General features: G+C 43.7%; 48 protein-coding genes, 2 tRNA genes, 3 rRNA genes and 1 pseudogene (2 of these 54 cut by a window edge). 39 read left to right on the top strand and 15 right to left on the bottom strand.

Features of this window, described 5'->3' with window-relative positions; genetic code table 11:
* Positions 1–917, bottom strand: the 5' portion of a protein-coding gene (rho, locus tag F988_RS11015; RefSeq protein WP_004675700.1) for a transcription termination factor Rho. 352 nt of this gene lie to the left of the window's left edge; 917 of the gene's 1,269 nt are visible here — the first part of the coding sequence; its start codon is at positions 915–917; the stop codon falls past the left edge of the window.
* A 329-nt stretch (positions 918–1,246) separates the two neighbouring features.
* Positions 1,247–1,573: a thioredoxin gene (trxA, locus tag F988_RS11010; RefSeq protein ID WP_004675702.1), complete on the bottom strand. Its 327-nt coding sequence runs from the start codon at positions 1,571–1,573 to the stop codon at positions 1,247–1,249.
* A gap of 273 nt (positions 1,574–1,846) precedes the next feature.
* Here trxA and ppx point away from each other — a divergent pair, with 273 nt between their 5' ends.
* Genes ppx through F988_RS10985 form a run of 5 tightly spaced genes read left to right on the top strand, consistent with a single transcriptional unit; the run spans position 1,847 to position 6,977 of the window.
* Positions 1,847–3,367, top strand: a complete 1,521-nt coding sequence (ppx, locus tag F988_RS11005; RefSeq protein WP_004683034.1) for an exopolyphosphatase — start codon at positions 1,847–1,849, stop codon at positions 3,365–3,367.
* 28 nt (positions 3,368–3,395) lie between these two features.
* The gene (locus F988_RS11000; RefSeq protein WP_004683033.1) at positions 3,396–4,220 is read left to right on the top strand and encodes an acetyl-CoA carboxylase carboxyltransferase subunit alpha; all 825 of its coding nucleotides are present in this window, start codon (positions 3,396–3,398) and stop codon (positions 4,218–4,220) included.
* Positions 4,157–5,548, top strand: a complete 1,392-nt coding sequence (gene tilS / locus F988_RS10995; RefSeq protein ID WP_081407149.1) for a tRNA lysidine(34) synthetase TilS — start codon at positions 4,157–4,159, stop codon at positions 5,546–5,548. The genes F988_RS11000 and tilS overlap by 64 nt, the downstream gene beginning before the upstream one ends.
* Positions 5,549–5,551: 3 nt before the next feature.
* Positions 5,552–6,391 (top strand): pyrroline-5-carboxylate reductase, encoded by an 840-nt coding sequence (gene proC / locus F988_RS10990; protein WP_004683030.1) that lies wholly within the window; start codon positions 5,552–5,554, stop codon positions 6,389–6,391.
* 16 nt (positions 6,392–6,407) lie between these two features.
* The gene (locus F988_RS10985; RefSeq protein WP_004683029.1) at positions 6,408–6,977 is read left to right on the top strand and encodes a YggT family protein; all 570 of its coding nucleotides are present in this window, start codon (positions 6,408–6,410) and stop codon (positions 6,975–6,977) included.
* Between the two features lie 41 nt (positions 6,978–7,018).
* Here the strand turns inward: F988_RS10985 and F988_RS10980 are convergent, their stop codons facing one another.
* On the bottom strand, positions 7,019–8,149 hold the full coding sequence (locus F988_RS10980) for an acyltransferase family protein (RefSeq protein ID WP_004683027.1): 1,131 nt from the start codon (positions 8,147–8,149) through the stop codon (positions 7,019–7,021).
* A 120-nt stretch (positions 8,150–8,269) separates the two neighbouring features.
* A complete protein-coding gene (polA, locus tag F988_RS10975) occupies positions 8,270–11,050 on the bottom strand; it encodes a DNA polymerase I (protein WP_004683025.1) in 2,781 nt (926 codons plus the stop codon).
* 188 nt (positions 11,051–11,238) lie between these two features.
* Here polA and F988_RS10970 point away from each other — a divergent pair, with 188 nt between their 5' ends.
* Positions 11,239–14,094: a DUF2339 domain-containing protein gene (locus F988_RS10970; protein WP_004683024.1), complete on the top strand. Its 2,856-nt coding sequence runs from the start codon at positions 11,239–11,241 to the stop codon at positions 14,092–14,094.
* On the opposite strand, the gene F988_RS10965 is transcribed toward F988_RS10970, so the two are convergent.
* Both F988_RS10965 and F988_RS10960 read right to left on the bottom strand, forming a co-directional pair.
* A complete protein-coding gene (locus F988_RS10965; protein ID WP_004683023.1) occupies positions 14,095–15,024 on the bottom strand; it encodes a mechanosensitive ion channel family protein in 930 nt (309 codons plus the stop codon).
* Between the two features lie 9 nt (positions 15,025–15,033).
* Positions 15,034–15,870, bottom strand: a complete 837-nt coding sequence (locus F988_RS10960) for a hypothetical protein (protein WP_004683021.1) — start codon at positions 15,868–15,870, stop codon at positions 15,034–15,036.
* 93 nt (positions 15,871–15,963) lie between these two features.
* Between F988_RS10960 and gspE the strand changes: the two genes are divergently transcribed.
* Both gspE and F988_RS10950 read left to right on the top strand, forming a co-directional pair.
* Positions 15,964–17,454, top strand: a complete 1,491-nt coding sequence (gspE, locus tag F988_RS10955; RefSeq protein ID WP_004675720.1) for a type II secretion system ATPase GspE — start codon at positions 15,964–15,966, stop codon at positions 17,452–17,454.
* Between the two features lie 26 nt (positions 17,455–17,480).
* On the top strand, positions 17,481–19,670 hold the full coding sequence (locus F988_RS10950) for a 2OG-Fe(II) oxygenase (RefSeq protein ID WP_004683019.1): 2,190 nt from the start codon (positions 17,481–17,483) through the stop codon (positions 19,668–19,670).
* A 236-nt stretch (positions 19,671–19,906) separates the two neighbouring features.
* On the opposite strand, the gene F988_RS10940 is transcribed toward F988_RS10950, so the two are convergent.
* The 4 genes from F988_RS10940 to F988_RS10925 form a co-directional block, all read right to left on the bottom strand.
* Positions 19,907–20,731: a carbon-nitrogen hydrolase family protein gene (locus F988_RS10940; protein ID WP_004683015.1), complete on the bottom strand. Its 825-nt coding sequence runs from the start codon at positions 20,729–20,731 to the stop codon at positions 19,907–19,909.
* A 29-nt stretch (positions 20,732–20,760) separates the two neighbouring features.
* Positions 20,761–21,282: an anti-anti-sigma factor GigB gene (gene gigB, locus F988_RS10935; protein ID WP_004675727.1), complete on the bottom strand. Its 522-nt coding sequence runs from the start codon at positions 21,280–21,282 to the stop codon at positions 20,761–20,763.
* Positions 21,283–21,384: 102 nt separating this feature from the next.
* Positions 21,385–22,353: an RsbU family protein phosphatase GigA gene (gene gigA / locus F988_RS10930; RefSeq protein ID WP_004675729.1), complete on the bottom strand. Its 969-nt coding sequence runs from the start codon at positions 22,351–22,353 to the stop codon at positions 21,385–21,387.
* A gap of 130 nt (positions 22,354–22,483) precedes the next feature.
* Positions 22,484–23,374 (bottom strand): MlaA family lipoprotein, encoded by an 891-nt coding sequence (locus F988_RS10925; protein ID WP_004683013.1) that lies wholly within the window; start codon positions 23,372–23,374, stop codon positions 22,484–22,486.
* 533 nt (positions 23,375–23,907) lie between these two features.
* Between F988_RS10925 and F988_RS10920 the strand changes: the two genes are divergently transcribed.
* From F988_RS10920 to hisG, 10 genes are all read left to right on the top strand, one after another.
* Positions 23,908–25,444: ribosomal RNA gene (locus F988_RS10920) — 16S ribosomal RNA — on the top strand.
* A 177-nt stretch (positions 25,445–25,621) separates the two neighbouring features.
* A tRNA-Ile gene (locus F988_RS10915) sits at positions 25,622–25,698 on the top strand.
* 71 nt (positions 25,699–25,769) lie between these two features.
* Positions 25,770–25,845: transfer RNA gene (locus F988_RS10910), tRNA-Ala, on the top strand.
* A 472-nt stretch (positions 25,846–26,317) separates the two neighbouring features.
* Positions 26,318–29,210 (top strand): 23S ribosomal RNA (locus tag F988_RS10905).
* A 195-nt stretch (positions 29,211–29,405) separates the two neighbouring features.
* A 5S ribosomal RNA gene (gene rrf, locus F988_RS10900) occupies positions 29,406–29,520 on the top strand.
* Together the 16S, 23S and 5S rRNA genes with 2 tRNA genes alongside form the textbook arrangement of a ribosomal RNA operon.
* A 257-nt stretch (positions 29,521–29,777) precedes the next feature.
* Positions 29,778–31,226, top strand: a complete 1,449-nt coding sequence (locus F988_RS10895; protein ID WP_004683011.1) for an RNA polymerase factor sigma-54 — start codon at positions 29,778–29,780, stop codon at positions 31,224–31,226.
* Between the two features lie 169 nt (positions 31,227–31,395).
* A complete protein-coding gene (gene hpf, locus F988_RS10890) occupies positions 31,396–31,737 on the top strand; it encodes a ribosome hibernation-promoting factor, HPF/YfiA family (protein ID WP_004683010.1) in 342 nt (113 codons plus the stop codon).
* Between the two features lie 137 nt (positions 31,738–31,874).
* The gene (gene ibaG, locus F988_RS10885) at positions 31,875–32,126 is read left to right on the top strand and encodes a BolA family iron metabolism protein IbaG (protein ID WP_004683009.1); all 252 of its coding nucleotides are present in this window, start codon (positions 31,875–31,877) and stop codon (positions 32,124–32,126) included.
* Positions 32,127–32,132: 6 nt separating this feature from the next.
* Entirely contained in the window at positions 32,133–33,392 is a 1,260-nt protein-coding gene (gene murA, locus F988_RS10880; RefSeq protein ID WP_004683008.1) for a UDP-N-acetylglucosamine 1-carboxyvinyltransferase, read from the top strand.
* Entirely contained in the window at positions 33,389–34,078 is a 690-nt protein-coding gene (gene hisG / locus F988_RS10875; RefSeq protein ID WP_004683007.1) for an ATP phosphoribosyltransferase, read from the top strand. Before murA ends, hisG begins: the two co-directional genes overlap by 4 nt.
* Positions 34,079–34,123: 45 nt before the next feature.
* Here hisG and F988_RS10870 read toward each other — a convergent pair whose 3' ends face one another.
* Together F988_RS10870 and F988_RS10865 are read right to left on the bottom strand one after the other, a co-directional pair.
* A complete protein-coding gene (locus F988_RS10870) occupies positions 34,124–34,996 on the bottom strand; it encodes a sigma-70 family RNA polymerase sigma factor (RefSeq protein ID WP_004683006.1) in 873 nt (290 codons plus the stop codon).
* A 5-nt stretch (positions 34,997–35,001) separates the two neighbouring features.
* Positions 35,002–35,433 (bottom strand): carboxymuconolactone decarboxylase family protein, encoded by a 432-nt coding sequence (locus F988_RS10865; RefSeq protein ID WP_004683005.1) that lies wholly within the window; start codon positions 35,431–35,433, stop codon positions 35,002–35,004.
* Positions 35,434–35,688: 255 nt separating this feature from the next.
* Here F988_RS10865 and hisD point away from each other — a divergent pair, with 255 nt between their 5' ends.
* Entirely contained in the window at positions 35,689–36,981 is a 1,293-nt protein-coding gene (hisD, locus tag F988_RS10860; protein WP_004683004.1) for a histidinol dehydrogenase, read from the top strand.
* Between the two features lie 158 nt (positions 36,982–37,139).
* On the top strand, positions 37,140–38,231 hold the full coding sequence (hisC, locus tag F988_RS10855; RefSeq protein WP_004683003.1) for a histidinol-phosphate transaminase: 1,092 nt from the start codon (positions 37,140–37,142) through the stop codon (positions 38,229–38,231).
* 31 nt (positions 38,232–38,262) lie between these two features.
* Here the strand turns inward: hisC and pabB are convergent, their stop codons facing one another.
* Positions 38,263–39,618, bottom strand: coding sequence for an aminodeoxychorismate synthase component I (pabB, locus tag F988_RS10850; RefSeq protein ID WP_004683001.1), 1,356 nt, complete (start codon positions 39,616–39,618; stop codon positions 38,263–38,265).
* An 87-nt stretch (positions 39,619–39,705) separates the two neighbouring features.
* On the opposite strand from pabB, the gene F988_RS10845 reads away from it, so the two are divergent.
* On the top strand, positions 39,706–40,317 hold the full coding sequence (locus F988_RS10845) for a Uma2 family endonuclease (protein ID WP_004683000.1): 612 nt from the start codon (positions 39,706–39,708) through the stop codon (positions 40,315–40,317).
* Positions 40,318–40,707: 390 nt separating this feature from the next.
* Positions 40,708–41,766 carry an RNA-guided endonuclease InsQ/TnpB family protein gene (locus tag F988_RS10840; RefSeq protein WP_034427539.1) on the top strand — a complete coding sequence of 353 codons (1,059 nt, stop codon included), beginning with the start codon at positions 40,708–40,710 and terminating at the stop codon, positions 41,764–41,766.
* Positions 41,767–41,784: 18 nt separating this feature from the next.
* Here the strand turns inward: F988_RS10840 and F988_RS10835 are convergent, their stop codons facing one another.
* Positions 41,785–42,333, bottom strand: coding sequence for an NUDIX hydrolase (locus F988_RS10835; protein ID WP_004682996.1), 549 nt, complete (start codon positions 42,331–42,333; stop codon positions 41,785–41,787).
* A gap of 129 nt (positions 42,334–42,462) precedes the next feature.
* Between F988_RS10835 and F988_RS10830 the strand changes: the two genes are divergently transcribed.
* The 7 genes from F988_RS10830 (at position 42,463) to fghA (ending at position 48,564) form a co-directional block, all read left to right on the top strand.
* Complete coding sequence (locus tag F988_RS10830; protein WP_004675141.1) at positions 42,463–43,068, top strand: CoA pyrophosphatase; 606 nt, start codon at positions 42,463–42,465, stop codon at positions 43,066–43,068.
* A 32-nt stretch (positions 43,069–43,100) separates the two neighbouring features.
* Positions 43,101–43,628 (top strand): gamma carbonic anhydrase family protein, encoded by a 528-nt coding sequence (locus F988_RS10825; RefSeq protein ID WP_167539036.1) that lies wholly within the window; start codon positions 43,101–43,103, stop codon positions 43,626–43,628.
* A 141-nt stretch (positions 43,629–43,769) separates the two neighbouring features.
* Positions 43,770–44,453: a tRNA (adenosine(37)-N6)-threonylcarbamoyltransferase complex dimerization subunit type 1 TsaB gene (gene tsaB / locus F988_RS10820; protein WP_004682992.1), complete on the top strand. Its 684-nt coding sequence runs from the start codon at positions 43,770–43,772 to the stop codon at positions 44,451–44,453.
* Positions 44,454–44,471: 18 nt separating this feature from the next.
* Positions 44,472–45,293: an undecaprenyl-diphosphate phosphatase gene (locus F988_RS10815; protein WP_004682990.1), complete on the top strand. Its 822-nt coding sequence runs from the start codon at positions 44,472–44,474 to the stop codon at positions 45,291–45,293.
* Positions 45,293–46,096, top strand: a complete 804-nt coding sequence (locus F988_RS10810) for a class I SAM-dependent methyltransferase (RefSeq protein ID WP_004682988.1) — start codon at positions 45,293–45,295, stop codon at positions 46,094–46,096. The genes F988_RS10815 and F988_RS10810 overlap by 1 nt, the downstream gene beginning before the upstream one ends.
* A 208-nt stretch (positions 46,097–46,304) precedes the next feature.
* A complete protein-coding gene (locus tag F988_RS10805; protein ID WP_004682987.1) occupies positions 46,305–47,750 on the top strand; it encodes a C13 family peptidase in 1,446 nt (481 codons plus the stop codon).
* On the top strand, positions 47,719–48,564 hold the full coding sequence (fghA, locus tag F988_RS10800) for an S-formylglutathione hydrolase (protein WP_004682985.1): 846 nt from the start codon (positions 47,719–47,721) through the stop codon (positions 48,562–48,564). The genes F988_RS10805 and fghA overlap by 32 nt, the downstream gene beginning before the upstream one ends.
* 11 nt (positions 48,565–48,575) lie before the next feature.
* Here fghA and F988_RS15725 read toward each other — a convergent pair.
* A pseudogene (locus F988_RS15725) lies at positions 48,576–48,677 on the bottom strand (hypothetical protein); the annotation flags it as partial.
* Between the two features lie 148 nt (positions 48,678–48,825).
* On the opposite strand from F988_RS15725, the gene rpe reads away from it, so the two are divergent.
* The 10 genes from rpe to nadA form a co-directional block, all read left to right on the top strand.
* Positions 48,826–49,512, top strand: a complete 687-nt coding sequence (rpe, locus tag F988_RS10795; protein ID WP_004682983.1) for a ribulose-phosphate 3-epimerase — start codon at positions 48,826–48,828, stop codon at positions 49,510–49,512.
* 339 nt (positions 49,513–49,851) lie between these two features.
* Positions 49,852–50,277 carry a hypothetical protein gene (locus F988_RS10790; protein ID WP_004682981.1) on the top strand — a complete coding sequence of 142 codons (426 nt, stop codon included), beginning with the start codon at positions 49,852–49,854 and terminating at the stop codon, positions 50,275–50,277.
* A gap of 433 nt (positions 50,278–50,710) precedes the next feature.
* The gene (locus F988_RS10785) at positions 50,711–52,438 is read left to right on the top strand and encodes a copper resistance system multicopper oxidase (RefSeq protein ID WP_141629336.1); all 1,728 of its coding nucleotides are present in this window, start codon (positions 50,711–50,713) and stop codon (positions 52,436–52,438) included.
* Positions 52,425–53,306, top strand: coding sequence for a copper resistance protein B (locus tag F988_RS10780; RefSeq protein ID WP_004682978.1), 882 nt, complete (start codon positions 52,425–52,427; stop codon positions 53,304–53,306). Before F988_RS10785 ends, F988_RS10780 begins: the two co-directional genes overlap by 14 nt.
* 82 nt (positions 53,307–53,388) lie before the next feature.
* Positions 53,389–53,898 carry a hypothetical protein gene (locus F988_RS10775; RefSeq protein ID WP_004682977.1) on the top strand — a complete coding sequence of 170 codons (510 nt, stop codon included), beginning with the start codon at positions 53,389–53,391 and terminating at the stop codon, positions 53,896–53,898.
* 1 nt (position 53,899) lies between these two features.
* A complete protein-coding gene (locus tag F988_RS10770; protein ID WP_004682975.1) occupies positions 53,900–54,445 on the top strand; it encodes a hypothetical protein in 546 nt (181 codons plus the stop codon).
* A gap of 167 nt (positions 54,446–54,612) precedes the next feature.
* On the top strand, positions 54,613–54,930 hold the full coding sequence (locus F988_RS10765) for a DMT family transporter (RefSeq protein WP_004682973.1): 318 nt from the start codon (positions 54,613–54,615) through the stop codon (positions 54,928–54,930).
* Between the two features lie 63 nt (positions 54,931–54,993).
* The gene (locus F988_RS10760) at positions 54,994–55,482 is read left to right on the top strand and encodes a methylated-DNA--[protein]-cysteine S-methyltransferase (RefSeq protein ID WP_004682972.1); all 489 of its coding nucleotides are present in this window, start codon (positions 54,994–54,996) and stop codon (positions 55,480–55,482) included.
* Positions 55,483–55,563: 81 nt separating this feature from the next.
* A complete protein-coding gene (gene argJ / locus F988_RS10755) occupies positions 55,564–56,796 on the top strand; it encodes a bifunctional glutamate N-acetyltransferase/amino-acid acetyltransferase ArgJ (protein ID WP_004682971.1) in 1,233 nt (410 codons plus the stop codon).
* A gap of 143 nt (positions 56,797–56,939) precedes the next feature.
* Positions 56,940–57,671, top strand: the 5' portion of a protein-coding gene (nadA, locus tag F988_RS10750; RefSeq protein WP_004682970.1) for a quinolinate synthase NadA. It continues 333 nt past the right edge of the window; the window shows 732 of its 1,065 coding nt (coding positions 1–732); the start codon lies at positions 56,940–56,942; its stop codon lies beyond the right edge, outside the window.

The raw sequence follows: 57,671 nt of genomic DNA, 5'->3' as shown, positions 1-57,671 counted from the left end.
TTACGTGCCGCACCAAAGAAACGTTTCGGACGTTCAAGGGCATGGGCATCCACACCACCTGTAAGTACCTTGCCTGATGATGGAATCACGGTGTTGTAGGCACGTGCAAGACGGGTAATGGAGTCAAGCAGAATCACAACATCTTTCTTGTGCTCAACCAGACGTTTGGCTTTCTCAATCACCATTTCAGCAACCTGAACGTGGCGGGCAGGCGCTTCATCAAAGGTTGATGCAACCACTTCACCACGAACAGTACGTTCCATCTCAGTAACTTCTTCAGGACGTTCGTCAATTAAAAGTACAATCAAAAATACTTCAGGGTTGTTGCGTACAATCGACTGGGCGATATTTTGCAACAACATGGTTTTACCCGCTTTCGGTGGTGCCACAATAATTGAACGCTGACCTTTACCAATCGGTGCAACCAGATCAACCACACGTGCGGTTAGGTCTTCAGTTGTGCCATTGCCAAGTTCCATCACCAGCTGTTCTGTTGGGAACAATGGCGTCAGGTTTTCAAATAAAATTTTATTACGTGAGTTTTCAGGCGTGTCATAGTTGATTTGATTCACTTTTAACAGTGCAAAATAACGCTCACCCTCTTTTGGTGGACGAATTGTACCTGTAATGGTGTCACCTGTACGCAGGTTGAAACGGCGAATCTGGGATGGGCTGACATAAATGTCATCTGGTCCTGCCAAATATGAACCAGCAGCCGATCGTAGGAAACCAAAACCATCAGAGAGAATTTCGAGAACACCATCACCAAAGATTTCTTCGCCATTCATGGCATGGCGCTTTAAAATGGCAAAAATAATATCTTGTTTACGGTTACGTGCCATGCCTTCAAGGCCCATAAAATCCGCAATCTTAATGAGTTCGCCAATGGGTTTTTTCTTGAGTTCAGTTAAGTTCATAAGTGGTCAGACAGAATGGAATAAGTGGAGGATAATGTTGGGAAAAGAATAAAAAATCGACCGCATACATAGACGCTGATGTAATTGTAGATACACAACCACGATTCAGTAGCTTAGTTCATTGTTTCAGAGAGAAATGTGAAAACAATTGTTTATTGCCGAGCGGCGATCTTATGTTTTGTGTTTTGTAAGAAGCGTAATGAAGTAGATACCATTCAGGGCTTCTTGATCCAGTAATATAAGGGAAATCAGGGAATTTGTCAATTTTTACGAAGAAATACACTATCTGTAATAGTGTATTTCTTTTAATTGGCAGCTACATCCAGCAATTAGATGTTCTGATCAATAAATGCTGCAAGTTTTGAACGCGGCGCTGCGCCAACCTGTTGTGCCACAACTTCACCATTTTTAAACATCAATAATGCTGGAATATTACGGATGTTGTATTTCACAGCAGTGTCTTCACATGCAGTCACGTCAACCTTAACGATTTTCACCTTGCCTGCATATTCATTTGACAAGTCTTCAAGTACAGGTGCAATGGCTTTACAAGGCGCACACCAGCCAGCCCAGAAGTCAACGAGTACAGGAGTTTCAGCATCTAAAACATCTGCTTGGAAGTTTTCATCAGTTGTATTAACAATAGTCGCAGACATGAGGTTGCTCCAAATTTAAGGAATAAAGTGCGAATTTGATCATCATCACGATGAATATTACATTGCTACTTTACTCAATGTAAGGGTTTGTTCTGATTATTCAAGTTTGAAAATAAAAAGTCTAATGGATGCTCACGATGTTGACCATCGACTTATACAATCATTTACTTGATAAAAGTGAAAATACGCGAATTTTATTGCTGAAAATGACTTTAAAATTATTGGCGTGTGAATTACTCTAATGCCTGAATGGTGTATGGGTTTATATAAATAATGTCTGATTTTCTGATTGATGAAGAATTACTTGCCGCGATTGACATGGGTTCAAATAGTTTCCATTTGGCAATCGCTCGTGTTGATCATGGTGAAGTGAAAAAAGTTGCTTCAATGTCAGAAAAAGTACAATTAGCAGCTGGGCTGGATGAAAATAAAAATTTAACTGAAGCTGCGCAACAGCGTGGACTAGCCTGTTTGGCTCGTTTTGTAGGGCGTTTAAGTTCTGTGCCACCCAACCGTTTAAGAATTGTGGCGACCAATGCGCTGAGACAGGCAAAAAATGGCCATGAGTTTATCCAGAAAGCTGCGGAAATCTTGCCAAAACCCATTGAAATCATTGCAGGCCGTGAAGAGGCCCGCCTGATTTATCTTGGTGTCTCACATACCATGGCCAATGGCGGACGACGTTTGGTGGTCGATATTGGTGGTGGTTCAACCGAATTTATTATTGGTGAGGAGTTCGAGCCACTACACACTGAATCTTTGCAAATGGGCTGTGTGGCTTATAGTAAGGCATATTTCCCTGATGGTGAGATTTCCACCAAGGCCTTTGATAAGGCGGTAGTTGCGGCACGCAAGGAAATGTCTGCGATAGCCAATACCTATAAGACTGAAGGCTGGGATACGGTGGTTGGTTCGAGTGGAACCATCAAGGCATGCCGTCAGATTGCAGTCAATTTGGGGCTGAGTGATGAACAGGAAAACCTAACACATGAAGGACTTTCTAAGCTAAAGGATCGCCTGCTTAAATTTAAGCATGTTTCTGAAATTGATTTTGAAGGACTGCGTGAAGACCGCCGAGCAGTTTTGCCAGCAGGTATGGCAATTTTGTATGCAATTTTTGACGTTTTGAATATTGATAAGTTGGCATATTCCGATGGTGCATTGCGTGAAGGCGTGATGTATGACCTGTTGGGTCGTTTCAAGCATGAAGACATTCGTGACCGCAGTGTACAGGCCTTGATGGGGCGCTATAACGCCGATCCAAAGCAGGCTGAACGTGTGGTGAATACTGCCCAGCAATTGTTTGATGGTGTGGCTGGAGCGTTGCATTTAACCACAGAAGACAGTGACTTACTGCGTCGTGCCGCCTATTTACATGAAATTGGTTTGGCGATTAGCCATGGTGGCTATCATCGTCATGGTGCCTATTTGTTGCAGCATTCAGATATTCCAGGCTTCTCACAGATTGATCAAAACCATCTTTCACATTTGGTTTCGCACCATCGGCGTAAACTGCGTGCCGATGCCAAGAATGATGTGTTAAAGGTGGGCGGCAGTCATTTACTTTATCTTTGCCTGTTGCTTCGCCTCGCAGTTTTGCTGAACCATAGTCGCAGTGATCAGATGCTTCCTGCCATTGAACTGAGTGTGGTAAATGATCAACAATGGCAACTCAGCGTTTCTGGCGATGCTAAACAATGGCCTTTACTGGTTGCAGACCTGCATGATGAGCAGGTGCAATTCAAGCATTGGGACATTGAGTTAAATATTCAGTCAGACAAATTTATTGATTAACCATATTGTTATGGATCATTTTTGATTTATGAAAAATAAAGCGACTCAGTCCAAGGCGTGGGCTACGGTTCAAATTGCACGACATCCTGAGCGTCCGCAATTTCTCGATTATGTCAGTGAAATCTTTACTGAGTTTGATGCACTGCATGGCGACCGTTTATATGGTGACGATGGTGCCATGATTGGTGGCTTGGCACGTTTTGACGGACAGCCTGTCATGGTGGTGGGGCAGCATCGTGGTCGTGGCACCCGTGAAAAGCTACAGCACAACTTTGGGATGTGTAACCCTGAAGGCTATCGTAAGTCACAACGTTTACTGGACATGGCTGAACGTTTTAATCTTCCAGTATTCACTTTTGTTGATACCATGGGTGCCTATCCAGGGGTGGGTGCGGAAGAACGAGGTCAGGCGGAGGCAATTGCCACCAGTCTGGCACAACTTTCCAGCTTGAAAGTACCTGTGATTGCTACTGTGCTTGGTGAAGGCGGTTCTGGTGGTGCGCTGGGTATCGGGGTGGCGGACCGCGTGATTATGCTCTCACACAGTATTTACTCGGTGATCTCACCTGAAGGCTGTGCCTCCATTCTATGGAAAACAGCAGATAAAGCGGCTCAAGCCAGTGAAGCACTCGCATTAACTGCCGACAAGCTGAAAGCTTTAGGTATTGTTGAATATGTCGTGGATGAGGGCGACGGGGCACATTTGCAGCCTGAAAAAGTCATGCATGACTTAAAAGATGTGTTAAAACAAGTTCTGGATGAACTGCAACCGATGGATGCTCAAGCAAGATGCGACGCACGTTATCAACGTTTAATGAAGTTTGGCAGCAGCAATTTAGGCATCGCATCCTAACGCAAGTCCAGTATTTTTCTGAATCCACCCAATTCCTGCTTGGGTGTAGCGGCGGCATGGATTCCATGCTGTTGTTGCATCTGATGTCTGAAATTTTTCCAAGCAGAACCCGTGCAATTTATATTGATCATCAACTACAGCAGATGAGTACGGAATGGGGAACGCTGGTACAAAAACAAGCTGAAGTACTGAAAGTTCCCTGCATCATTCAAAAGGTGAAGGTTGAAGCAGGCAATCTGGAACAGCAAGCGCGGCAGGCGCGTTATCAGGCCTATCAACAGCATTTGCAAAGTCATGAAGTTTTAGTTCTGGCTCATCATCAGCAAGATCAGGCTGAAACTGTGTTATTGCGTTTATTTTCTGGCGCTGGAGTAAATGGACTGGCTGCAATGCGGCAAATCGATAAACGCAATAATATGACCATCTGGCGACCATTTTTGGACTTAAGTCGTGCGCACATTGAGCAATGGTCACAGCAACTGGGTTTTGATTATGTGACTGATCCAACCAATCATGATACCCATTATGATCGGGCATGGTGTCGGGAAGTGCTATGGGATGTTATACAAACTCGCTTCCCAAAAATGCAGGGTGCTGTGGCACGCACCAGTTATCTGATGCAGGATACAGCAGAGATATTGGAGAATGTATTACAAAAGGATTGGCAATACTGCGCCACAGATAATGAAATCGACTTACTTGCGCTTTCTCAATTTTCAGCAGCTCGGCAACGTCAATTACTCTCAGCCTGGGTAAAGGGAGATGATCAGTATCGTCCAAGCTACGATATGGTACAGCGCCTACAGCAAGAGGTGATTCTGGCGAAACCTGATGCACAGGCGACTTTACATATCAACCAGCATTATTATGTTCGCTATCAGAAAAAACTATATCGTTTAACACATGATATATTATATGCGGAAAAGCAATCATCCATTGCAAATGTGTCGTCACAGTATTATGAAATAGGTCAATTTATACAGGTTGCAGCGGGAAAATTCAGGATTGAATCGCAGACGATCGGGCTTTCTCCAAAACTGCTGGGTCGAGAGTTGCGCTTAATCAAGCGGCAGGGTGGCGAGAAAATCCATCTTTATGGGCGGGTTGGGCATTGGCCACTGAAAAAAGCCATTCAGGAAGCACAGATTTTGCCTTGGTTACGTCATACAATTCAAATATTAGTCGTGGATAATGTTATGCTTGGGGTTTTTAGCCCAAAGGGTTTTTGGTTGGCGCACTCTGACTATGTAGAGCATGGCGGTTGGCAACCAGTTTTAATTTCTGACTGTGGTGATTTTTCTCAGCAGTCTTTTTCACATGACGAGTAGGATATGGCGACAGCATTGAATCAAAATATTTGTTTTATTGGTGGTGGCAACATGGCGCAAGCCTTGATTGGTGGGCTGCTTTCCCGCGGTTTACCAACAACACGCATTACGGTTTCTGACCCCGTAGAACAGATTCGTCATGTACTGGAAGAAAAAGGCATTCAAACTACAGCAGATAATCTTGAAGCCATTAAAAATGCGGATGTGGTGGTGTTGGCGGTGAAACCGCAGGTATTGGCAACGGTATTACAACCATTAAAAGGTTTATTGTCGGATAAACTCGTGATTTCAATTATTGCGGGTGCTGAAATTCAAACGATTTCAGATTTAATTGGCGGCAGCCAGCGTATTGTGCGTGTGATGCCAAATACACCTGCGTTGGTGCAGACAGGGGCGCATGGCATTTATGCATCTGAAGCGGTTGGTAAACAGGACCGTGAACTGACCAGCCAGATTCTTGCAGCGACAGGTCTCACCATCTGGTTGGATAATGAGGCGCAAATTGATGCGGTAACCGCCGTATCTGGTTCTGGTCCTGCGTATTTTTTCTATTTAATGGAAAGCATGATCCGTGCAGGCAAGAATCTCGGTCTGGAGGAGAAAGTGGCGACAGCATTGACGTTGCAAACAGCATTGGGTGCAGCCCAAATGGCAATTACCAGCTCCAACTCACCATCAGAATTGCGTAAAAACGTCACCTCTCCAAATGGCACAACCCAGGCGGCTTTGGAAGTGTTTGACCGTGCGCAGATTTCACAAAATATTCAGGCAGCGCTTGCAGCAGCTCAGAAGCGTAGCCAAGAGCTCGCACAAGAGTTGAGTGACAAGACTAAATCGGTTTAAGTAGGATAAGACAATTATGGGTGCAAGTTCTGCGCTAATTTTTGGTGTTTTGATCAATGTTGCAATTTTATTGGTCTTCTTCCGTTTTTTAATGCAATTGGCGGCAGTCAGTCCATACAATCCTGTAGTGCTTTCAACTGTGAAAGCCACCAAGATTGTGGATGTTTTTAGCCGTATTTTTCCAACGGTGAGCAAGGGTCGTGTCAATCTGGCTGCGGTTGCCTTGCTGGTGGTGCTGTATTTACTGAAAATCTTTGGCCTGATGTATTTGTCTGGACAGATGCCGCATAGTGCCGTGTATCTGGTGATCACGACTTTTGTGACCATGATTCAGGACTTGATCCGTTTCTGCCGCTACCTTATTTTTGCAACCATCATTTTAAGCTGGGTGGTGATGTTTACGCAGACACGTTCACCTTATATTGAAGTGATTCAGGAACTTGCTGAGCCATTGCTTGCACCTTTCCGCCGTTTGTTGCCGAATATGGGGATGATTGACCTGTCGCCAATTTTGGCATTCTTGGCTTTATATATTGCTGAGATCTTAATGAATGAAGCGGCTAAAGTGTTATTAACAGGTCTTTAAGCAAACTGGATTCAATAAAAAATGGGCGAGATGCCCATTTTTTATTTTCTGATGAAACGTTGTCGTATTTTTTGATTCAGTGGATTGGAAAAGTAACGGGCAATGACTGCACCTAGTCCAATCGCAAGTACAAGATAAATCACCAGTAGTACAAGCTTAATATTACCCTGAGTCAATGCGGGCGTATAAAAAAGCTTAAAAAAGCCCAGGATAATCAAGTGGAATAGGTAAATTTCATAGCTATTTTTACCGATATTTTGTAGGAATTTAAAGCGGTCAACCTGAACTTTGGCTTGTTCGTTTGCCACATTTGCCAGAATCACAATTGCAGTACCCAAAGCAAATAGGCTAATTCCCCAAACACAGCTTTCCTTAATCGGCGCAGAAAAATAGATCAGCAGCATCGTACCGATCGCAGCAAATTTAAGGAACGACCATGTGTTTTGATGGAGTTTAAGCTGTGGTGCAATCAATGCCGCAAGGCAGCCAAAGGCAATTCCATCAAAACTGGAAAAATAGTGATACAGATAGGCACCACTTTCCTCACCATAATGTAAATACCTAAAATAAGGACAAAACAGAATCAGGGCGACACAGGCAATCAAAAAAAGAGATTGTCTTTTGAGGAAGAGGGCGGCTAGTGGAAAAAGTAGGTAAAAGACTTCTTCAACGGATAACGACCACAGCACGCCCAGCACATAGTTGACCCAGCCATTTTCGATAATCAGGATATTCATCCAAAAAGTGAGAGCAGCCAAATTTACTGTTGACTGTGCCACCACGATGCCATTAGGTGCCTGGGTCATAAATGGTTTGAGTTCGAATGCGCCTAAAAGATTAACCAAACAGACCAGTAAAATCATAGTGGGCATGATTCGGGCAAATCGTGAGATGTAGAAATCCCGCATATTGATCTGGCTTAGGGTGCCCCAGCGTTTGATAGTATGTGAAGTAATCAGATAGCCTGAGATGACAAAGAACATCGTTACCCCATAGTTACCATTTCTGGCGAATAGGGTGGTGATGTCTTCACCAAAAATCTGGAAATTGATCGAGGTGTCAAACAGTTTGTAAGGGATGTTAAAATGATGCAGCAAGACCAGAAAAATTGAAATAAAGCGTAAAGAATCAATGGAATGATAACGGTTAAATTGAACCTGATTAAACGACATATTGCATTCCTTTCTCCTGTTATGGTTAGTTGTTATAATGGATCGTTTATTGTAATCTCCCTTGCAGCATTAAAAGTATGCTTGTCTGCAAGGGAAAATTTATTGAAGAATGATTACATATTAATGGGCAGCATCCCAGTTCAGTCCCTGTCCGACCTCAACCACCAATGGAACTGAAATCTGAACAACGGACTGCATGACATCCGTAATCTGTCTGGATAGCTCCTCAGCAATTGATTCATCTGCTTCAAATACCAGTTCATCGTGTACCTGCAATAAAAGCTTGGCCTGATCTTTTGGCAGGATTTTATCAACCTCAATCATGGCAATCTTAATGATATCGGCCGCGCTTCCCTGTAATGGTGCGTTAATCGCGGCACGTTCAGCCGCCTTGCGTACCATCATATTTCGTGCATCAATATCTGGTGTATATAAACGGCGCCCCAGTATTGTCTCAACAAAACCCTGTTCCAGTGCAAGCTGACGTGTACGCTGCATATATTCATAAATACCAGGATAGCGGTGGAAATATTGCTTGATATAGTTCTGTGATTCTTCACGGGTAAAGCCCAATTGACGAATCAAGCCAAACTCCGACATGCCATAGAGCAGGCCGAAATTGACGGCCTTGGCCTGGCGACGCTGGTCATTGGTCACATCTTCAATGGCAATGCTCAGTACTTCAGACGCGGTACGGCGGTGTACATCCTGTCCATGCTGGAACGCATGAACCAGTGCATCATCCTGGGAGAAATGTGCCATCAGGCGCAGTTCAATTTGTGAATAGTCGGCTGCCAGCAGTACACGCCCCTCAGGTGCAATAAATGCCTTGCGAATCTGACGGCCAATTTGAGTACGAATTGGAATGTTTTGCAGGTTTGGGTCAGTGGATGACAGGCGGCCTGTCGCGGTCAAGGCCTGATGATAGCTGGTATGCACACGATGTGTCGTATCATGTGACTGTTCAACCAGACGGTCAGTATAGGTGTTTTTAAGCTTTGCCAGTCCACGGTGTTCCAGAATCACTTCGGCTAGCGGATGCTCAATTTTTTCCAGCACACTTTCACTGGTGCTGTATTGTCCAGTTGCTGTTTTCTTGCCGCCTTTGATGCCCAGTTTGTCAAATAACACTTCACCGACTTGTTTAGGTGAGGCGATATTAAATGCCTCACCTGCCAGTTCGGTGGCCTGATTTTCCAGAGTCTGCATGGTTTCAGAAAATTCAACACTGAGCTGGTCAAGGAAAGCATGATCCAGCTTGATTCCATCTTCTTCCATGCCCGTCAATACCCGAGCAACAGGCATCTCAATGTTATGCAGGATATTGACCAGTTCAGGCAAAGGCTGGAGCTTTGCTGACAGCACCTCATACAGCCGATAGGTGACATGCGCATCTTCAGCGGCATAATGTGCCGCAACCTCAAGCTCAATCTGGTTAAAGGTTTTCTGTTTGGCACCCTTACCAGCGATTTGCTCGAAAGTGGTGGTGAGATGGCTGAGATACACCCGTGCCACATCATCCATACCATGACGTGTTGCCGCTGCATTCAGGACATAAGACGCCAGCATAGTATCGAAATACCAGCCCTGAATGATGATGCCGTGATTGGCAAAGATGTGTGCATCGTATTTTAAATGATGACCGATTTTCCTGATGTTTTCATTTTCAAGAATCGGTTTGATCTGTGCCAAAACAGCTTCACGATTAAGCTGTTCAGGTGCATTTTCATAGTCATGTGCCAATGGAATGTAATAGGCATCGTTTGCGTCAAAGGCGACAGAAAATCCAACCAGCTCTGCAATACGATAGTCCAGACTGGTGGTTTCTGTATCAATGGCAAAGTGATCGGCCTCCTGCATCCGTTGTAACAGGCTGTCCCAATCCTCCTGTTTCAGTACCGTATGATAGCTGGCTGTGCCAAGCTGGTCATCCTGACTGGAAAGGTTGGCATGGTCTTCTGCAATACCATCCTGTGCTACTGTGGATTCAGTGTTTTGCGCAGCTTTCACAATGTTCTGTGAAGTCTGTTGATAGGCAGAGCCATTTGGATTGTTCGGATGATCTAAAGACTGTAACTGGTTACGGAATTCCAGTTCAGTGTAAAGGTCACGCAGATGGTCCACGTTTGGATTGCAGAGCTTGAGTTCATGCCAGTCCAGATTAAGCTCAAGGTCACAGACAATGCTGGCAAGCTGATGGTCAATCTTGATGTTGTCCAGATTGTCCTTGATATTTTGACTGATTTTACCCTTGAGCTGGTCTACATTGGCAATGATATTGTTCAGTGAACCGTATTCATTTAGCAGTTTGGCAGCCGTTTTCGCCCCCACGCCTGGAACGCCCATGATGCCATCAGAGGCATCGCCCATAAGGGTGAGATAGTCAATAATCTGGTGCGGGTGCACGCCAAACTTCTCATATACGCCAGCCTCATCCAGCACGCGGTCCTTGAAGCTGTCTTCCAGTTTGACATGCTCATTGACCAGTTGCGCCATATCCTTGTCGCCTGTTGAGATCAGCACATGGTGACCCTCAAGCACCGCACGTTTTGCCAGCGTTCCAATAATGTCATCCGCTTCTGCACCTGGCAGGCTGTACAATGGAATACCCTGTGCTTTGATTAAGGCATGCAAATACGGAATCTGTTGTGACAATTCCTCTGGCATGCTTGGACGATCACCTTTGTAAATCGGTGATAATTTATGACGAAATGTTGGCTCTGGCGTGTCAAAGATCACCGCCATATGGGTGGGCTGGGTACGGCGCATCAGCTTCTGGATCGCCGAAATGGCACCACGGATTGCATTGGTATGCAGACCAGTCGATGTTGTGAGTGGAGGTAAGGCGTGAAAAGCACGAAATAGAAAATAAGACCCGTCAACCAGGACAAAAGGTGGCATTGCACAAATCCTTATTATGAACTGGCAGCTATTTTACGTGAAAAAGTGGTGGCTGTCCCTGTTGTCGTGTTGAGCAGAGACGATCTATGTCGTTTTAAAAATTGCAGTATTTTGTATGTAAAAATAGCGGCCTATCCAATGATCAAGTAAGATAGCTTCAATGAAGCTGTGATAATTGATATAAACCCATGTATAAAAAAGATAAACAGGGAATGGTCATTGTTCTGGTTGCCTTGACTATATTGCTCGTCAGTGCAATCGCATTTCAATGGCAGGGGACGATTATTGCCGCCGCAATAGGACTAACTGTTGTTATTGTACACATCCTTTCCGAGATTCATCAGCGTTTGCTTCAGCTTGAGCAGGCGGCACCCAGCTATTTTGCCCAGTCTGCTGGTATTGGAATGCAACGCATCGTGATTTATAGCGCGGCGCTGGTTGCGCTTTTTGCCTATGCAAATACATGGATGTGGCTGGCAGGTGGTGCGTTGCTGGTGCTTATGCTCTGCCTGATTCAAACCATCAGCGCCTTTCAAACACGGTTGCTTCATCTGGAACAATATACAAATGCCGATTCAAAAGCAGAAGCTTTAGGTAATATTCAAAATATTGAGATCGACCACACCACACCAACAACTACACCAAGTTTTGAAGCCCAGCATCCAGCGTGGATGCAGGCCAATGTCGCAGCAACTCCAAATATGGATATTCACGATTCCATATCCCCCAACAATCCACCCATAGCGAAAGAACAGGCTTGGTGGCAACCTGCATTCGACTGGATGATACATGGTAATCCAATCCTGCGTGTTGCTGTGGCCGTGTTGATGGTGGGTGTAGTGTTGCTACTGCGTTTTGCCAGTGAACATTGGCAATTGAGTCTGGGTGTCAAACTGGGATTTATTGCCAGTGCGGGTGTTATCACCACCATTGCTGGCTATTGGCTGCAAAAGAAAAACCAGTTGTTTGCAGTTGCCTTGCAAGGTGTGGGTTTAGCCGTTGTCTTTTTAACCCTGATTTTCTCACATCATTTTGCTGTCATAGGCAGTTTAACCACAGCCAGTATTCTGTTTGTCATTTTACTGTTGGTGACGGTTTATCTTAGCTTAAAGCAACAAGCCTTGTATTTGGCAATGCTGGCCTTGAGCATGGCCTATCTTGCGCCATTGGTAATTCCACAAAATCATCCTGATGTGATTTTCCTGTTTGCTTATTACTTGTTAATTAATTTAGCTGTTGCAGCGGTTAATTTTATTCAACCCTGGAAAATCCTGCATCAAATCGCTTTTTTTGCCACCATGTTTATTGGTGGGGCAGTGATTGGAATTTATGCCAAGACGCAGCAATTTGCTACACTGGACTGGATTTTATGGTTGCATATCGCGCTGTTTATCTGGCTCAGTGTCCGTTATAGCCAGTTAATGTTGCGGGTTAAAAACCATGACCTAAATTTAAATCAGGACACAGGGCAGAAAACCCAGCGCTTACAACCCATTCTGGATGTGGGGCTGATTTTTAGTGTGCCTGTACTGGGCTTTTCACTGCATGCCTACCTGATGCATAACTCCACCCAGGCCATGACCTTGGGGGCAGTTGCCTTGGCAATTGTCTATATTTCATTAAATCTGTGGATTAAACGGCAGCATCCACAACTTTCCATCTTGGCAAAAAGCTTCTTTATCCTTGCTGTAGTTTTTGTCGCACTGATTTTCCCATTGGCAAAAGGTGCACACTGGATTTCCACAGGCTGGGTGATACAGGGAACCGCATTAATCGTTTGGGGTGTAACCGAGCGCTATCGTTTGAGCCGTTATATTGGTGTGATCTTGGTATTGTTCAGTTCAGTGGCACTGATTTTTCAGATTTGGTCAAATGATCATTTTCCAATACTCAGTACGGTGATTTATGCTTTAGCACAATTTATTTCAGCATTTTATTTATTGCATTACCAAGAAGTTGAAAAGTATTTTAGCGCACGTATGCTTAGCGGGATTTTCCTTGCGCTTGGCCTGTATGCAGGTGCAGTTGCGGGCGTTGAGTTGATGCAGTGGCAGCAATATGGACTGAGTCCTTATCTTGCGATTGGAACGGTTTTGATGGCTGGTTTTAGCCTTGCTGTTCATTTAAAATCACAATTGCAGTGGGGAAATGTGCAACTGATTTTATTGGGTGGTCTGCTGTTCCTGCTCTATGGGGAAAGTTTCGCGGCAAATGTGTATTCGGTCTGGCATTGGCCGAGTGGTTTAAGCCAGTTCAGCTTTGCCGTAGCTTCGGTTGTATTGGCGATCATGCTGATAACCTTAAAACTCACTTCTTCAAAAGCATATCTGGCGATTTGGTCTACATTGCTTTGGTTGAGTCTGGCAAGTGTTGGTTTAGCTATTTTCCCTATGATGCCAATCCTTGCCCTTGCAATAATCCCTATTATCTACGGTGCTTGGCTGTTTCAAACGAATAGGACACAGTTACTACATCAGCTTCCCGTCTGGTGCCTGACCCTGTTGTGGCTAGTGCTGGTCAACCTTGATGCCTATTCTGCTGAGCAATATTATTTTTTACCGTTGCTGAACTTCACGGATATTCTATCCTTGCTGATGTTCGTTGGTATGATCTGGATTATTTATCATCATGATTTTACCACCGAGCAGTCTGTCGAGTGGGGCTTTAAAGTCACCACTATTTTAATTGGTTTATTGGTGTTGAGCAGCGTGGTGGTGCGTGCCATGCATCATTATCTGGGTACGCCATTGTGGGGATTGGACATTTGGTCAAATGGTGATGTGCAGCTCAGCCTGACTTTATTATGGGTGATTCTGGCATTTATCCTGATGACTTTTTCCAGTCGCCGTCATATCCGCCAAATCTGGTTTGTGGGTGCTGCGTTGTTGGGCATTGTGGTGGCTAAATTATTACTGCTGGACTTATCGCAAAGCGGCACATTGACGCGCGTGATTTCATTTATCGGTTCGGGTGCGGTCATGCTGGTGATTGCCTATCTCGCACCTTTGCCACCTGCGTTTGAGGAAAGTCAGAAAGAGGGCTAATCAACTCTCTTTCTGCTCTTTTTTAAGTTCTTTCTGATGGGCATATTGATCAATCTCATCATCCTCAAGTGGGATGGGGCGGTCAATCAAGCCCATTTTCGGTACAGGGATTTCGATCTGATTTTCCACAAAGCCATTTCGTACCCGTTCCTGCATCTCATCGCGAACCTTTAGGGCATTTTCCTGACGGCACCAGACAGAAAACAGCAATTCAATTGAGGATTCCCGAAATGCGGTTACGGTCACGGTTGCCTTTGGATCATCCATCACCAAAGGATATTTGGCTGCGACATCCAGCAATACCTGCCTTACCTTAATGATGTCCTCATGGAAATTAATCGCCAACGTGATGGGAATCCGCCGTATGGGATATTTGGACAGGTTCATCACAGGTGTTCGAATCAGTTGCTCATTGGGTAGGCGAATATAGACATTATCTAGTGTGAGCAGTTTCACAGACAGCAGGTCAATTGAAATCACCTGTCCCTCAATGGTCTGCCCACGAATCAGGGTAATCTGAATGGTATCGCCCACCTCAAAAGAACCTTCACCAATCAGGAACAAACCACTGATCAGGTTAGTGGCAGAGGTTTGTGAGGCAAAACCTAAAGCCACCGTTAAAATCCCCGCTGCACCCAGGAAAACGCTGAGTTTAAAACCTGCTTCCCTTAAGCTGGTCATAATAAACAGCAGGAAAATAAAATAAAAAATCCCCCTGCGCCACAATAAACGCTGATGCGCATTTAAACGACTGCCAATGGTGCGGATAAAGGTGTTTGAAACAAGACGTGCGATCAGGAAACCAATAAAGCACAAGATAATGGCAACCAGAATTTCGCTCAGCCGATCAAGATTAATACCTGTGAATATACTTTTCAGGGTGTCGGTCAGGTTATTTGCCACATCTTTGGGAATGCTGGTTTCTGCCATAAAAACCTCTTAAAAGAATGAATCGAACATATTGAACAAGGTGCTGCCAGGTGCCCGTGGTGGGTGGACATAAATGACCTCGCCTGCCTGAGTTGGTGTTTTGTTTTCAATGCGGATACGTGCTGGATGTTCCGCACCCTCATAATGGACCTTGATTTGTGAGGTCCATAAACGTCCTGTACTTTCGCTATAGAACAGAGGAAGCGCGGGCACGGGCACATTCATACGGTCAAAACGCAGTTGATGCTGGCTGGTGTTATGAAACTCAATCGGGGTGACGGCACGGAATGCACGTGGTTTGAGCAGATTTAAGTCAGTGCGCCCATCCACCGAGGTGGCATAACAAATTTCACCATGCTGGGGGTCTTTTCCAAACCAGGTATCTTTCGGCTGGATGATGGGAATATCAAATAAAGGTTCAGTCAATCCCCCAACCAAGCCTGCAATCCATAAGGGCGTACTGATATAAAGTGTTCCGCGTTGACCTGCTGGGATATAAATTGGGTCTACAGGCTTGATTACCACCGAACGATCTGCCAAACGGGGCATTAAGTGAAATGTACTTTGGGTATTATGGAACATATAACGTTCGATCTTTGCAGGCTGTGGCATTGCAAACTCAGTATCGCTCAGCATTTTCCATTGTTGTTCATAATCGTGCTGATATTGAGGGCGATGATATTCCAAACGCCATTCCTTAATGCCACGGGTCAGGCGAAATAACAGTGAACCGAATTGCCAGGCCTTGGCCTGCTGAATTTCAAATTGTTGTTCTCCCCACCATTTCAAAATGTTGGCATGAGGCGGCTGAAATTGCTGCTTTTGATATGAATTATTTTGAGACAAGATGTAAAATTCCTGTGTGAGTATGCTAAACAGACTTCACGCTGTAACTCGCTTAGAGTACACTCAAGCATCTTTTTTATCATTATTTGTATGATGCAAATACTTAAACAAATACAAATTCCTTATAGTTTTGCCAAAAGACATGGCGTTTTGTTACGTTACGAGGGCGATCAGGCATTTATTGTGCGACGGAAAGACACCGCACGGATTGCCTTGCAGGAAGCGCGTCGAATTTTGGGGAAATCTGCCCACGATCAATTGTGTAGCGATCAGGAATTTCATGCTTTGCTCAGCTCCAGCTATGCGGGTGACACGGGTGAGTCGCAACAGGTTGCGGCGGGTCTGGAAGACCATCCTGATTTACTCAGCCTTGCCGATCAAGTACCTGAAGCCGAAGACTTAATGGATCAGGAAGATGATGCGCCGATTGTTCGCCTGATTAATGCGTTATTGTCAGAAGCGATTCGTGTCAGTGCATCTGATATTCATATCGAGGCCTTTGAGAAGAAACTTTCAGTACGTTTGAGGGTTGATGGGCAACTACGTGAAATCGTACAGCCACGCCGTGAACTTGCGCCGTTGTTAGTGTCACGTATTAAAGTCATGGCAAAACTGGATATTGCAGAAAAACGTATTCCTCAGGATGGCCGTATTTCACTGCGTTTGGCGGGCCGTGAGGTCGATGTGCGTGTCTCGACATTACCGTCCTCTCACGGTGAACGTGTGGTAATGCGTTTGCTGGATAAGCAGGCTGGACGTTTGAACATGACCCATTTGGGTTTAATGCAAAATGACTATGAGCGTCTGACCCAACTGGTACATCGTCCGCATGGCATTATTCTGGTGACGGGGCCGACAGGTTCGGGTAAAACCACAACCTTGTATGCTGCATTGTCTGATCTTAATGACAATACACGTAATATTTTGACCGCCGAAGATCCGATTGAATACCAGCTTGAAGGGATTGGGCAGACACAAGTCAATACTAAAGTAGATATGACCTTTGCCCGTGCCTTGAAAGCCATGCTGCGTCAAGACCCTGATGTGGTAATGGTGGGGGAGATCCGTGACCTTGAGACGGCTGAAATTGCGGTACAGGCATCACTGACAGGTCACTTGGTACTCTCCACACTACATACCAATACCGCTATTGGTGCAGTAACACGCTTAAAAGATATGGGGATTGAACCATTCTTGCTGGCGAGCTCCCTGATTGGTGTGATTGCACAGCGTTTAGTTCGAACCCTATGCCCGCATTGCGTAACCTGGCGTAAGGCCGATGATTTTGAACGACAGGTTTTTCAGCATTTAAATGTGGATCAACACATGGAATTGCCTGAACCTAAAGGGTGTGAGCAATGCTCTCATGTTGGCTTTAGTGGCCGAACTGCAATCTATGAAATTGTCCCTGTGGATGAATCTTTGCGTCGTTTGGTTCATGGCAATGCGGCTGAATATGAACTGGAAAACCATGCGCGCCGTTACGCAGGTTCAATTCGTGATGATGGCTTAAGAAAAGTCTTGGCTGGTAAAACCACTCTGGAAGAAGTGTTGAGAGTGACCAATCAAAGTGAAGAGGTTTAGGAATAGGTCGTAGACAGTACTTAAATATGTCAATCAAACACTTAAAAACAGAAATACTTTCCTGTTTGCGAACATTAAAAGGAAGTGGAAAATTCGCCACTATACAACGTCACGATTTCATATTACCTGGTTTACACGTTGAGGGAGTTGGAGAAATTTCATTCCCTCTACATGAAATACACGCGAAAGCATTATTATGCGTTGCAGAACAAGCACCTTTTGGTAAAGGTAGTGAAACGATTGTTGATACACAGGTGAGACGTACACAGCAAATTGATGCAGCACAATTTCAGTTTGCTAATCCACAATGGCAGCGTTTCTTAGATCAGCAACTTGAACAGATAAAAACTGATTTAGGTCTAAAAGATTATACCATTACAGCAAGCCCTTATAAATTATTGGTTTATCAAACGGGAGATTTCTTTTTATCCCACAAAGACGCTGAAAAAGAAAAAGGCATGTTTGGCTCACTGATTATCAATCTTCCCTCTCATTATACTGGAGGCGAGTTATCCATTCAGTTTGATGGTGAAGAAATCATTGCTGATTTTGCACAGGATGCCGCAAACTATACAATAAACTGTGCTGCATTTTATGCAGATTGTGACCATGAGATCAAACTGCTGACATCAGGCTATCGGATATGTCTGGTCTATAATCTGATACAACAAAAAACAGCCCCTAAAATTGAATTACACTCCATGAGCCAATATGTTGATAATTTGGTTGATATTTTTCAACGTTACCCATCAGATCAACCTTATATCACTTTATTGGGACACCAATATACCCCTGAAAATTTTGCCTATCATGCTTTAAAATTAAATGATCGCTATAAAGCGGATGTTTTACTCAAAGCTGCCAAGAAAATGGGCTATTACGCTAAACTCTGTTTGGTTACTGCCTATCAATCAGGAACGCCTGTTGATGATGGCTATAATTATAGCTATGGGGAAGAGGGTGGTGATGAAAATGCAGAAATAGATGAAATCCATGATGAATCTTTAGATATTGAGAATTGGCTTGATAATGAATATCCTGCTTTAAGCCATATTCACTTTGAAGAAAATGATTTAATCACCTCATTTGCAGTGGATGAGGGTGAACCAATTGTGAAAGAATCTACAGGGTTTATGGGAAATTACGGGCCTGATTTAACACATTGGTATCATCATGCTGCAGTGGTGATTTGGTCTCCTGAACAAAACGTGCAATTACTGGCACAGCAAGATGTTGCAACTCAACTGAGCTGGATGGCATATTTTACTCAAAATCAAACGGCATCCAAGCTGGAAATTGCAGCGATCAATCAACAACTGGATTATGGATTTGGTGATCGTTGCCGTCAACCCGACCATTTCAATGCTGTTGTAGATTGGCTTATTTGGCAAAATCATCAAGCTTTTCTCAATAAGATTGAATATGAATACTTGCAGTTATTATTTAATCGGATTGATGCAGAATATTGGCAAAAGCTTTTGGATTGGTTGCCTCAAAATGAGCATGTGCAATTTTTTGAAAAAATAACCACAGAAATTTATCCTAGCTTTTTAGAAAAACTCTTGGCAGTGTTCTGTGTATTGCTGTCTGATACGAAATATGCTGAATTAATTCAAATACAGATGGACCTGTTGCCAATGTATTGGGCAAAATTACCACGTTCTGGTTCAATACAATTGAGCAGTTCCGCACTTACACATTTATTTGCACTAGATGCTCAATTGTCACCCAATCAGGCTTGGATTGATTGTATCAGTCAGGCAATGATTACGCATCTTGACTGGAAATATATTCATCAGACACTTGTTCCGCAACTACTGAAAAACCAGAGTATAGGCAAAATTCATGCGAAATTAATGGATTACTGTCAGCAATATTTGCAACAACGTGTAGATCAACCACCCCAGCCACCTAAAGATTGGCAACGTGCTTTACCTGATACCCAAAATAATGTACAGGTTTGGCAGATGCTTGCAGACTTTATGCAATCAGCGACAGAAGAAATTTTTGATTATCGGAAAAACCAAGCTGAGCGAACACTGGTTGAAAATGCCATTCGTAATACAACGGTTGATCTTGCGATGGAAACCATACGCAAAGGTTCGCCACATACATTAAGGTTAATGAAAACGCAAGCGAGTTATGAGCGTCTGCTCAGAAATTGGGAACAGGATGTATGGTTGTTGCGTAAGATTAAGTCAAAATCTACGTCATAATGAATCTGGCAAGATTGGTTAGATCGATGATCTAACCAATCTTATGGTTTCTCGTATTATTTTGAGTACTTCAAAATCGCATCTTAAAGATATCGTCAAAATCAATCATTTTTCTGCTGAGTCGGCGGCTCTAACAACGTTGATGGCGGTACGCCCAAAGTTTGAAAAAGTTGATCATTATGGTCAGATATTTACCGTATGCACATATTTTGTATTAGCTAAGCTTTATGATGTGTTTAGTAATTGATTAATCTGCGATGCTGTATGAGTGGCATGGAATGGCGAATGGCATTCTGTTCATCAAGGTCAAAAGCACTGGTTACTAAACCATGCCCCTCAGTGTCTATCATCTGTAAAAGCTGACCACGACTATCCGTAATCCCTGCATGCCCCCAGGTTTGACGCTGTTCCCCATGCCAGCCTTGCTGTGCAGAACCAAGAACAAAACACTGGCTATCCATGGCACGTGCCTGTAGCAGCAGTTGCCAGTGCAGTTTGCCTGTTGTGTAGGTAAATGCGGCGGGCGCGGTTAGAATATTCGCCCCTTTGGTGCGTAACATCAACGAGAGTTCTGGAAAACGCAAGTCATAACATACCATTAGTCCGAGATTACCAAAAGATGTTCTGGCAACAACAACCTCATCACCAGGCTCAAAAAATCTTGATTCCTGATAACCCCCAACAGCGTCACCCACCTGAACATCAAACAAATGGATCTTGTCATAACGTGCTTCTGTACGCTCAGGACTAATGCATAAACTGACGGTACGCACACGACCATCCTGAATGATTGAGCCATCAGGACGAAATGGGCAGGGAAGTGTACCCGCAACAATCCAGATCTGGTAGCGGTGAGCAAGCTGTTCCAGTCGTTGCTGAATAGCCTCAAACTGTGCTGCGGTCTCGCGTTGCTTACCTGCGGCAAAACAGACAAAATTTTCAGGGAAGACAATCAGTTCAGCATCTTGGGCCTTACTTTGCTGAATCAATGACTCAATGACAGTGAAATTCGTTTCAATGTCATCTTGAGAGTTCATTTGTACAACAGAAAGCAGACTCATATAGGTACCACAATATTAGGAGGCAACGATCAGGCGTTTTGTTTTTGAGTATCCTGGTTTAAACAATCCTGTTCTTTTTGCAACTGCTTGACCAGTGGTTCAAACATATTCTGATTGTTTTCATTCAGGCGCATCAGGGTCTTATGCGCGTCCAGTACTGTATTTAACATTGCACTGTGTGTCACAAATTCTTCTGTTAGCTCCAGCGTGCACACACTAGGATCGCCGCAGTAATTCAGGATCACAAAAACCTGCCCCAGCCCCATGCTATTCGCCAGGGTGGTAATATCTGGATTGGTTGAAAGCATGACTGCCTGTATGTGATGGACTTGTTTAAGCTTAAGACCGAGTTTTGCAAGTACGCCCAGGACAGTACTATCAATAAATGTGGTCTGGGTTAAATCAACGATTGCACCAACAACATTTTGCTGCTGTTCAATCTTGTTGAGTAGCTTGTCCAAACTTATACAAGATTGGGCACGCACTTCGCCAATAAGCTTGAAAATATGCGTTCCATTTAAGCTTGCATATTCAACATGACCTGTTGACATATAAATGCCATTTTCAGAGAAAGGATATAAAATTATCCCATAGTGATATTCTAGACACAAGTGGTTGGATGCTGTGATCTAATTAAAACATTGATTTTAAAATTAATTCATTCGGCATAAACTCAGAATGGCAATATCATCAGCCACATGGTCGGGAGGCTGGAAAGAGTTGTTTTGAAGGTGGGTGACCAGTTGGTTAAATTGCTCATTTAACCCGCCATCAAAAGGTTCCAGTGCGCCATCGGAACATAAAATAAAGCGGGAATGACGGTTTAGTACACAATGATGCTCTTCCACTTCCAGTTCTTCGGTCAAGCCTAATGGAAAGCTGCTGGTTGTCAGAATCTGGGGAGGCTGATTTGGTTCAAAAATGATTGGGGGAGGATAATGCCCCGCACTTGACCAACGCACTTCGTGGCTAACCAAATTTAGAACCCCTGCCACCATAGTGATATGCTTTTCAATGTTTTCCTGTACCAGCATGGCATTGAGCTTTTGGATGAGCTGGCTTGGTGTCTTTGACCTACCATGAAATGCCGCCATCCATGAGGTCAATAAACTGCTGGTCACCCCATGCCCTGACACATCGGCAAGATAGAATAAAATTTCTTCATCATTCAGACGCCAATAATCATACCAGTCCCCTGAAAGATAGGCAGAAGGCTGAAAAAAGGACTCAAACTGATAATTGGGTAGTTCAATTGGATTGGGTAAAAGGCGCTTCTGTAACTCAGCGGCGGAAGGTAGATCGCGGCTATCCTGATTACGTTTATACTGGGCATCAATTTTAAATAAGGCATGAACAGGATTTTTAGGTAGGCTATCCCAGATCCAGCCTGCCAATGCTCCCATTTCCCATGCTTGTGCCAGAGCAGTTCCTTCATCTTCAAAAGCCAGCACAATGGTAGGCAACTTCCATTGGTATTTTAAAAAGTCCTGAACATCTGCAATTGCAATAATTGTGGGATCATACAAATCTAGATCATCAACATGAATGACTTGTAAACTCGGTAACTCATTCAATGACTGATCTAAACAAGGTATTGAGCGTGTGGGCTGAATGAAATACATAGATGAATAGCCGATCCTTTGTATGATCATTTTTTAATTCATCATAGATGAAAGATGATGAAAAACATAGTATTGCCAACATTTGAAATCTTTGGCAATACTGAAGTCCATAGGGAAAAATCTTGTCTTTTTATTTGTCATCAGCAGATGAGTCATTTGTATCATCTTCATCACTAATAAATGAAATATCAGACGAATCCCCATGCTTTTCAGCAATTTGGAAAGCTTTACGCTGTAGGTAGAAATCACGAATCATCGCATATTTATCGCCTTTCAGGCTTTCCTCAATATCAGGAATCTGGGAACGGGCATCAACTGCTTGTAACAAATTCGTTGACCAATATATGCCTTTCTGATCATCCAGCAAATATTTTTGAGGGCGACCATAACTATCAGCGAGCAAACCAAAACCATCACGGAACGTACTGGGGCCAAAGAAAGGCAGCATGACATAAGGACCTGAGGCAATACCATAATAGCCTAGCGTTACCCCAAAACTCTCTTCTTCTGTTGGCAATCCCAGACGACGTGCAGGGTCAGCAAAGCCTAAAGTCGTTAAGGTGTTGATTGTGAAGCGACCTAGACTTTTAGCTGCACGTGTTGGGCGGCCCTGTATGAACTGGTTGACTGCATTCCACGGTTCACCCAAGTTTTTCCTGAACTGACGATAAGGACTACGAACCTCTTCTGGAACCTTGGCAATATATTGTATGGCTACTGGCTTTAATATATTACGGTCCAGCATGTCATTGAATGCATAAATCTGGCGGTTCAATGGTTGTAAAGGGTCTTTTACCGCATCAGGCTGAGCTGCATTTGCATTTACTTTTAAATCATTCTTGGTGAGATGCTTCAAATCTTTTATTGCTTGAATCGTGGTCGGGTTTTTCTGTTCGGTTGTTGCCTGATTCTCAGTAGTATTGCTCTGGTCTGCCGATTCATTGGGAGTCTCTTGCGCGAATACTGATGAACATGCTCCAGCAGTTAACAACCCAAGCAAGATAAAATTTGAGTAATGCATATAAGTCCTTAATCGCGTTAGAGCGAAATTACAGTCATTAAATGATTGCCTTGATGCAAACATTATATAGAAACGGCATATAGTTTAATTGTTCTTCTGGTATTAAAACAAATTCGGTTGAAAAATATAAGCTGGAAAGTGTTTTTGATTGAAAATTGTTCACTTGGATATATTAATTTAAAAAAGCACTTGCAAGGTATTTAGAATGATCTATAATGCGACTCCATCGGCGGTGCTGTTGATTGAAAGTTGTTTTAAATCAATTATTTAAAGTGGTTTAAAATAAAGTTGAAATTACCTGTTGACTTTAAAGAGATTTAGAGTAACATAGCCGACCTAGCTTGATGATGACGAATCATTGAGAAGATCATTAAGAGAATAGAAGAACAACTTGTGTGGATTTTTACTGATTGATCGATCGAATATATTTTCATTGATTGAATGGTAGAAATTACTCGAAGTTTATTTGAGAAATATTTGTCAGAAAATTGATGAGCCAGATTTGGTGCTTAGAATAAAGCACAAATGATATTAAACTGAAGAGTTTGATCATGGCTCAGATTGAACGCTGGCGGCAGGCTTAACACATGCAAGTCGAGCGGGGATTGGGTGCTTGCACCTAATCTTAGCGGCGGACGGGTGAGTAATGCTTAGGAATCTGCCATTTAGTGGGGGACAACATTCCGAAAGGGATGCTAATACCGCATACGCCCTACGGGGGAAAGCAGGGGATCTTCGGACCTTGCGCTAAATGATGAGCCTAAGTCGGATTAGCTAGTTGGTGGGGTAAAGGCCTACCAAGGCGACGATCTGTAGCGGGTCTGAGAGGATGATCCGCCACACTGGGACTGAGACACGGCCCAGACTCCTACGGGAGGCAGCAGTGGGGAATATTGGACAATGGGCGGAAGCCTGATCCAGCCATGCCGCGTGTGTGAAGAAGGCCTTTTGGTTGTAAAGCACTTTAAGCGAGGAGGAGGCTACTTGGATTAATACTCTAGGATAGTGGACGTTACTCGCAGAATAAGCACCGGCTAACTCTGTGCCAGCAGCCGCGGTAATACAGAGGGTGCGAGCGTTAATCGGATTTACTGGGCGTAAAGCGTGCGTAGGCGGCTGATTAAGTCGGATGTGAAATCCCTGAGCTTAACTTAGGAATTGCATTCGATACTGGTCAGCTAGAGTATGGGAGAGGATGGTAGAATTCCAGGTGTAGCGGTGAAATGCGTAGAGATCTGGAGGAATACCGATGGCGAAGGCAGCCATCTGGCCTAATACTGACGCTGAGGTACGAAAGCATGGGGAGCAAACAGGATTAGATACCCTGGTAGTCCATGCCGTAAACGATGTCTACTAGCCGTTGGGGCCTTTGAGGCTTTAGTGGCGCAGCTAACGCGATAAGTAGACCGCCTGGGGAGTACGGTCGCAAGACTAAAACTCAAATGAATTGACGGGGGCCCGCACAAGCGGTGGAGCATGTGGTTTAATTCGATGCAACGCGAAGAACCTTACCTGGCCTTGACATAGTAGAAACTTTCCAGAGATGGATTGGTGCCTTCGGGAATCTACATACAGGTGCTGCATGGCTGTCGTCAGCTCGTGTCGTGAGATGTTGGGTTAAGTCCCGCAACGAGCGCAACCCTTTTCCTTACTTGCCAGCATTTCGGATGGGAACTTTAAGGATACTGCCAGTGACAAACTGGAGGAAGGCGGGGACGACGTCAAGTCATCATGGCCCTTACGGCCAGGGCTACACACGTGCTACAATGGTCGGTACAAAGGGTTGCTACCTAGCGATAGGATGCTAATCTCAAAAAGCCGATCGTAGTCCGGATTGGAGTCTGCAACTCGACTCCATGAAGTCGGAATCGCTAGTAATCGCGGATCAGAATGCCGCGGTGAATACGTTCCCGGGCCTTGTACACACCGCCCGTCACACCATGGGAGTTTGTTGCACCAGAAGTAGGTAGTCTAACCTTAGGGGGGACGCTTACCACGGTGTGGCCGATGACTGGGGTGAAGTCGTAACAAGGTAGCCGTAGGGGAACCTGCGGCTGGATCACCTCCTTAACGAAAGATTGACGATCGGTAAGAATCCACAACAAGTTGTTCTTCGAGATATATCGAATGAAAGATAGAAAAAGTATTGTTTCTCTTTTTTAATTTTAGAGATAAGTCGTGCACTACGCGCTGCGCTTGTCTTGCGAAATAAAAGAAGAGATCAACGATCTCTTCTTTTATTTCTCAGGGTCTGTAGCTCAGTTGGTTAGAGCACACGCTTGATAAGCGTGGGGTCACAAGTTCAAGTCTTGTCAGACCCACCACTACTGACGAAGTGATGAATAATCACAAGCTACTAGATAAAAAGATATGTCGTTCATTATGATTGTAAGCTGGGGACTTAGCTTAGTTGGTAGAGCGCCTGCTTTGCACGCAGGAGGTCAGGAGTTCGACTCTCCTAGTCTCCACCAGAGCTTCGATCAGCAAAGCAACGCTTTGCCGAAGCGCAAGACAAGCAGCTATGCTGCGCGTAGTATCTGATCTAATATGGTAGTGAAAGATATTTTTAAATTATAGAACTTAATAAATAAGGTGAATCAAGAGATTGATTTAGATTTATTAACTTCTGTGATTTATCACAGTTTACTGCAAGCTGACGAGGCTGTAGTTAATCATTAACAGATTAGAATTTGAGTCTGAAATAAATTGTTCACTCATTCAATAACAAAGCAAGAAGAATTAATTCTTTAAGCTGAGTTGTTAGAAATGAGAACTAGCAAAAACACTGAATCAAGCGTTTTGGTATATGAATTTAGATTGAAGCTGTACGGTGATTAAATTCACGAAGCAACAAACTGGATGAGAGCGATGTAAGTTGAAAAACGAGCATAGCAATCTGTCCTAACCTTACTTGTAAGGGTTAGCGACTGTTTGGGGTTGTATAGTCAAGTAATTAAGTGCATGTGGTGGATGCCTTGGCAGTCAGAGGCGAAGAAAGACGTGATAGCCTGCGAAAAGCTCCGGGGAGGCGGCAAATATCCTGTGATCCGGAGATATCTGAATGGGGGAACCCACTTACCATAAGGTAGGTATTGCAACATGAATACATAGTGTTGCAAGGCGAACGAGGGGAAGTGAAACATCTCAGTACCCTTAGGAAAAGAAATCAATTGAGATTCCCTTAGTAGCGGCGAGCGAACGGGGAGTAGCCCATTAAGTTATGTGTGTTTTAGTGGAACGCTCTGGGAAGTGCGAACGTAGAGGGTGATATTCCCGTACACGAAAGGGCACACATAATGATGACGAGTAGGGCGAGGCACGTGAAACCTTGTCTGAATATGGGGGGACCATCCTCCAAGGCTAAATACTCCTGACTGACCGATAGTGAACCAGTACCGTGAGGGAAAGGCGAAAAGAACCCCTGTGAGGGGAGTGAAATAGATCCTGAAACCGCATGCATACAAGCAGTGGGAGCCGACATGTTCGGTGACTGCGTACCTTTTGTATAATGGGTCAGCGACTTATATTCAGTAGCGAGGTTAACCGAATAGGGGAGCCGTAGAGAAATCGAGTCTTAATAGGGCGTTTAGTTGCTGGGTATAGACCCGAAACCAGGCGATCTATCCATGAGCAGGTTGAAGGTTGGGTAACACTAACTGGAGGACCGAACCCACTGTCGTTGAAAAGCCAGGGGATGACTTGTGGATAGGGGTGAAAGGCTAATCAAGCCTGGTGATAGCTGGTTCTCCCCGAAAGCTATTTAGGTAGCGCCTCGGACGAATACCATTGGGGGTAGAGCACTGTTTCGGCTAGGGGGTCATCCCGACTTACCAAACCGATGCAAACTCCGAATACCAATGAGTACTATCCGGGAGACAGACTGCGGGTGCTAACGTCCGTAGTCAAGAGGAAAACAATCCAGACCGCCAGCTAAGGCCCCAAAATCATAGTTAAGTGGGAAACGATGTGGGAAGGCATAGACAGCTAGGAGGTTGGCTTAGAAGCAGCCACCCTTTAAAGAAAGCGTAATAGCTCACTAGTCGAGTCGGCCTGCGCGGAAGATGTAACGGGGCTAAAACTATGTGCCGAAGCTGCGGATGTAACTTTTAAGTTACGTGGTAGGGGAGCGTTCTGTAAGCCGAAGAAGGTGTATTGAGAAGTATGCTGGAGGTATCAGAAGTGCGAATGCTGACGTGAGTAACGACAAAACGGGTGAAAAACCCGTTCGCTGAAAGACCAAGGGTTCCAGTCCAACGTTAATCGGGGCTGGGTGAGTCGACCCCTAAGGCGAGGCCGAGAGGCGTAGTCGATGGGAAATTGGTTAATATTCCAATACTTCTGTGTAATGCGATGAGAGGACGGAGAAGGTTAAGTCAGCCTGGCGTTGGTTGTCCAGGTGGAAGACAGTAGGCATGCATCTTAGGCAAATCCGGGGTGCTCTATGCTGAGAGTCGATAGCAAGCTGTACTTGTACAGTGAAGTGGCTGATACCATGCTTCCAGGAAAAGTCTCTAAGCTTCAGTTACACAGGAATCGTACCCGAAACCGACACAGGTGGTCAGGTCGAGTAGACCAAAGCGCTTGAGAGAACTCTGCTGAAGGAACTAGGCAAAATGGTACCGTAACTTCGGGAGAAGGTACGCTGCTGACGGTGATGGGACTTGCTCCCTGAGCGGTTGGCAGCCGCAGAAACCAGGCCGCTGCAACTGTTTATTAAAAACATAGCACTCTGCAAACACGAAAGTGGACGTATAGGGTGTGATGCCTGCCCGGTGCTGGAAGGTTAATTGATGGGGTTAGCGTAAGCGAAGCTCTTGATCGAAGCCCCAGTAAACGGCGGCCGTAACTATAACGGTCCTAAGGTAGCGAAATTCCTTGTCGGGTAAGTTCCGACCTGCACGAATGGCATAATGATGGCGGCGCTGTCTCCAGCAGAGGCTCAGTGAAATCGAAATCGCTGTGAAGATGCAGTGTACCCGCGGCTAGACGGAAAGACCCCGTGAACCTTTACTGCAGCTTGACATTGAACTTTGACCTTACTTGTGTAGGATAGGTGGGAGGCTTTGAAGTTGGAACGCTAGTTCCAATGGAGCCGTCCTTGAAATACCACCCTGGTAATGTTGAGGTTCTAACTCTGCCCCGTAATCCGGGGCGAGGACCATGTCTGGTGGGTAGTTTGACTGGGGCGGTCTCCTCCTAAAGAGTAACGGAGGAGTACGAAGGTGCGCTCAGCGTGGTCGGAAATCACGCGTAGAGTATAAAGGCAAAAGCGCGCTTAACTGCGAGACCCACAAGTCGAGCAGGTACGAAAGTAGGTCTTAGTGATCCGGTGGTTCTGTATGGAAGGGCCATCGCTCAACGGATAAAAGGTACTCTGGGGATAACAGGCTGATACCGCCCAAGAGTTCATATCGACGGCGGTGTTTGGCACCTCGATGTCGGCTCATCTCATCCTGGGGCTGAAGCAGGTCCCAAGGGTATGGCTGTTCGCCATTTAAAGAGGTACGCGAGCTGGGTTTAGAACGTCGTGAGACAGTTCGGTCCCTATCTACCGTGGGCGCTGGAAATTTGAGAGGATCTGCTCCTAGTACGAGAGGACCAGAGTGGACGAACCTCTGGTGTACCGGTTGTGACGCCAGTCGCATCGCCGGGTAGCTATGTTCGGAAGGGATAACCGCTGAAAGCATCTAAGCGGGAAGCCTACCTCAAGATAAGATTTCCCTAGGAATTTATTCCTCTAAAGAGCCGTTCGAGACCAGGACGTTGATAGGTTGGGTGTGGAAGCACGGTGACGTGTGAAGCTGACCAATACTAATTGCTCGTGAGGCTTGACTATACAACACCCAAACAGTTGTTGTATTCAAGATAAGTTCAATACATAACTTGATTTAGTGTAAAAACTAGTTAAAATGCTGAACACAAAGTTAGACTCAATATCTAATCCGTTAATAACTCTTTGGTTCGTAAGTAAGGCAGACATGAAGTGAAAACACAACATGATCAATAAGACCCCAAAACACCACAACAGTTTGCTGGCGACAATAGCAAGAGTGAACCACCTGATCCCTTCCCGAACTCAGAAGTGAAACCTCTTCGCGCTGATGGTAGTGTGGCGTTTGCCATGTGAGAGTAAGTCATCGCCAGCTTTTAAATACTAAACCTCCCAACCAATGTTGGGAGGTTTTTTATTGCTGAAGAAATATATGCTAGAAAAATAGTGATTGCCTCAATATTTGTCTACATTTAACAACAAGAGAAATATTTCAACAATATGTTTCATTGGCTTTTCTTTTTATAAATAAATATTTAAAGATTATGTGCTTCCTTATAGGCGTAAACATTGCTTTATGTTATAAATATATGAATAGGCATGTTTTTTGCTTATTCATAAAAGGAGCGTGTTATGAAATTATCTGTTGGGTTGAAAGTTGCGAATAGCTTGTCGTTAACTCCTCAATTACAGCAGGCAATTCGTTTATTACAACTTTCAAGTTTGGAGCTGGAACAGGAAATACAAATTCAACTTGATAGTAATCCTTTATTAGAGAAAATTGAAGAAATTAATACGACAGAAAGTTTAACTACGCTTGAAACTTCTGAAACAGGTGACTTAACCACTGAGCTGAATGCTGATCATCTACCGAATGACTTACCTGTTGATACAGAATGGGATGATATTTACACCCATCAATCTACTGCCTTGGCTTCTCCAGAATATGAAGAGAGAGAAGATAACCGTCAGATTCAGTTGAGCTTAAAGGAACATATTTTAGAGCAGGTGAATCTGCTGAATTTTTCTTTAGTAGATAAGTTAATTGCGTATTGCATTGTTGATTCTTTGGATGACAAGGGATTTTTGGATGCAGAGTTGGATGATATTTTGTTGGCCACTACTCGATTGTTGCGGGAAGTGGAGAATGATGAAGAGATTGAGCAAGATGAGATTATTGTTGTTTTAAAGTATATTCAACGTTTAGACCCAATTGGTGTTGGTTCTCGTAATTTAGCGGAATGCTTAAAAATTCAGTTAGAGACATTCCATGAAAAAGTACCTTATCTGACTGAAGCAAAAAAATTATTACAGTGCTATGAGCTTTTAATTGCAAATGATTTAAATAAGTTGTTAAAGCAGACTGGCCTAACCAAAGAACAACTAAAGAGCGCTATTGATCTATTAAAAACCTTAAAACCTTATCCTGGGCTGGAATTTAATCAACAAGAATCAGAATATCAGGTGCCTGATGTGGTGGTTTCGAAGAAAGACCAGCATTGGCAGGTTCAGTTGAATCCTGATGTCATGCCAAAATTACGCATTAATTCCTTTTACTCAAACATGATTCGTCGTGCTGATCAAAGTGATGACAATGTTTATTTGCGTAATCAAATGCTAGAGGCCAAGAGCTTTATCAAGAGTATTGATGAGCGCCATAAGACCTTATTGAAAGTTGCCACCTGTATTGTTGAGCATCAACGAGCTTTTCTTGAGCAGGGCCCTGAAGCAATGAAACCTTTGGTATTGCGGGATGTGGCGGAGGAAGTGGAATTACATGAGTCTACTGTTTCACGTGTCACAACCAATAAATATATGCTGACTCCACGTGGTTTGTTTGAACTGAAATATTTCTTCTCTAGCCATGTGGGAACAACAACAGGTGGTGAGGCTTCTTCCACCGCAATCCGTGCCATGATCAAAAAGTTGGTTTCAAACGAGAATCCACGTAAACCTTTGTCAGATAATGCAATTGCTGAAATGCTGAAACAAGAGGGGATTGAAGTGGCGCGGCGTACAGTTGCAAAATATCGCGAATCGTTACATATTCCCTCATCTTCTGAAAGAAAAGTCTTGATCTAAATTTAAAGGTGTGACTATTCTAAGAGTTCATTATGACGGAATAATGAATTTTTAATAAACACTAGAGGAATCGCTGAGATGATTTAATGGATATGTTGAACCATAATAGGTCGCATTAAATTGTTTGAGCGATATTCTTGAATCCTGAGAAAAGGTGAGGGATAGAATTATGCAAATAACGATTCGTGGACACCATTTAACCATTACACCAGCAATTGAAGAAAATATAAAAGCGAAGTTTAGCCAAATGACCAAGCATCTGGATCATGTGAATAGTATGCAGATCAAGCTGGCTAAGGATCATCAAATAGACAAACTGTCTCATAAAGGCAGTGCAAACCATATTGCGGAAGCGATTATACGTTTGCCAGGGGTTGAGTTGTTTGCTCAGGCGACAGCTGATGATATGTATACTTCGATTAAAAAGCTGACAGAAAAATTAAAACGACAGCTTGCCAAACATAGAAAGATGCAGTGTTCGTATCAGCATGAACTTGCGCTAGTATCCTGATTTTGGTGTTCTAATCGAAGAGGCTTTTTAGAAAGCCTCTTTTTTTATAGATAAAAATGAAACCTTACTGAATTATGTGAAAAAGTTATAGTAAAATATATGGTTTTACAGCAATGCTTGTATAAGAGGTCTTGGTAATGAATAGTGAGCAGCTCACACAAATTTTAAAAGAAGCTTTCCCTGAAGCAGAAGTGGCAGTGAGTGGACAAGCTGGGAAATTTGACCTTCGCATTGTTGACGATCAATTTGATGGTAAACGGACTGTGACTCGTCAACAGGCTGTTTATGCACCCCTGAATTCCTATATTGCGAGTGGTGCAGTTCACGCTGTTACCATTCGTGCAATGACAAAAGACGAATGGCGCAAAGCAAGCCTTTTCGGAGTCTAAATATTAATGGATAAATTTTTGATTACGGGTGGTGTTAAGCTCGAGGGTGAAGTGCGCATTTCTGGTGCTAAAAATGCCGTATTACCATTGTTGGCAGCCACGATTTTAACTGATGATCCAGTCACGATTCGTAATGTTCCCAATTTAAAAGATGTACACACCATCAGCAAAATTATTGCAGGTCTGGGCGTAACCATCACTTATGAGGGCGATACTGTTTATGCTGATGCCAGCACTTTAAGTAATCAATTTGCCCCTTATGATCTAGTAAAAACCATGCGTGCCTCGATTTTGGTGCTGGGTCCATTACTGGCACGTTATGGCAATGCAAAAGTTTCATTGCCAGGTGGGTGTGCCATAGGTTCGCGTCCAGTGGATTTGCATTTAAAGGCGATGGAAGCACTAGGTGCGAAGATCGAAGTGGAAAATGGTTATGTGCATGCTTCGATTGATGGCCGTTTAAAAGGCGGTGAAGTCGTTTTTGATATGGTCACAGTAGGCGGTACGGAAAACATCCTGATGGCTGCGGTTTTGGCGGATGGTGTGACCACAATCCGCAATGCAGCATGTGAGCCTGAAATTACTGATTTAGCCAATATGCTCAATAAAATGGGCGCACAAATTGAAGGACTGGACACCAATACATTGGTTGTGACAGGTGTTGAACGTTTGCATGGTTGTGAACACAGTGTTGTGCCTGATCGTATTGAAACAGGTTCATATCTGGCTGCTGCTGCGATTACGGGTGGAAAAATCAAAACTACACACACCAACCCTTATATTATGGAAAGTGTGTTGGACAAGTTTGAGGAAATGGGTGCAGAAGTCACGCGTGGTGAGGACTGGATTGAACTGGATATGCAAGGCAAGCGTCCTAAGGCGGTGAGTTTTAGAACATTGCCTCATCCAGAGTTTCCAACGGATATGCAGGCACAGATCATGGCCGTCAATGCCATTGGTCGTGGTTTTGCAACAATTTCAGAAACAATTTTTGAAAACCGTTTTATGCATGTGCCTGAACTTTCGCGTATGGGCGCCAACATTCAGGTCGATGGACATGATGCGGTGGTCACAGGTGTAGAAAAACTACAAGCTGCGCCTGTTATGGCAACCGATTTACGCGCCTCGTTTTCACTCGTTCTTGCTGCGCTGGTTGCAGAGGGTGAAACACTGGTTGATCGTATTTACCATATTGATCGTGGCTACGAGCGTGTGGAAGAAAAATTGCAAAGTTTAGGGGCGCAGATTAAGCGGGTAAAAGCATGAATGACTTAAGAAACGATGATCCGAATTTTGATGTGATGGGTAATTTTGATCATGGTTTAACTTTAGCACTCAGTAAGGGCCGAATTTTAAAGGAAACCTTGCCATTACTGGAAAATGCAGGCATCAATTTACTTGAAGACCCAGATAAATCACGCAAGTTAATTTTTCCAACCACGCAAAAAAAAGTACGTATCCTGATTCTGCGTGCTTCTGACGTACCGACCTATGTGGAGAACGGTGCAGCAGATTTTGGGGTGGCAGGTAAGGATGTGTTGATGGAGCATGGTGCCCAGCATGTTTACGAGTTGCTTGACCTGAAAATTGCCAACTGTAAGCTGATGACTGCGGGTAAGGTCGGTATGGAACGTCCTAAAGGGCGTTTAAAGATTGCCACCAAGTATGTCAATTTAACCCGACAATACTACGCGAGTTTAGGTGAGCAGGTTGATGTGATTAAGCTGTATGGTTCAATGGAGCTTGCACCTTTGGTTGGTCTGGGTGACTATATTGTTGATGTAGTGGATACAGGCAATACCTTGCGTGCCAATGGTCTGGAAGCTTTGGAAGAAATTTGCAAAGTGTCTTCACGTTTAATTGTCAATAAAGCCAGCTTTAAACGCAAACAGGCGATTCTAAATCCGATTTTGACGCAACTTGAACAAGCCATTAAAGCACGTCAAAACTAAGTTTTAGATTGAATTGAATAAAAAGGTCAGCTTCGGTTGGCCTTTTTATTTGAGTTTATCTGGATTACGTAAAGAATAAATGCTTTGCAGTTGTTGCTGATCATTGAAAGCAAAAGTAAGTACCATGACACAACAATGGTCTGAGTCATAGAGTTTAAAACCGACACCGCCATTGATATGGCACATATCCCAAGAGAGTTCAGTCCACGCTTGAAAAAGCAAGCGTTCAAAGAAACGTAATATAGGCGGTTGGCCAATGAAAGGCTGTCGAATAGCTGAGACTTTACCACCGCCATCCGCTGCAAATTGGATATCGTCACTAAGTAATTGTGTGAGTTGATTCAGGTCGTGTGAATGAATGGCGACCTTGAATGCATTGAGTAAGTTGATTTGCTGCTGAGTCGGATGATTCGAGAGAATGTTCGGTTCATCCGCAATACGTTTCCTGCTACGGGCCACCAATTGTCGACAATTACTTTGTTGTTCCCGAAGGATTTCTGAAATTTCAACATAATCAAGATTAAAAATGTCATGTAGTAAATATGCTGCACGTTCTTTAACTGAAAGTTTTTCAAGAATCAAAAGAAAAGCAGTAGAGAGGGTATAGTCGGATTCGACCGAGAATGTTTCTGTATGATGATAGGGTTCAGGTAACCATGTTCCCGTATATTCAGTTCTAGATCTGTGGTGAGCACGGAGTAGATCAATACAATGGCGTGTGCATACAGAGGTCAGCCAAGCTTGAGGATTGAGAATATCTTGCTTAGGTTGCTGTTGCCATTTTATAAAAATATCCTGTAAGACATCTTCAGCATCACTTGTTGTTCCCAGCAGTCGATAAGCAAGACCGAACAGAAATGTTCGGCTTGTCTCAAAAATTGTTAAATCGTGTTGGCTAATCATGCCTGATGCTTTCATAGATGTTAATGCTGTGAAATTGCAATTCGATTCCACAAATTAATCATGCCAATCAGTAAAGTTAAAGCTGAAATTTGTGGCTCACTGAAATATTTTAATAGGGTTATACGTAACGGCTCATAATCAGTGAGCGGGTTTAAAGTCGTGAGTGCTTCAACCCAAGCAAAGGCGGCTTTTTCCTGATCCGTATAATCATTGCAATGTCGCCATACCACCAAACGGTCCAAACGTGATTGTATTTCACCATCTGCCATAGCTTCAGCAATATGCATCTTCACACAAAAAGCACAACCATTGATTTGCGAGGCACGTAATAGAACAAGATGATAAAGCGAGCGATCTATCAAAGCTGAATCGAGAATGTTTTGATGGACTTGATAGAGATGATGAATTGACTCTGGTAAATGTTTTTTAGGATTAATATTGAGTGTCGTCATTATAGTGTTCCTGATTAAAATCAACGTAGGTATTCATTTGACGACTCAGCCTTTTGTTTTGTGACAAATGGAATAAAAAAATTTAACTTTTGTTTTTGATAGCTAAATGTTTTGATTAAAAAGATAAAAGTAGAGATTGTGGATTGATCGAAGAACCTTCTCTTTCTGATTGATTTTTTTAGCCTATATTGTGCCCACAAGTACACTGAAAAAGAGTAAACTTAGCGCTCTCTTATTCGCCTTGTGGGTAAATTGATGCGACGTTTATCGACTCAGGATCAGAATTTTAAACAGGCATTCGCTGAGCTTTTGGCATTTGAAACTGTTAATGATCCTCAACTCGTACAGACTGTAGACCAGATTATTGCTGATGTCCGTCAGCATGGTGATGATCATGTACTTAAACTCACCCAACAGTTCGATCGACATCCAGCGCATCAATTCTCCGATTTAGAACTTAGCCAGCAACAGCTTAAAACCGCATTTGAGGGATTAAGTACAGAAATTCGTGAAGCTCTGGAGCTGGCGGCAAAGCGGATTCGTTCATTTCACCAAGCCCAAAAACAGGAAGGCTGGACCTATGTGGATGAGCTAGGGAATACACTGGGGCAGAAAGTTACGCCTCTTGATCGGGTTGGGATTTATGTACCAGGGGGGTTGGCATCTTATCCATCTTCTGTGTTGATGAATGCGCTACCCGCCCATGTGGCTGGCGTGCCTGAAATTATTATGGTGGTGCCTGCACCAAATGGTGAGCTCAATCCATTGGTCTTGGCTGCGGCATATATAGCTGGCGTTAGCCGAGTATTTACCATTGGTGGTGCACAGGCAGTTGCGGCATTGGCCTACGGAACCCAAACCGTTCCAGCCGTAGATAAAATTACGGGACCAGGGAACCGCTTTGTTGCTGCGGCAAAACGGGCCGTGTTTGGTCAGGTGGGCATTGATATGATTGCTGGACCTTCAGAAATTCTGGTCTATGCAGAGGGTGAAAACAATGCCGAATGGCTGGCGATGGATGTATTGTCTCAGGCAGAACATGACACGGTTGCTCAAGCCATTTTCATTACACCCGATGAAGCACTTTTAAATGCCGTGGATGCAGCCATTGAAAAGCATCTTGCTGAATTACCAAAAGCCGAAATTGCCCGTACTTCAATTCAAAACCGTGGTGCACTGGTTCTGGTTAAAGACCGTGCAGAAGCGATTGAGCTGATCAATCAGGTTGCGCCTGAGCATTTGGAACTCTGTCTGGATGATGCTGAATTGATGAGTCAGGATATTCGTCATGCAGGTGCAATATTTATGGGACGTTATACGCCAGAAGCGATTGGTGATTATTGTGCAGGGCCAAACCACGTTTTGCCAACGTCAGGCACAGCCCGTTTTTCCTCGCCACTGGGTGTTTATGATTTTCAAAAACGTTCAAGCCTGATTATGTGCTCACAGGATGGTGTTAAAACGCTGGCCAAAACAGCCGATATACTTGCGGTACAAGAAAACCTTGATGCCCATGCACGTTCAGCACGTTACCGTTATGAAGCTTGAATGTGCAACGTGTGTCATTGCTTAATGTTATAACAAATATAAACCTCTCCCTAACCCTCTCCTAGAAGGAGAGGGGACTTGTCACTATACATGTGGAATAAGTTTGAAGATTCCTCTCCCTTTGGGAGAGGTTAGGAGAGGGTAAAAGAGAATATAAAATGTCAAAGATCACAACACAACAAATGCGTTTTTGGAGTCCAGAAGTTCGCGAATTAGAGCCTTATGTGCCAGGTGAACAACCAAAAATCCAGAATTTGCTCAAACTCAATACCAATGAAAACCCATATCCACCATCACCAAAAGTTGTGGAAGTGGTGCAGGCAGTTTTGGAAAATCAGGCCGATGCCTTGCGTTTATACCCTGACCCTGATGCCACAGCCTTAAAGCAAGCAATTGCCAATCAGCAAAAAGTTGAACTTGATCAGGTTTTTGTGGGTAATGGCTCGGATGAAGTTCTAGCCCATATTTTCAAGGCATTCTTTATCCAGAAACAACCTGTACTCTATCCTGACATTACCTATAGCTTTTATCCAGTTTATAGTCAGTTCTTTGGTATCCAGACCAAGCAGATACCTTTGAATGAAAATTTTGAAATTGATGTTTCAGATTATCAGCAGGAAAATGGCGGCATTATTATTACTAATCCTAATGCGCCAACCAGTATTGCATTGGGTTTGCAACAAATTGAACAAATTTTGCAGGCCAATCCAGATCGTGTGGTTGTCATTGATGAAGCCTATGTCGATTTTGGTGCTGAATCTGCGGTTCAGCTTGTGAATCAATATGAGAATCTGGTGGTTTGTCAAACAACCTCCAAGTCACGTTCACTCGCGGGTTTGCGTGTAGGTTTTGCAATTGCACAAAGCCATTTGATTGCAGCACTTGAAGCAGTGAAGAATAGTTTTAATTCTTATCCAATCGACCGCTTTGCGATTGCAGCAGCAGTGGCTTCATTTGAAGATCAAGCTTATTTTGAAGCGCAATGTGCCAAAGTAATTGAGAGTCGAGAAAAATTAGTTGATGATCTCGTGGCTTTAGGCTTTAAGATATTGCCATCAAAAGCCAATTTTATTTTTGCCACACATCCGCAATATGAAGCCGCCAAGCTTGCACAGCAACTCCGTGAGCAGGGCATTATTGTCCGTTATTTCAATAAACCAAGAATTGATCAATTCCTGCGAATTACCATTGGCACAGATGAGCAAAATCAGCGTTTAGTCGATACACTCAAAACGGACATATTATCGTAGGGGCGTATTGCATACGCCCTATTTGTAACGATTATGAAGCCTCATTTTTCTGCCATGTGTTGAGCAAATCAAGCATGGCAGAAATTTTATCAAAGCATTCTTGGTACTCGGCTTCGGCATCAGAAGCAACCGTAATGCCACCACCTGCCCAGACCGATAATTGATCCTGATACTTTTGAATACTACGAATCAGGATATTCCAGCGTCCCGTACCATCAAAATTGAAATAACCCAAACTGCCACAATACGCACCTCTTGATGCACCCTCTAGTTCCTCAATAATCTGCATGGCACGAATTTTGGGTGCGCCCGTAATTGAACCACCAGGTAGGGCAGACAATAGCATCTGTATTGGGTTGATATCTTGCTTTAAAGTTGCCGTGATTTCACTAACCATGTGGTGAACCTGATTGAAGCTTTCAATTTCAAAGAGTTTAGTTGTCTTTACTGAACCAATTTCAGCATAAACACTGAGGTCATTACGCAACAGGTCCACAATCATGACATTTTCAGCCTGATCTTTTTCAGAGTTACTGAGTTTGGCTTTGGATGCTTGATCCTGTTTGGGATCATCAAAGCGTGGCATGGTTCCCTTAATTGGTCGGGTCTTGATTTTTCTCTCATGCTGAAATTCGATAAATAACTCAGGTGAACAACTGAGTAGCTCAAAATCATCAAGCTTTAAATAACCTGCATACGGTGCATGGGTCAATTGCCATAATTCTTCAGCTTTACTTAATAGTGTACCTTGTGCTGTTGCCTTAAATTCTTGTGTTAAATTGATTTGATAACAATCACCTGCCTTGATGTACTCCTGAACCTGATTGAATGCGTCAAAATATTGTTCTTTTGACCAACGGGAAGCGCACTTTTTTAAGAGTTGAAGTGTGGCTAATTCATTTTCTTGGGCTTGGTTTAGCAGTCTGGAAATGCTTTTATAAATATTTTGCGCTTGTTCCTCATCACTATAAAAATACCATGCGCCATCCTGAAACTTTAAAAAAGTAGAATATTCACCTAGAAAAAAGCTGGGTTGTGGATGACTAAAAACATCAATAAATTGATCTGCACTATAGTCATAGCTAAAGAAGCCAATATAACCACCATTGAAAGAAATGTCGTGCTCTGGGTATTCTTGTGAATGATTGAAATTTGAAAATTCAATCACTGATGTTACATCTTGATTTATTTGATATTGATTAAATTCAATTTGATGAAACTGTATCAGCGTTGACTGCTGAAATTTTAAAAAAGCTTTGGGTAGAAATGCAATAACAGGAAAATTTTGATCATGGAGATAGACCAAGCCAGTTAAATCCTGAAGCTGGAGCAAAAGTGCAGATACGGCATTATTTTGTATGTTTAACTTTTGCAAAAACTGGGACATAAAAAGAAATACATTGGCATACACAAGGATATGCTAGTGTACTACACTCTAAAATAGAATAAACATTTTGGGTATTAGGGCAGCAAAATGGCAGTCATTCAACCACAACCATATATCAGTGAACAGGAATACCTTGAGGGCGAATTATTGACTGATATCAAACATGAATATATCGATGGCGAAGTTTACGCAATGGCGGGCGCACATCGGAACCATGTTCGTTTAGCAGATAATATGTTGGGGTTATTATTGGGTCACCTCAAAGGTAAACCATGCCAACCTTTTGGTTCAGATATGAAACTCAAAGTCGGAAAAAACTACTTTTATCCTGATGCAATCATTGATTGCAGTGAAGATGAACAGGATTATTATACCGAAAACCCAACCCTCATTGTTGAGGTGCTCTCAAAATCCACCCGCCAAAAAGACAAGACACTGAAACGTGATCTTTACCTTACTATTCCGACTTTACAGGAATATGTGTTGATCGAACAGGATTTTGTCGATGTGGAAATCCAGCGTCTTTCTAACGGCTGGCAGTCTCAACATTTTTATTTAGATGAAGATGTCCATTTTCAGTCGATTGATTTAACGGTTAAAGTCTCAGAAATCTATGATCGGGTAAAAAATGAAGATATGCAGCAATGGCTGGCGAAGCAGGCAGAAATTGCACAAGCTGAACAGGGCATAGGGCAATAAAATTAAGCTTATTGTCACTTGTAGAGAAAGTATGGCTTAGAAAGTGAATACCGAAAAACTTGATTTTGACGATTGTTATCAATTTTAAGTTAAAAAGAGATTTTGTTTACATTCTCAAAACGAAAATTCTGCCGATTAACAGACAGAAGTTCAAAATATTCAGGTTGATTTAAAAAGATTTTGTATAAAAATTATAATTATCAATATGTTGTAGAATAAAAAGTCTATTGATTGCTATTAATCAGATAATGCCGTTTATCCATTGGAGCGTAAAACCTCGGGGTTTAGCCCGAGGATATAAGCGACTGGCGTAAGCCATACGACATGAAATGTCGTTTTAAATACTTTTGCTATAATCACTATTAAGAAAAATACGGTTAAAATAATTGTATGAAGACACTCAAATTACGAATAAAAGACAAACATTGCAAGATGCTAGACCAACTAGCGTTGGAGGTAAACTTTGTTTGGAATTATGTCAATGATTTGTGTTTCAAGCATCTACAACGCAAACAACAATTCTTTTCAGCATACGACATTGCCAAATACACAAAAGGCACATCGAAAGAATGTAATTTGCATAGCCAAACGATTCAGGCGGTCACAGAAGAATTAGTGACAAGACGCAAGCAATTCAAAAAAGCAAAACTGAAATGGCGAGTCAGCAATAAAAAATCAGCTAGGCGTTCATTGGGCTGGATACCGTTCAAGAAAGTAGCAATCAAATATGCTGATGGCTATGTTCAATATGGCAAGCACCAATTCAAACTATGGGACAGCTACGGACTAAGCAAATACAATGTTAAAACAGGCTCATTTGTTGAGGATAGTCGTGGGCGTTGGTATGTCTGTTTAGTTGTAGAAGCACCAAAGATAGAGAAAACAACATCAACCACAGCCATTGGCATTGATCTAGGGCTAAAAGACCTTGCAACATGCTCAGATGGTGTGAAACTCAAAGCCCCTAAAATCTATCGCCAATATGAACAAAAACTTGGCATAGCCCAACGAGCTAGAAATAAGAAACGTGTCAAAGCAATTCACGCCAAGATTAAAAATATACGTCAAAACATGCTGCATCAATTCAGCCATAAACTGGTGAATGAACATGCAGCAATCTTCGTTGGCAATGTGAATGCCAAAGCACTAGCGCAGACCAAACTAGCCAAGTCTGTATTAGATGCCAGTTGGACAACACTAAGAACCATGCTCAAGTATAAATGCGAGAACGCAGGGGTATGTTATGAAGAAGTCAATGAAGCCTATACCACCCAAATTTGTTCGTGCTGTGGCTCACGCTCCAGTAGTCCGAAAGGTAGAGCAGGCTTAGGAATAAGAGAATGGCAGTGTATGGAGTGCGGTACGCTCCATGATCGGGATGTAAATTCCGCACTGAATATTCTTGCGCTCGGACATGAGCGTCTCGCAGGAGGAATCCCCGTCCTTTAGGTCGGGGAGGATGTCAATTTAACCTGTATGATCTAAACGCGTTCCCAATGTTTCTAAATGAGATGGAAATAACCCATTTTTACGATCGGTAAAATAATGTCTTAATGTTTGCTCTACGCTCGGAAAGGCAAGTTCCGTCCAGGGAATTTCATGTTCTTCAAATAAGCGACATTCAAGGCTTTCTTCACCAGCACCAAATAGTCCCTGTTTTAATTGTGCCTTGAACAAGACGTAGATTTGCCCAATACGGGGGATATTGTACATACAGTAAAGCTGTTCAATCTCAACCTCTGCCTCGGCCTCTTCACGGGTTTCACGCGCTGCGCCCTGCTCCATGGTTTCAAACAGCTCCATATAACCAGCGGGTAAGGTCCATAAACCATAGCGGGGTTCAATTGCCCGACGGCAAAGTAATACCTTGTTGTCCCAAAGCGCTAAAGCACCACAGATTACTTTGGGATTTTCATAATGAATATTGCCGCAATTTGTGCAAACCAAACGTAATTTATGATCACCCAGTGGAATTTTTGCCTCAGTTTGATGTCCGCATGCAACACAAAAGCTCATAATTATCATCAGCCGTAGAGATAGCCCAGCATAACTGAATTTTTATCTGTTCGCATCATCATCTATACTGACAACTCAAATTTCAGCTATGATGATTTATCAGGAAAGTAACAAGAAGAGATGAGTGATATGGAACAGCCGTCGTTAATACAGCTTTTACAACAACGGTTGCGTTTTTCCAAACGAATCCAGCAGGCAGATGCCGCAGTCTTGATTGCAATAACTCAGGAAGTCCAACCGAAAGTCTTGCTGACCCGCCGTTCCATGCAGTTGTCACAACATGCGGGAGAGGTTTCATTCCCAGGTGGCAAGCGTGATCCAAGTGATACCAGCAATATTGTGGTGGCCTTGCGTGAGGCACATGAGGAGACCGCGCTCAATCCATTTGATGTCAAGCTTTTGGGTGACTTACCGATTCAGCGTGCGCGAAGTGGGTTATCGGTTAAGCCAATCGTTGGCTTGATTCCTGCCCAAGTGGAACTGATTGCCCAGCCCACAGAAATAGACCGTATTTTTTTTGTGCCATTACAACAGTTAATAGAAGCGCCGCCTTTACCCTATGAGGTTCGTCTGGCACGTCAATCCATTTATTTTCCAAGTATGCAGGTGGAAAGTGAAATCGTGTGGGGGTTAACGGCGCGTATGCTGGTGTCTTTGTTTCAGTATGGTCTGGGTTATCAAAAAAATTGGCCGTTTCTGGTTAATCCACCGCATTTTGGATTATCCAAGTTTTAAATCGTATTTAATCAAGTCGAGTATTCATCATGATGTATCGCTATCAGGGATTAAGTCCAAAAGCATTGTATGAGCCTTGGGATGGCTGGGTTGCACCAACTGCAACGGTGATTGGTCAGGTTGAGCTGGGCCGTCAGGTCAGCATCTGGTTTGGTGCTGTGGTGCGTGCCGATAATTGTGTGATTCGGATTGGTAATTTTTCCAATATTCAGGAAAATGCGGTGTTGCATACCGATGCAGGCATTGAAATGGATATTGGCGAATATGTAACAGTTGGACATAAGGTGATGTTACATGGCTGTCGCATTGGTGATAATTCATTGATTGGCATGAATGCGGTGATTTTAAATCATGCCGTGATTGGCAAAAATTGTATTATTGGAGCTAATGCCCTTATACCAGAGGGCAAGGTGATTCCAGACAATTCTGTGGTGATGGGTTCGCCTGGCAAAGTGGTGAAAACTCTGGATGAAGAGGGAGCTGCCCGTTTACGTTTAAGCGCTTTGCATTATGCGGAACATTATAAGAATTTCCTAAATCTGGAAGAGTTTCATTTTTAATTTTTGATCTAAACTTAACGCTATAAATGCCAGGCAAATGCTTGGCTTTTTTGTATTAAAAAGGAGAACAACTCGCCTAGTAGGTTAGAGTGGAGTATGATACTCGACGTTTTTTCTCTTTCTGGCACTCAGGGTTTTTGCATGAAATTGCTTGCACTGGAAACTGCAAATGAGCAGTGTTCTGTTTCATTGGTGGATGATACCCAAGAACTGTTTTTTCAACTGGATGAACGAACCAAGGCACAAACGCAAACCATTTTGCCCTTAACTGAACAGGCCTTGTTGCAAACTCAAACCCAACTTGCTGATTTAACTACCATTGCCTTTAGTCGCGGCCCAGGTTCGTTTAGTGGGGTACGTATTAATGCCGCAGTTGCACAGGCTTTGGCCTGGTCGCATAACTTGCCTGTGATTCCTGTATCCAGTTTGCAGGCCTTGGCACAGGCAGCCTACCGTTTAACAGGCTTGCAACAGGTTACTGCTGTGCTGGATGCACGTATGCAGGAAGTCTATATTGCTAGCTTTAGTCTGGATCAACATGGCATCATGCAGGCCATAGATGAAGAAAGATTATTAAATTATCAGCAGGCAGCTGAATATTGTCAGTTTACCGCGATTGGTTCGGGTTCAGGCTTGATTAAGCCAGAGCAAATAGACTCATCTGAGGCTTGCACGTTGAAGATCATGGCGACTGCACAGGATATTGCAACAATTGCCCGTGTATATGCGAAACAACAACAATGGGTTGATGCTGAACATGCGCTGCCTGTGTATTTGCGTGATGATGCGTGGAAGAAAATTCCAGAACAAGGCAAAGCAAATTAATACGAATTAAGGTTGAGTATGGATCTTTTATTGCTATTTAAAGCGGCGATTATGGGCTTGGTAGAGGGGATTACTGAATTTCTACCCATCTCAAGTACAGGGCATTTAATTTTAACGGGTCAACTGCTGGATTTCTGGACGGTTGAAAAGCGTGATATGTTCGCGGTTGCTGTGCAGATTGGTGCGATTGCCGCTGTGATCTATGAATATTGGGGCAAGTTGTGGGGGGCTTTGATTGGTGCGTTCACAGGGCAGGAACAGGGCCGCCGTTTAAGCCTTAACCTGATTATTGCTTCAATTCCAATCGTGATCATTGGGTTGAGTTTTGGTGATGTGGTAAAAGCCTATTTATTTAATGCAATTACCGTTGCAATCGCATTGATTGTGGGTGGTTTTATTATTTTATGGGCGGAACGCCGCCCGCATCAAATTGTAACTCAGGAAGTGGATGATCTAAGCTTTAAGCAGGCAACCTTAATTGGTTTGATTCAGTGTCTTGCCTTGATTCCAGGCACTTCCCGTTCTGGTTCAACCATTATTGGTTCATTGTTCCTCGGCGTTTCACGTAAGGCTGCGGCTGAATTTTCATTCTTCCTGGGCATTCCTGTACTGATGGGCGCAGGTCTGCTAGATATGTACAAGATGCGTCATGAGTTGCATAGCAATGATATGGCAGTCTTGGCTGTTGGAATTGTAGTTGCCTTTATTTCAGCGTTGATTGTGATTCGTGCCCTGATTCGTTATGTCTCCAAGCATGATTTTACCGCATTTGCCTACTACCGCATTGTATTTGGACTGTTGATCCTGGCAACTTGGTGGACAGGTTGGGTGCATTGGTAATGCAGATGATCTGTTGGTATCAAGCTGAATATCAACACCAATTTCAGCAACTGCAAACACGTTTGGCTGAATTGCATGTTCAGCTTGATGGGCAAGTGGTTGAGAAAATTAATGCACGTTTTTTACGCCTGAATCCAGACATGGCACTGGTGCTGGATGAGGATGGTTTAAGTCTTGCCGCCAACGGCATGAAAATGCAGCCTGACTGGTGTGCCGAGATTCCGCGATTAAAAAGAGCCAGTTTAAAATCTGAGATGATTGCCAGAGCGTGTCAGCTTGGAGAAAAGCCAACACTGGTTGATGCGACCGCAGGTCTGGGACATGACAGTTTGCTGATGGCCTATCTAGGGGCGGATGTCTGTCTGGTTGAACGGCATCCGATCCTGTTTGTGTTGTTGGAATATACCAAGGCACAGGCTGAAAAGGATCCATTTTTACAGACTTTTGTGTCACGGATTCAGTTGGTTTTTGCAGACTCCAATGTATATTTACAGCAATTAGCCCAGCAGAATCAGCAGGTGGATGTGGTGTATCTGGACCCGATGTTTCCACAGCGTGACCAGAACCAGCAGGCGATAAAAAAGCAGGCGCAGGTTAAGAAACAAATGCAGTTATTGCACCTGTTGTTGCCTGAAAATGGCGAGATGGATTTGGGTGATCAATTACTCGATTTTGCAAGGAAAATTGCCAAACGTGTGGTGGTCAAGCGTCCACGTCATGCCATTTATCTGGCAGATCAAACACCTGATCATCAATGGCTGGGAGATGCCTGCCGTTTTGATGCATATTTTGCCAAAGTTTAAGTTCAAATCCTCATCGGATTCAGTTGATTGTTTGGCTTGCGTCAATGCACAGTAAAGATTTGTGATATAGTGCAAAAGCATGATTGCTAAAAAATTCTTGTCACGCTTACACTAGAGCTGAGCATCTCAATTTTTAGAAAAGTGATGCTTATTTTGAAGAAGTAGATTTTCAGTTTTGTCTTGAAAAGAGAAATACCTAAAGAATTTTATGATAGACCTCAAGCCCTCCATTAATATCTGGCACGATTTTAAAAGTAACCAAATTGCTGGAATGTGGTTGTTTCTGGGGTCACGCCGTTCCCTACAGGTGGTACATCCTTCAATCACCCAACTGATTCTGTGGGGAATTCTGGGTGGATGTACCAACTCGCTTTATGGCTGGCTGGTTGCTGGGCAAATGGGGGACTTTAATCCCCAGGGGTTGATTGGATATGCACTGTGGCCATTTATTGCCTTAATTGTCGGTATTTTCCTTTCCCAGCGCATGAACCAACCTCGCCTGATGCTGGTGCCTGCATTGCTGTGGTTGGTGCTTGATACCAATATTCTGTTGTTACAATGCCTGATTCAGTATCTTGGATCAAATGGTTACCTGAACTTTATCCCTGACAGTATTTATAATGGTTTTTTACCCCCATTTTTTGTTGGCTTGTTTGTCTGGCAGAGTCTGGCAGTCATCTGGGTTTTTTCCCGTGCATTAAAATGGCCGTGGTGGGAGCGTGTACTGGTGATTGTGGCAACTATTGCCACAATGGTGGTATGGCAATTATCTGTTAAGGACCAGCCAGTCTGGAAAGTGGAGCAAACACCGCCAAGTTTCAGTGAAGAGGCATTTTATGCGCAGGGCCATTTGCTTGAGACGGCACTGGATCAAATACAATATGGCGATATCGCCCAAAGCCACTGGTATTTTATGGGAGTGGCGGGAGATAGTTATGCTGATGTGTTCAAGTCGGAAATTGAGCGGATAAAAGAGCAGTTTGATACCCGTTTTGGAACCTTTGGCCGTTCGCTGATGTTGATCAATAACCCTGCCACACGTCTGGAGGTGCCAATCGCTTCTAAAACCAGTATGGAACTGGCTTTGCGCCGTATTGGCCAGCAAATGAACCGTGACAGTGATGTGCTATTCCTGTATATGACTTCACATGGCGAACGGAATCATTTTGAAATTGAAAATGCGCCGCTAGAGCTTGGGCAGGTTGACCCGAAATGGCTGCGTGAAACACTGGATAAGTCTGGAATTCGCTGGCGTGTGATCGTGATTTCGGCCTGTTATTCGGGCAGCTTTATTCCTGCCTTGCAGTCACCTGAAACATTGATCATTACCGCATCAGCAGCAGATAAAACCTCATTTGGCTGTAATAGTGAGGCCGACTATACCTATTTTGGTCGGGCATTTTTTGATCTGGCAATGCGTGAGCAGTCTTCAATCAAGCAGGCATTTGAGCAGGCCAGACAAACAGTGACCAAATGGGAAACTGCGCAGGGCTTTGAACCATCAGAACCGCAATGGTCAATTGGGCGTAATATGGAATTAATGCTGCCACAACTGGAGCCTTATTTGTTCCCTACACAAAATATGACAACAACAGATACTACAAAAACACAGGATAACAAATATGCAACTACTGCAAAAAAATCGTTGTTTTGAGGGTGAGCAACGGATTTACCAGATTGATTCCCAGCATCTCAAAGGGCTGAGCAAGGTTGGGGTTTATCTGCCACCAGCTGCTTTAGAGGGTAAGCCATGTTCAGCATTATTCTATCTTGCTGGCCTGACCTGTACTGAAGAGACCTTTGCAATCAAGGCACATGCACAACGTATGGCTGCACGTTTAAGCCTGATTTTAATTACACCAGATACCTCACCGCGTGGAGAGGATGTGGCGCAAGGAGATCATTGGGACATTGGGCAGGGTGCAGGTTTCTACATGAATGCGATACAGCAACCGTGGGCTGAACATTATCAAATGGAATCCTATATTGTTGATGAGTTGTATGCGCACATATTGCAGGAGTTTCCAGTGATTGAAAATCAAGTTGGAATCTTTGGTCATTCAATGGGTGGGCATGGTGCATTGACGCTGGCATTTAAATATCCTGAGCAATTTAAGTCGGTTTCAGCCTTTGCGCCCATTTGTGCACCAAGTCTCTGCCCTTGGGGAGAAAAGGCATTTAGCCAATATTTAGGTACTGATCAACAACAGTGGTTAGCACACGATGCGACTGCTTTGGTCCAGCAAAAGGGTGGAGTTTTTGAGGAAATCCTGATTGATCAGGGACTGGATGACCAGTTCTATGCGCAGTTGAATCCTGAGAAATTTAAGCAGGCCTGTCTCGATGCTGGTCAGCCTCTCACCCTACGCCTGCACAAAGGTTATGATCATGGCTATTACTTTATTCAAAGTTTTATTGATGACCACCTACAGTTTCATGCCATTCAGTTAGAAAAGGCATTAAGCTAAATACTGGAAGTTCATATGAGCTTCTTTAAATGATGTTGCCATTCAACTAAAAATTCTTGTTGAGCCATACGGTTTAAATGAGCAAGTACCACCTGCTCCAAATGGGCAACATCTTCCTGCTGGTTTTTAATTGTAAATGAAAATAGTTCTCATGAAACGGGCTGTTGCAAGTTTGCAATGCCAGCAGGCTAACTACAGACGGAAGTGTTATGAATTTGCTATAATTTACCCATCATTTTCTCAGTATTCGTCAGGTTATCCATGTCCAAGCCCTATTTAATTGCACCGTCAATTTTATCTGCTGATTTTGCACGTTTGGGTGAAGAGGTGGAAAAAGTGTTGGCGGCAGGCGCAGATGTTGTGCATTTTGATGTGATGGATAACCACTATGTACCGAACCTGACCTTTGGTGCGGGTATATGCAAGGCACTGAAAAACTATGGTATCAAGGCACCGATTGACGTGCATTTGATGGTTTCGCCTGTGGACCGTATGATTGGCGATTTTCTGGAGGCAGGTGCCGACATTATTACCTTTCACCCAGAAGCATCAGACCATATTGATCGCTCGCTACAATTGATCAAATCGGGTGGAGCAAAAGCTGGCTTGGTATTTAACCCAGCCACGCCGTTGCACTATCTGGATTATGTGCTTGATAAAGTGGATCAAATCCTGTTGATGAGTGTAAACCCTGGCTTTGGTGGACAGAAATTCATTCCAATGACTTTGGAAAAATTACGTCAGGCACGTCAGATTATTGATGCCAGCGGTCGTGATATTCGTCTGGAAGTGGACGGTGGGGTTGGTCCAGCAAATATTGCTGAGATTGCAGCAGCGGGTGCGGATATGTTTGTGGCTGGCTCAGCGATTTTTGGTCAACCCGATTATAAAACGGTGATTGATCAGATGCGGGCGGAGTTGGCAAAAGTGAATCAGGTAGAGATTTAAGATGTGGATAACTTTGTTTATAACTGGGTGGATAACCGTGTTGATAAGCAAGTGGATAAACTGTTGTTAAAATAAACAAAATGATTTCAGTTGTTTATATTCACAGCAAAATAATGGAAAAACGACAAATATCTGTCCTTTTTTATGCGCCAACTTATTTATTTTGCTTTATTTTTATCCATTTTTTATTTGTTTGGAAATTAAATGATAAATCAGCAGGTTTCTTTAAACTGACTCTAAATGATCAGAATTGAAACATGAAGCTGATTGTGTATAAGTATGAAAGAAATTATGCTAAGTATATTGACTTAGTTTGATCATTGAAACAGGGAATCTAACGTGCAACTGCGCCAAAAATACAAACATCTGTGGTTTGTATTCCTGATGATATTCTTCATCGGGGGGAGTGGTGTGGCTGTTGCAGCAGTTCAGGCAATTCAATCTCCTCAAAAATCTTATGCAACCGCTCAAACAATGCCTTGCCATGAGCAACCTATGCTGGATCAACCTCATCATACGTCTGGGTCGCATGTTGATACGACCAGTTTGATAAAATGTCATGATGGAAAAATGCATAGTGATCAGCATTGTCAGGACTGCAATAGTCCCTCAAATTGCCAGACAGTCAATCTTGCCCTTGATCAACAGGCACCCAGTTTATCCTATTCCTCATTTTTAGAGCCTGATTCCTATCAACATACCGATTATCAGGCTCGACATCTTGCTGGCTATTGGCAGGAAATTTTACGCCCTCCTAGAACCTGATCTATTAAATTCCGTTGAAATTCCTCTCTTTTAAAGAGGGGCTAGCGATATTTAGCAGATTGGGATTATTTTATCCGAATAGCCGTAAAACCTCGGGGTTTAGCCCGAGGATATAAGGCTGCAATCCGCTAGCCCCCTTGTGGGGATTAGCTAGGATTGCTAAAAACATTTGAATCTAGTAATCCATGTGCTATGATAATTACGTTGTATATTTTTAGTCAGCAGACTGATACAACACGAAAAAAACAGTTTTCCCCATTGTAATCCGTGCACTCTTTGCAATCCGAAAGGTAGGACTACATTGGAATAAGAAGCAGAGAACTATAGTATCTGTTTCGTGGCAGGACATTGCCATCTAGCAGTAGGAATCCCCGTCCTTTAGGTCGGGGAGGATGTCAAGTCTTCAAAATTATATGCTGGCGTTGTTGCCAGTTTGAGCCTATTGCTTGCCCCTGATAGTTGGGCTGCAATCAAGGAATATCACCTGAATATCAGTCAGGGCATGGTCAACTTAACAGGGAAACCTGTTAAACGAATGACAGTTAATGGCAAGTTTATTGCTCCGCTTCTGGAGTTTGAAGAGGGTGACGAGGCGGTCATCCATGTGCATAACCAACTCAAGGATCAGGACACCTCCCTGCATTGGCATGGGCTGTTGTTACCTGGATTGATGGATGGTGTACCTGGTTTTAATGGCTTTCAGGGTATTCAGCCAAAGGGTGATTTTACCTATCGTTTCAAGGTGCGCCAAAACGGAACTTACTGGTATCACGCCCATAGTAAAGGGCAGGAACAGGACGGTTTATATGGTCCGCTGGTGATTTATCCAAAAGGAAAACAGCCTGTTGCCACACATGAAAAAGCACAACGTGACTATGTGGTGATGCTGTCGGATTTCCATGAATCCGATAGTGCCCAGATCATGGCAAACCTGAAAAAGTCCGCCGAGTATTATCAAAATCAGCGTGAAACAGTGCGCGATGTTTGGAAACAGGTCAAACAGCAAGGTTTAAAGGCAAGCTGGCAAGACCGTGCAATGTGGAACCAGATGCGGATGCTTAAAACCGATTTGTCTGATGTTACGGGTTATACCTTTTTAGTCAATGGTCAAACGCCACAACAAAACTGGACAGGTAAATTTAAAACGGGTGAGAAAGTCCGCCTGCGTTTTATCAATGCTTCAGCCATGTCTTTTTTTGATGTACGTATTCCAGATTTAAAAATGACGGTGCTGAGTGCCGATGGTCAGCCTGTGCAACCTGTACCAGTGGATGAATTTCGGATTGGTGCGGCAGAAACCTATGATGTGATAGTGGAGCCAATGCAGGCATATTATCAAGTTCAGGCAGAGTCGATTGACCGCGCTGGTTTTGCGATTGCATCCCTGCAAAACGAAATGTTTCCAAAACAGCAAAAGCTTGAAATGCCGAAAGCCCGTCCGCGTGCACTATTGACCATGGATGATATGGGACATGGGCAAATGGATATGGGCAAAATGGATCATGGCTCGCATCAGCAAATGAACATGGAACATCATTCACATGACCAGATGCAGATGTCAGCATCAGCAATGTCTGAGCATAGCCAGCACCAATCTATGGCATCTTCTGAAAAAGATCAGCCTGATACCGTACAGGGTTGGGCCAATGCCTCCACACCAGCAGGGCATAAGGCGTTGCAGTATGCTGACCTAAAATCATTAACCCCCCAAGCTGATACCCGTCCTGCTGAAAGAGAGTTGCTGATCCGTCTTGGCGGTACGATGGAGCGTTATATCTGGACGATTGATGGCAAGAAGTTCAGTGACAAGGACTTTGAACCCTTAAAGGTGCGCTTTGGTGAACGTATCCGCCTAAAATTTATCAATGACAGCATGATGGCGCATCCGATGCATCTGCATGGCATGTTTATGCAACTGGAAAATGGCCAGTCTGCACAGGACATGCCAAACAAGCACACAATAATCGTACCGCCAGGCAAGACAGTGACCGCCATGCTGACTGCGGATGAGTTGGGCGAATGGGCAATTCATTGCCACCTGCTATACCATATGAGTGCAGGTATGATGAGCAAGCTGATCGTAGCAAATGTTGATGACACAAAAACGCCGATGCAAACGCCTGTTCAGTCTTCTCAAGGAGAAAGCCATGTACATCATTAAGCTAACTCCTGAAATGAAACGCCATGTACCCTTATTGTTGATGGGTGGAATGATGTGCTGCCTGAGCGCCGTGACTTATGCACATGAAGAACATAATCACATGACAGATGAACAGCCCGTTATGCAAATGGATGCATCATCAGCGATGCAGCATCAGCAACATCAAAGTGTTCCTGTAAGGGCAGAGCTTGACCATACACCGCATAATCATCACCGTGAACATGGTGGGCAGATGTATCAGGCCACCACTCTGGAAAACGCATGGACAGTGGATGATCATGGTCGGGGCAGTGCTAGCAGTAAACTGAAAACTTGGATAGGCACAGATGAAAACAAGATTTTCATCAAGGCGCATGTGGAAAAGGCAGAATCCCAGCAGACAAAAACCGATGCAATGGCTTTATATAGCCGTAGTATTGCTGACTTTTGGGATGTACAGGTGGGTGCTCGCCATCAATATCAACCTGAACAGCAACAGGATAAAAGCCAGTGGAGCGCCGTAGTCGGCGTACATGGTTTGGCTCCCTATTTCTTTGAAACCGAAGCCTATCTCTATGCAGGACACGATCAACGCTGGCAGTTCAGTCTGGAAACCAGCCGTGATGTGCTGTTTACCCAGAAATGGATTGCACAGCCTTATTTCAATGCGGATCTGGTTTTAAATGATCAATCAAAATATGCACAAAAATCAGGTGTGTCCAAACTGCAAACAGGCGCGCAGATTCGCTATGAAATCAATAAAAAAGTCATGCCATTTATTGACCTTGCTTATGCCTATCATAAAGGTAAAAAGCAAACTGCATGGCAAATGGCTTCAGGGCATGAGCAAGGCGGGCTATATGCTGTGGGGCTTACGTTAAAGTTCTGATACTCTGTCTAAAATGTCACTTCGCTGAGATACTGTTGGTTTATACTTGCAGTATCTTTTTTGAGTCATTCATGGTGCATAAATGGCTTTAGAACAACAAGAGCAGCAAATAACACAACATGCAAATCAAGGGACACATTCAGGCGAAAAGTCTCAGGCTTCTTTCCAGTCTCAAGCAGGATTTATTGCAGCAAATGGCAGCATGAATGTCAGTTTTTACTATATTCCCCATATGAGCAGTGTTGTGGAAGCAACACGTGTACGCAAGGCATTAGTTCCATTTGTGGATTTATTGGTTGAGCATAGTATTGACCTGGATGCACGTCATTTAACCCTCTACCATCATCTACCGATTGATGAGGTTACTGCCGCCTTGCAACGTCTGAGTCTGGGGGCTGAACTACAACAAACCATGTCACATTATGAGCCTGTGGAAATCAGTACATTTAATAAGCAGGAAAAGACAGATTCATCCAGTCAGAACAAGACCTTTACAGAAAACCAGCTCAATCCTATTCAGCAATTTTTGTATGCCGCTTTAGAAAAACTTAGGCGATGGATCAAGGTATTACAAGGTAAAAAGGATCAATAATATGCCAAGATGGATGTATGGCTTGCTGGGACTGGCTTTGGCATGGCTGGTCTGGACCAATCTGCTTAAACCCGCTCCAAATGTGAGTCAAATTACGACCCAGCAAGGTGTACAGGTGATGGCACTGGAAAACTATGAGGGTTCATTTCGTGTATTGGGACGGGAAGACTACAATCTAGGCCGTGAAGCAGAATTTTCCCCTATGGACATTGCTGTAGGCTGGGGGAAAATGGCAAATCCACAGGTGTATAAGCAAATTGACATTTCCCAGAGTAACCGTTGGTATCACTGGCGTGTTGATCATGAACCACCGATTTCGTTTAGGGAAATTGAAACACACAGTGCCAACATGCATTTGGTTCCAGCAGATGCCTATGTCGCATCGCAAATGAAGAAAATTAAAAAGGATGATTTGGTCTACCTCAAGGGTGCATTAATCGAAATTCAGGCACCCGATGGATGGCGCTGGAAAAGTTCCTTGTCCCGTGAGGATACAGGTAATGGTGCCTGTGAATTGATACGTGTGGACAGCATCATTTGGCAATAGAATACACAGAATAACAGTTCATGCTTTTCAATGGCTTAATTGGGGTAGATACATAACAATTCACATAACTGCCCATTTTAAAGTAAACTCCTGAAGCTGGGAGGACGACCTCCCCAGAAAAGAATCACGTTGGGACGACCCAACCATGAATAAAGATGAATGTAAAAATGGCATGGGCAATTTTAATTCTGGCAGGGATTTTTGAAATCATTTGGGCGTACTCAATGAAAATGTCTGAGGGCTTCACCCGTCTCACCCCAAGTGTGGTCACGATTGTTTTTATGATTTTAAGTGTGGTTTTGCTCTGCATATCAATGCGTACACTTCCTTTGGGAACAGCCTATACCGTATGGACAGGCATTGGCGCGATGGGTTCCTTTATTTTGGGCATTATGGTGCTGAATGAACCCATGACCGCAATGCGTATGATCGCAGCCGTCTTGATTGTGTCGGGTTTGGTGTTGATGAAGCTTTCATCGAATTAAGAAAAATTCCCCCTCTTTATCAAAGAGGGGGCTACGATTGAAGTAGCGTAAAGGAGATTTTTGATGCAACTGGTTTATATGTATATGGAATCTCCTGTAGGCGCATTAAAACTGGTTGCTCATGATCAGGCTTTGGTCGCCGTGATGTGGGACAATGAAGACCATAAACGGGTACGCTTGGCGGAACTGATTGAGAATATCCAGCATCCGCTGCTGCTAAAAGTGAAACAACAACTAGAACAATACTTTGCAGGACAACGCCAGCAGTTTAATCTGCCACTGGATTTTCAGGGTACGGATTTTCAGCAACAGGTATGGCGAGCTTTATTGACCATTCCTTATGGAGAAACACGCAGTTATAAAGATATTGCGCTCCAGATTGGCAATGAAAAGGCAGTGCGTGCGGTCGGTGCCGCCAATGGTAGAAATCCAATTTCAATTATTGCACCATGCCATCGCGTGATTGGTTCTGGTGGGGCTTTGGTGGGTTTTGCAGGTGGTCTGGATAAGAAGCAGATTTTATTGAGTTTGGAACAGGGTCAAATTCAATAATCTATATGGCTAACACTCGATTTTAATTGCCTTTTGGAATAAGCTTAAGTCTTTCATAACAAGTTGAATGGGTATTTAAAAATGGCTGTTGGTGACGTAACGATGCCGCTAATGCATGTGGTGCAGGGTGTGAAAATTGGCTCAACTGAGGCGTATGTACGTTATCCAAACCGACGCGATCTGGTCATTTTTGAATTTGCCGAGGGTTCAAATGTTGCGGGTGTGTTCACCCAAAGCGCATTTGCCGCTGCGCCTGTTCTGATTAGTAAAAAGCATCTCGCTGAAAGTACTTCACAACAGCAGCCACGCTATCTGATTATTAATACAGGCAATGCCAATGCCGCCACAGGTAAAATCGGTTATAAAAATGCGGAGGCAACCTGTGCCCAACTGGCTGAACTGACAGGTGTGCAAACTAGTCAAATCCTGCCATTTTCAACAGGTGTAATTGGTGAGCAACTTCCAATCGAACGTTTGCTGCAAGGCATTCAGCCTGCATTGAATGACTTAAATGCGGATCGCTGGGCTGATGCCGCATCAGGCATTATGACCACAGACACCACACCAAAAGGTGCATCTGAACAGTTTGAGCTGGATGGTGTGAGCTATACCATGACAGGGATTAGTAAAGGTGCAGGCATGATTCGCCCGAACATGGCGACCATGTTGAGTTTTGTGGCAACGGATGCGCCGATTAGCCGTGAATTGGTGCAAAGCCTACTTCAAACCACAGTTGAGCATTCATTCAACCGCATTACCATTGATGGTGATACCTCCACCAATGACTCCTGTATTTTTGTCGCAACTGGATTAGCAGGCGGCGCGGAAATTGCCGCTCAGGATGATCCACGTTACCAACAGGTGCTGGATGTGCTTGCCCGTATTATGAATCGTCTGGCGCAGTTGATTGTGCGTGATGGTGAGGGTGCGACCAAGTTCATTACCGTTCAGGTTGAGGGTGGGGCAAATACTCAGGAATGTTGTGATGTTGCCTATAGTGTGGCTGAGTCACCATTGATCAAAACCGCATTATTTGCCTCCGATCCAAACTGGGGCCGTATTGTGATGGCGATTGGTAAGGCAGGTGTACCGAATCTGGACAGCAGCAAGGTGCAAGTTTGGTTGGGTGACGTACAAATCTGCTTAGATGGTGGTGCAAATCCTGACTATACCGAAGCGGCAGGCGCAGCGGTAATGGCTGAGAAAGAAATTACCATCCGTATCGACCTTGGTCGTGGTACAGCCAAAGACACCGTGTATACCTGTGATTTTTCTTACGACTATGTGAAAATTAATGCCGATTATCGCTCGTAAATATGCGGTATAATAAAGCCTCCACAGTGAGGCTTTTTTTATAAGCTGGTATGTGGATAGTGTGATTTACTCCACATCATCGCCAAGATGCCCACGTTATAAGTTTGCAGTAATGCAGGCGCGCAGGATAGAGAAGACGTTTTATGAATGATGCGAATTTAATTGCGAACGAAGCCAAAAATATTGTGCAGGCGCATTTAGATCGTTTGGGTGAGCCAAAAGACAATAGCCTAAGCCCAGAAGTGAAACGAGAAAAGTTTGCTCAAATCGCAGCTGAGTTGAAAAAACGCAATGCAGTGCTTGTGGCCCACTATTACTGTGATCCTGATGTGCAGGAGCTTGCCGAACTGACAGGTGGCTGTGTTTCTGACTCATTAGAAATGGCGCGCTTTGGTCGTGATCATCCTGCAACAACCCTTGTGGTGGCAGGCGTAAAGTTTATGGGCGAAACCTCTAAAATTTTATCACCAGAAAAAACAGTGTTGATGCCAACTTTGGAAGCAACTTGTTCACTGGATTTGGGTTGTCCTGTAGATGAGTTTTCAGCGTTCTGTGATCAGCATCCTGACCATACCGTGGTGGTGTATGCCAATACCTCGGCGGCTGTAAAAGCACGTGCCGATTGGGTGGTGACTTCAAGCTGCGCGGTTGAGATCATTGAGCATTTAGATAGCTTGGGCGAAAAAATTATTTGGGCACCTGATCAACATTTAGGTCGCTATATTCAAAAGAAAACAGGCGCTGAAATGTTGTTGTGGGATGGTGCATGTATCGTGCATGAAGAATTTCGTGCCCGTGGTATTGCGCAAATGAAAGCGCTCTATCCAGATGCAGCGGTATTGGTTCATCCTGAATCACCTGAATCGGTGGTGGAA

This window comes from Acinetobacter parvus DSM 16617 = CIP 108168, from assembly GCF_000368025.1.
Lineage (GTDB): Bacteria > Pseudomonadota > Gammaproteobacteria > Pseudomonadales > Moraxellaceae > Acinetobacter > Acinetobacter parvus.
This window is presented reverse-complemented; position numbering and strand designations above follow the sequence as displayed.

What these genes read in the sequence shown, in the direction of transcription:
- F988_RS10835 (WP_004682996.1), bottom strand. Translation starts at nt 42,333, where the DNA reads ATGAGCTTTTGTGTTGCATGCGGACATCAAACTGAGGCAAAAATTCCA.
- ppx (WP_004683034.1), top strand. Translation starts at nt 1,847, where the DNA reads ATGTCTGATTTTCTGATTGATGAAGAATTACTTGCCGCGATTGACATG.
- F988_RS10895 (WP_004683011.1), top strand. Translation starts at nt 29,778, where the DNA reads ATGAAATTATCTGTTGGGTTGAAAGTTGCGAATAGCTTGTCGTTAACT.
- murA (WP_004683008.1), top strand. Translation starts at nt 32,133, where the DNA reads ATGGATAAATTTTTGATTACGGGTGGTGTTAAGCTCGAGGGTGAAGTG.
- F988_RS10775 (WP_004682977.1), top strand. Translation starts at nt 53,389, where the DNA reads ATGGCTTTAGAACAACAAGAGCAGCAAATAACACAACATGCAAATCAA.
- tilS (WP_081407149.1), top strand. Translation starts at nt 4,157, where the DNA reads ATGCGACGCACGTTATCAACGTTTAATGAAGTTTGGCAGCAGCAATTT.
- tsaB (WP_004682992.1), top strand. Translation starts at nt 43,770, where the DNA reads ATGAAATTGCTTGCACTGGAAACTGCAAATGAGCAGTGTTCTGTTTCA.
- F988_RS10865 (WP_004683005.1), bottom strand. Translation starts at nt 35,433, where the DNA reads ATGACGACACTCAATATTAATCCTAAAAAACATTTACCAGAGTCAATT.
- F988_RS10840 (WP_034427539.1), top strand. Translation starts at nt 40,708, where the DNA reads ATGAAGACACTCAAATTACGAATAAAAGACAAACATTGCAAGATGCTA.
- F988_RS11000 (WP_004683033.1), top strand. Translation starts at nt 3,396, where the DNA reads ATGAAAAATAAAGCGACTCAGTCCAAGGCGTGGGCTACGGTTCAAATT.
- polA (WP_004683025.1), bottom strand. Translation starts at nt 11,050, where the DNA reads ATGCCACCTTTTGTCCTGGTTGACGGGTCTTATTTTCTATTTCGTGCT.
- gigA (WP_004675729.1), bottom strand. Translation starts at nt 22,353, where the DNA reads ATGTATTTCATTCAGCCCACACGCTCAATACCTTGTTTAGATCAGTCA.
- hisG (WP_004683007.1), top strand. Translation starts at nt 33,389, where the DNA reads ATGAATGACTTAAGAAACGATGATCCGAATTTTGATGTGATGGGTAAT.
- pabB (WP_004683001.1), bottom strand. Translation starts at nt 39,618, where the DNA reads ATGTCCCAGTTTTTGCAAAAGTTAAACATACAAAATAATGCCGTATCT.
- F988_RS10760 (WP_004682972.1), top strand. Translation starts at nt 54,994, where the DNA reads ATGCAACTGGTTTATATGTATATGGAATCTCCTGTAGGCGCATTAAAA.
- hpf (WP_004683010.1), top strand. Translation starts at nt 31,396, where the DNA reads ATGCAAATAACGATTCGTGGACACCATTTAACCATTACACCAGCAATT.
- F988_RS10810 (WP_004682988.1), top strand. Translation starts at nt 45,293, where the DNA reads ATGCAGATGATCTGTTGGTATCAAGCTGAATATCAACACCAATTTCAG.
- F988_RS10970 (WP_004683024.1), top strand. Translation starts at nt 11,239, where the DNA reads ATGTATAAAAAAGATAAACAGGGAATGGTCATTGTTCTGGTTGCCTTG.
- rpe (WP_004682983.1), top strand. Translation starts at nt 48,826, where the DNA reads ATGTCCAAGCCCTATTTAATTGCACCGTCAATTTTATCTGCTGATTTT.
- argJ (WP_004682971.1), top strand. Translation starts at nt 55,564, where the DNA reads ATGGCTGTTGGTGACGTAACGATGCCGCTAATGCATGTGGTGCAGGGT.
- F988_RS10825 (WP_167539036.1), top strand. Translation starts at nt 43,101, where the DNA reads ATGTATCGCTATCAGGGATTAAGTCCAAAAGCATTGTATGAGCCTTGG.
- gigB (WP_004675727.1), bottom strand. Translation starts at nt 21,282, where the DNA reads ATGTCAACAGGTCATGTTGAATATGCAAGCTTAAATGGAACGCATATT.
- F988_RS10805 (WP_004682987.1), top strand. Translation starts at nt 46,305, where the DNA reads ATGATAGACCTCAAGCCCTCCATTAATATCTGGCACGATTTTAAAAGT.
- F988_RS10770 (WP_004682975.1), top strand. Translation starts at nt 53,900, where the DNA reads ATGCCAAGATGGATGTATGGCTTGCTGGGACTGGCTTTGGCATGGCTG.
- trxA (WP_004675702.1), bottom strand. Translation starts at nt 1,573, where the DNA reads ATGTCTGCGACTATTGTTAATACAACTGATGAAAACTTCCAAGCAGAT.
- F988_RS10980 (WP_004683027.1), bottom strand. Translation starts at nt 8,149, where the DNA reads ATGTCGTTTAATCAGGTTCAATTTAACCGTTATCATTCCATTGATTCT.
- proC (WP_004683030.1), top strand. Translation starts at nt 5,552, where the DNA reads ATGGCGACAGCATTGAATCAAAATATTTGTTTTATTGGTGGTGGCAAC.
- hisC (WP_004683003.1), top strand. Translation starts at nt 37,140, where the DNA reads ATGTCAAAGATCACAACACAACAAATGCGTTTTTGGAGTCCAGAAGTT.
- gspE (WP_004675720.1), top strand. Translation starts at nt 15,964, where the DNA reads ATGCAAATACTTAAACAAATACAAATTCCTTATAGTTTTGCCAAAAGA.
- F988_RS10985 (WP_004683029.1), top strand. Translation starts at nt 6,408, where the DNA reads ATGGGTGCAAGTTCTGCGCTAATTTTTGGTGTTTTGATCAATGTTGCA.
- F988_RS10765 (WP_004682973.1), top strand. Translation starts at nt 54,613, where the DNA reads ATGGCATGGGCAATTTTAATTCTGGCAGGGATTTTTGAAATCATTTGG.
- F988_RS10780 (WP_004682978.1), top strand. Translation starts at nt 52,425, where the DNA reads ATGTACATCATTAAGCTAACTCCTGAAATGAAACGCCATGTACCCTTA.
- F988_RS10815 (WP_004682990.1), top strand. Translation starts at nt 44,472, where the DNA reads ATGGATCTTTTATTGCTATTTAAAGCGGCGATTATGGGCTTGGTAGAG.
- F988_RS10940 (WP_004683015.1), bottom strand. Translation starts at nt 20,731, where the DNA reads ATGAGTCTGCTTTCTGTTGTACAAATGAACTCTCAAGATGACATTGAA.
- F988_RS10965 (WP_004683023.1), bottom strand. Translation starts at nt 15,024, where the DNA reads ATGGCAGAAACCAGCATTCCCAAAGATGTGGCAAATAACCTGACCGAC.
- ibaG (WP_004683009.1), top strand. Translation starts at nt 31,875, where the DNA reads ATGAATAGTGAGCAGCTCACACAAATTTTAAAAGAAGCTTTCCCTGAA.
- F988_RS10925 (WP_004683013.1), bottom strand. Translation starts at nt 23,374, where the DNA reads ATGCATTACTCAAATTTTATCTTGCTTGGGTTGTTAACTGCTGGAGCA.
- F988_RS10845 (WP_004683000.1), top strand. Translation starts at nt 39,706, where the DNA reads ATGGCAGTCATTCAACCACAACCATATATCAGTGAACAGGAATACCTT.
- F988_RS10830 (WP_004675141.1), top strand. Translation starts at nt 42,463, where the DNA reads ATGGAACAGCCGTCGTTAATACAGCTTTTACAACAACGGTTGCGTTTT.
- F988_RS10870 (WP_004683006.1), bottom strand. Translation starts at nt 34,996, where the DNA reads ATGAAAGCATCAGGCATGATTAGCCAACACGATTTAACAATTTTTGAG.
- hisD (WP_004683004.1), top strand. Translation starts at nt 35,689, where the DNA reads ATGCGACGTTTATCGACTCAGGATCAGAATTTTAAACAGGCATTCGCT.
- fghA (WP_004682985.1), top strand. Translation starts at nt 47,719, where the DNA reads ATGCAACTACTGCAAAAAAATCGTTGTTTTGAGGGTGAGCAACGGATT.
- F988_RS10950 (WP_004683019.1), top strand. Translation starts at nt 17,481, where the DNA reads ATGTCAATCAAACACTTAAAAACAGAAATACTTTCCTGTTTGCGAACA.